The 55,710-nt window shown below is 62.1% G+C and carries 52 protein-coding genes, 1 tRNA gene and 1 CRISPR repeat array (1 of these 54 running past the window's edge); of the genes, 21 read left to right on the top strand and 32 right to left on the bottom strand.

Annotated elements, in window-relative coordinates:
• Positions 1 to 176 precede the first annotated feature (176 nt).
• Positions 177 to 683: an N-acetyltransferase family protein gene (locus ACZ41T_RS15285; protein WP_464922212.1), complete on the top strand. Its 507-nt coding sequence runs from the start codon at positions 177 to 179 to the stop codon at positions 681 to 683.
• Positions 684 to 728: 45 nt separating this feature from the next.
• Here the strand turns inward: ACZ41T_RS15285 and ACZ41T_RS15290 are convergent, their stop codons facing one another.
• From ACZ41T_RS15290 to ACZ41T_RS15305, 4 genes are read right to left on the bottom strand one after another with little or no spacing between them, the layout of a single operon-like run.
• Entirely contained in the window at positions 729 to 2,453 is a 1,725-nt protein-coding gene (locus ACZ41T_RS15290) for a glutamine--tRNA ligase/YqeY domain fusion protein (RefSeq protein WP_464922213.1), read from the bottom strand.
• Between the two features lie 39 nt (positions 2,454 to 2,492).
• Positions 2,493 to 3,569 carry a tRNA 2-thiouridine(34) synthase MnmA gene (mnmA, locus tag ACZ41T_RS15295; protein WP_464922214.1) on the bottom strand — a complete coding sequence of 359 codons (1,077 nt, stop codon included), beginning with the start codon at positions 3,567 to 3,569 and terminating at the stop codon, positions 2,493 to 2,495.
• Positions 3,566 to 4,015 carry an NUDIX hydrolase gene (locus ACZ41T_RS15300; RefSeq protein WP_464922215.1) on the bottom strand — a complete coding sequence of 150 codons (450 nt, stop codon included), beginning with the start codon at positions 4,013 to 4,015 and terminating at the stop codon, positions 3,566 to 3,568. The genes mnmA and ACZ41T_RS15300 overlap by 4 nt, the downstream gene beginning before the upstream one ends.
• A complete protein-coding gene (locus ACZ41T_RS15305) occupies positions 4,008 to 4,550 on the bottom strand; it encodes a pseudouridine synthase (RefSeq protein WP_464922216.1) in 543 nt (180 codons plus the stop codon). Before ACZ41T_RS15305 ends, ACZ41T_RS15300 begins: the two co-directional genes overlap by 8 nt.
• A gap of 56 nt (positions 4,551 to 4,606) precedes the next feature.
• Here ACZ41T_RS15305 and icd point away from each other — a divergent pair, with 56 nt between their 5' ends.
• A complete protein-coding gene (gene icd / locus ACZ41T_RS15310) occupies positions 4,607 to 5,848 on the top strand; it encodes an NADP-dependent isocitrate dehydrogenase (protein WP_464922217.1) in 1,242 nt (413 codons plus the stop codon).
• Positions 5,849 to 5,912: 64 nt separating this feature from the next.
• Here the strand turns inward: icd and ACZ41T_RS15315 are convergent, their stop codons facing one another.
• The gene (locus ACZ41T_RS15315; RefSeq protein WP_464922218.1) at positions 5,913 to 6,119 is read right to left on the bottom strand and encodes a cold-shock protein; all 207 of its coding nucleotides are present in this window, start codon (positions 6,117 to 6,119) and stop codon (positions 5,913 to 5,915) included.
• A gap of 344 nt (positions 6,120 to 6,463) precedes the next feature.
• Between ACZ41T_RS15315 and earP the strand changes: the two genes are divergently transcribed.
• The 3 genes from earP (at position 6,464) to dnaE (ending at position 11,885) form a co-directional block, all read left to right on the top strand.
• Complete coding sequence (earP, locus tag ACZ41T_RS15320; protein ID WP_464922219.1) at positions 6,464 to 7,627, top strand: elongation factor P maturation arginine rhamnosyltransferase EarP; 1,164 nt, start codon at positions 6,464 to 6,466, stop codon at positions 7,625 to 7,627.
• 35 nt (positions 7,628 to 7,662) lie between these two features.
• The gene (gene efp, locus ACZ41T_RS15325; RefSeq protein WP_464922220.1) at positions 7,663 to 8,223 is read left to right on the top strand and encodes an elongation factor P; all 561 of its coding nucleotides are present in this window, start codon (positions 7,663 to 7,665) and stop codon (positions 8,221 to 8,223) included.
• Between the two features lie 224 nt (positions 8,224 to 8,447).
• Positions 8,448 to 11,885, top strand: coding sequence for a DNA polymerase III subunit alpha (gene dnaE, locus ACZ41T_RS15330; protein ID WP_464922221.1), 3,438 nt, complete (start codon positions 8,448 to 8,450; stop codon positions 11,883 to 11,885).
• 238 nt (positions 11,886 to 12,123) lie between these two features.
• Here dnaE and ACZ41T_RS15335 read toward each other — a convergent pair whose 3' ends face one another.
• The 5 genes from ACZ41T_RS15335 to ACZ41T_RS15355 all read right to left on the bottom strand — a co-directional run bounded on the left by ACZ41T_RS15335 (position 12,124) and on the right by ACZ41T_RS15355 (position 15,904).
• Positions 12,124 to 12,393, bottom strand: a complete 270-nt coding sequence (locus ACZ41T_RS15335) for an acylphosphatase (RefSeq protein ID WP_464922222.1) — start codon at positions 12,391 to 12,393, stop codon at positions 12,124 to 12,126.
• 18 nt (positions 12,394 to 12,411) lie between these two features.
• Positions 12,412 to 14,469 (bottom strand): methionine--tRNA ligase, encoded by a 2,058-nt coding sequence (gene metG / locus ACZ41T_RS15340; RefSeq protein ID WP_464922223.1) that lies wholly within the window; start codon positions 14,467 to 14,469, stop codon positions 12,412 to 12,414.
• Between the two features lie 51 nt (positions 14,470 to 14,520).
• On the bottom strand, positions 14,521 to 15,123 hold the full coding sequence (locus ACZ41T_RS15345) for a DUF924 family protein (protein ID WP_464922224.1): 603 nt from the start codon (positions 15,121 to 15,123) through the stop codon (positions 14,521 to 14,523).
• 1 nt (position 15,124) lies between these two features.
• Positions 15,125 to 15,376 carry a CDGSH iron-sulfur domain-containing protein gene (locus ACZ41T_RS15350; RefSeq protein ID WP_464922225.1) on the bottom strand — a complete coding sequence of 84 codons (252 nt, stop codon included), beginning with the start codon at positions 15,374 to 15,376 and terminating at the stop codon, positions 15,125 to 15,127.
• 243 nt (positions 15,377 to 15,619) lie between these two features.
• Positions 15,620 to 15,904: an HU family DNA-binding protein gene (locus ACZ41T_RS15355; RefSeq protein ID WP_464922226.1), complete on the bottom strand. Its 285-nt coding sequence runs from the start codon at positions 15,902 to 15,904 to the stop codon at positions 15,620 to 15,622.
• A 630-nt stretch (positions 15,905 to 16,534) separates the two neighbouring features.
• Here ACZ41T_RS15355 and ACZ41T_RS15360 point away from each other — a divergent pair.
• From ACZ41T_RS15360 to ACZ41T_RS15370, 3 genes are all read left to right on the top strand, one after another.
• Positions 16,535 to 16,927 carry an HIT family protein gene (locus ACZ41T_RS15360; RefSeq protein WP_464922227.1) on the top strand — a complete coding sequence of 131 codons (393 nt, stop codon included), beginning with the start codon at positions 16,535 to 16,537 and terminating at the stop codon, positions 16,925 to 16,927.
• 253 nt (positions 16,928 to 17,180) lie between these two features.
• A complete protein-coding gene (locus ACZ41T_RS15365; RefSeq protein ID WP_464922228.1) occupies positions 17,181 to 19,169 on the top strand; it encodes a BCCT family transporter in 1,989 nt (662 codons plus the stop codon).
• 35 nt (positions 19,170 to 19,204) lie between these two features.
• Complete coding sequence (locus tag ACZ41T_RS15370; protein WP_464922229.1) at positions 19,205 to 20,380, top strand: hypothetical protein; 1,176 nt, start codon at positions 19,205 to 19,207, stop codon at positions 20,378 to 20,380.
• Between the two features lie 30 nt (positions 20,381 to 20,410).
• On the opposite strand, the gene ACZ41T_RS15375 is transcribed toward ACZ41T_RS15370, so the two are convergent.
• The 4 genes from ACZ41T_RS15375 to ACZ41T_RS15390 all read right to left on the bottom strand — a co-directional run bounded on the left by ACZ41T_RS15375 (position 20,411) and on the right by ACZ41T_RS15390 (position 23,722).
• On the bottom strand, positions 20,411 to 21,667 hold the full coding sequence (locus ACZ41T_RS15375) for an MFS transporter (protein ID WP_464922230.1): 1,257 nt from the start codon (positions 21,665 to 21,667) through the stop codon (positions 20,411 to 20,413).
• A 166-nt stretch (positions 21,668 to 21,833) separates the two neighbouring features.
• Positions 21,834 to 21,910: transfer RNA gene (locus ACZ41T_RS15380), tRNA-Pro, on the bottom strand.
• Positions 21,911 to 21,978: 68 nt separating this feature from the next.
• Positions 21,979 to 22,947, bottom strand: coding sequence for an octaprenyl diphosphate synthase (gene ispB, locus ACZ41T_RS15385; RefSeq protein ID WP_464922231.1), 969 nt, complete (start codon positions 22,945 to 22,947; stop codon positions 21,979 to 21,981).
• A 55-nt stretch (positions 22,948 to 23,002) separates the two neighbouring features.
• Positions 23,003 to 23,722: a transposase gene (locus ACZ41T_RS15390; protein WP_464922232.1), complete on the bottom strand. Its 720-nt coding sequence runs from the start codon at positions 23,720 to 23,722 to the stop codon at positions 23,003 to 23,005.
• 242 nt (positions 23,723 to 23,964) lie between these two features.
• Here ACZ41T_RS15390 and hemN point away from each other — a divergent pair, with 242 nt between their 5' ends.
• The 3 genes from hemN to ACZ41T_RS15405 all read left to right on the top strand — a co-directional run bounded on the left by hemN (position 23,965) and on the right by ACZ41T_RS15405 (position 26,194).
• A complete protein-coding gene (gene hemN / locus ACZ41T_RS15395) occupies positions 23,965 to 25,335 on the top strand; it encodes an oxygen-independent coproporphyrinogen III oxidase (RefSeq protein WP_464922233.1) in 1,371 nt (456 codons plus the stop codon).
• A 192-nt stretch (positions 25,336 to 25,527) separates the two neighbouring features.
• On the top strand, positions 25,528 to 25,794 hold the full coding sequence (locus ACZ41T_RS15400; RefSeq protein WP_464922234.1) for an addiction module protein: 267 nt from the start codon (positions 25,528 to 25,530) through the stop codon (positions 25,792 to 25,794).
• Positions 25,778 to 26,194, top strand: a complete 417-nt coding sequence (locus ACZ41T_RS15405) for a type II toxin-antitoxin system RelE/ParE family toxin (protein ID WP_464922235.1) — start codon at positions 25,778 to 25,780, stop codon at positions 26,192 to 26,194. Before ACZ41T_RS15400 ends, ACZ41T_RS15405 begins: the two co-directional genes overlap by 17 nt.
• Before the next feature lie 54 nt (positions 26,195 to 26,248).
• Positions 26,249 to 31,751: direct repeats of the CRISPR family, unit length 37 nt; unit sequence GTTTCAATCCGCGCCCGGCCGTGAGGCCGGGCGATGC.
• A gap of 178 nt (positions 31,752 to 31,929) precedes the next feature.
• Here the strand turns inward: ACZ41T_RS15405 and cas2 are convergent.
• Genes cas2 through cas4 form a run of 3 tightly spaced genes read right to left on the bottom strand, consistent with a single transcriptional unit; the run spans position 31,930 to position 33,804 of the window.
• Positions 31,930 to 32,220 carry a CRISPR-associated endonuclease Cas2 gene (cas2, locus tag ACZ41T_RS15410; RefSeq protein ID WP_464922236.1) on the bottom strand — a complete coding sequence of 97 codons (291 nt, stop codon included), beginning with the start codon at positions 32,218 to 32,220 and terminating at the stop codon, positions 31,930 to 31,932.
• Positions 32,221 to 32,225: 5 nt separating this feature from the next.
• Positions 32,226 to 33,230 carry a type I-C CRISPR-associated endonuclease Cas1c gene (cas1c, locus tag ACZ41T_RS15415; RefSeq protein WP_464922237.1) on the bottom strand — a complete coding sequence of 335 codons (1,005 nt, stop codon included), beginning with the start codon at positions 33,228 to 33,230 and terminating at the stop codon, positions 32,226 to 32,228.
• A gap of 31 nt (positions 33,231 to 33,261) precedes the next feature.
• Complete coding sequence (gene cas4 / locus ACZ41T_RS15420; protein ID WP_464922238.1) at positions 33,262 to 33,804, bottom strand: CRISPR-associated protein Cas4; 543 nt, start codon at positions 33,802 to 33,804, stop codon at positions 33,262 to 33,264.
• Between the two features lie 138 nt (positions 33,805 to 33,942).
• On the opposite strand from cas4, the gene ACZ41T_RS15425 reads away from it, so the two are divergent.
• On the top strand, positions 33,943 to 34,179 hold the full coding sequence (locus ACZ41T_RS15425) for an addiction module protein (protein WP_464922239.1): 237 nt from the start codon (positions 33,943 to 33,945) through the stop codon (positions 34,177 to 34,179).
• Positions 34,176 to 34,469 (top strand): type II toxin-antitoxin system RelE/ParE family toxin, encoded by a 294-nt coding sequence (locus ACZ41T_RS15430; RefSeq protein WP_464922240.1) that lies wholly within the window; start codon positions 34,176 to 34,178, stop codon positions 34,467 to 34,469. Before ACZ41T_RS15425 ends, ACZ41T_RS15430 begins: the two co-directional genes overlap by 4 nt.
• 11 nt (positions 34,470 to 34,480) lie before the next feature.
• On the opposite strand, the gene cas7c is transcribed toward ACZ41T_RS15430, so the two are convergent.
• The 8 genes from cas7c to ACZ41T_RS15470 form a co-directional block, all read right to left on the bottom strand.
• On the bottom strand, positions 34,481 to 35,467 hold the full coding sequence (gene cas7c / locus ACZ41T_RS15435) for a type I-C CRISPR-associated protein Cas7/Csd2 (RefSeq protein ID WP_464922241.1): 987 nt from the start codon (positions 35,465 to 35,467) through the stop codon (positions 34,481 to 34,483).
• A 12-nt stretch (positions 35,468 to 35,479) separates the two neighbouring features.
• Positions 35,480 to 37,204 (bottom strand): type I-C CRISPR-associated protein Cas8c/Csd1, encoded by a 1,725-nt coding sequence (gene cas8c, locus ACZ41T_RS15440; protein ID WP_464922242.1) that lies wholly within the window; start codon positions 37,202 to 37,204, stop codon positions 35,480 to 35,482.
• Positions 37,197 to 37,937: a type I-C CRISPR-associated protein Cas5c gene (cas5c, locus tag ACZ41T_RS15445; protein ID WP_464922243.1), complete on the bottom strand. Its 741-nt coding sequence runs from the start codon at positions 37,935 to 37,937 to the stop codon at positions 37,197 to 37,199. Before cas5c ends, cas8c begins: the two co-directional genes overlap by 8 nt.
• A 13-nt stretch (positions 37,938 to 37,950) precedes the next feature.
• Complete coding sequence (locus ACZ41T_RS15450) at positions 37,951 to 40,254, bottom strand: CRISPR-associated endonuclease Cas3'' (RefSeq protein ID WP_464922244.1); 2,304 nt, start codon at positions 40,252 to 40,254, stop codon at positions 37,951 to 37,953.
• A gap of 9 nt (positions 40,255 to 40,263) precedes the next feature.
• Complete coding sequence (locus tag ACZ41T_RS15455; RefSeq protein ID WP_464922245.1) at positions 40,264 to 41,271, bottom strand: helix-turn-helix transcriptional regulator; 1,008 nt, start codon at positions 41,269 to 41,271, stop codon at positions 40,264 to 40,266.
• Between the two features lie 174 nt (positions 41,272 to 41,445).
• Positions 41,446 to 41,685: a DUF433 domain-containing protein gene (locus tag ACZ41T_RS15460; protein WP_464922246.1), complete on the bottom strand. Its 240-nt coding sequence runs from the start codon at positions 41,683 to 41,685 to the stop codon at positions 41,446 to 41,448.
• Positions 41,686 to 41,721: 36 nt separating this feature from the next.
• Positions 41,722 to 42,138: a type II toxin-antitoxin system VapC family toxin gene (locus tag ACZ41T_RS15465; RefSeq protein WP_464922247.1), complete on the bottom strand. Its 417-nt coding sequence runs from the start codon at positions 42,136 to 42,138 to the stop codon at positions 41,722 to 41,724.
• Between the two features lies 1 nt (position 42,139).
• Positions 42,140 to 42,415 carry a type II toxin-antitoxin system Phd/YefM family antitoxin gene (locus ACZ41T_RS15470; RefSeq protein ID WP_464922248.1) on the bottom strand — a complete coding sequence of 92 codons (276 nt, stop codon included), beginning with the start codon at positions 42,413 to 42,415 and terminating at the stop codon, positions 42,140 to 42,142.
• Positions 42,416 to 42,742: 327 nt separating this feature from the next.
• On the opposite strand from ACZ41T_RS15470, the gene ACZ41T_RS15475 reads away from it, so the two are divergent.
• Positions 42,743 to 43,396, top strand: coding sequence for a histidine phosphatase family protein (locus tag ACZ41T_RS15475; protein WP_464922249.1), 654 nt, complete (start codon positions 42,743 to 42,745; stop codon positions 43,394 to 43,396).
• On the top strand, positions 43,393 to 44,118 hold the full coding sequence (locus ACZ41T_RS15480) for a 2,3-bisphosphoglycerate-dependent phosphoglycerate mutase (protein ID WP_464922250.1): 726 nt from the start codon (positions 43,393 to 43,395) through the stop codon (positions 44,116 to 44,118). The genes ACZ41T_RS15475 and ACZ41T_RS15480 overlap by 4 nt, the downstream gene beginning before the upstream one ends.
• Before the next feature lie 117 nt (positions 44,119 to 44,235).
• Here ACZ41T_RS15480 and ACZ41T_RS15485 read toward each other — a convergent pair whose 3' ends face one another.
• Together ACZ41T_RS15485 and ACZ41T_RS15490 are read right to left on the bottom strand one after the other, a co-directional pair.
• A complete protein-coding gene (locus ACZ41T_RS15485) occupies positions 44,236 to 44,667 on the bottom strand; it encodes a DUF6231 family protein (protein ID WP_464922251.1) in 432 nt (143 codons plus the stop codon).
• Entirely contained in the window at positions 44,664 to 45,068 is a 405-nt protein-coding gene (locus tag ACZ41T_RS15490) for an RDD family protein (RefSeq protein WP_464922252.1), read from the bottom strand. Before ACZ41T_RS15490 ends, ACZ41T_RS15485 begins: the two co-directional genes overlap by 4 nt.
• 261 nt (positions 45,069 to 45,329) lie before the next feature.
• Here ACZ41T_RS15490 and ACZ41T_RS15495 point away from each other — a divergent pair, with 261 nt between their 5' ends.
• The 6 genes from ACZ41T_RS15495 (at position 45,330) to ACZ41T_RS15520 (ending at position 52,205) form a co-directional block, all read left to right on the top strand.
• Complete coding sequence (locus ACZ41T_RS15495; RefSeq protein ID WP_464922253.1) at positions 45,330 to 47,042, top strand: acetolactate synthase 3 catalytic subunit; 1,713 nt, start codon at positions 45,330 to 45,332, stop codon at positions 47,040 to 47,042.
• Positions 47,039 to 47,530: an acetolactate synthase small subunit gene (gene ilvN / locus ACZ41T_RS15500; protein WP_464922254.1), complete on the top strand. Its 492-nt coding sequence runs from the start codon at positions 47,039 to 47,041 to the stop codon at positions 47,528 to 47,530. Before ACZ41T_RS15495 ends, ilvN begins: the two co-directional genes overlap by 4 nt.
• 24 nt (positions 47,531 to 47,554) lie before the next feature.
• Positions 47,555 to 48,571 carry a ketol-acid reductoisomerase gene (gene ilvC / locus ACZ41T_RS15505; protein ID WP_464922255.1) on the top strand — a complete coding sequence of 339 codons (1,017 nt, stop codon included), beginning with the start codon at positions 47,555 to 47,557 and terminating at the stop codon, positions 48,569 to 48,571.
• 88 nt (positions 48,572 to 48,659) lie between these two features.
• Positions 48,660 to 49,286: a phosphatidylserine decarboxylase gene (locus tag ACZ41T_RS15510; protein ID WP_464922256.1), complete on the top strand. Its 627-nt coding sequence runs from the start codon at positions 48,660 to 48,662 to the stop codon at positions 49,284 to 49,286.
• Positions 49,287 to 49,646: 360 nt separating this feature from the next.
• Positions 49,647 to 50,441, top strand: a complete 795-nt coding sequence (gene pssA / locus ACZ41T_RS15515) for a CDP-diacylglycerol--serine O-phosphatidyltransferase (protein ID WP_464922257.1) — start codon at positions 49,647 to 49,649, stop codon at positions 50,439 to 50,441.
• A 213-nt stretch (positions 50,442 to 50,654) separates the two neighbouring features.
• A complete protein-coding gene (locus ACZ41T_RS15520) occupies positions 50,655 to 52,205 on the top strand; it encodes a 2-isopropylmalate synthase (protein ID WP_464922258.1) in 1,551 nt (516 codons plus the stop codon).
• A 203-nt stretch (positions 52,206 to 52,408) separates the two neighbouring features.
• On the opposite strand, the gene ACZ41T_RS15525 is transcribed toward ACZ41T_RS15520, so the two are convergent.
• From ACZ41T_RS15525 to ACZ41T_RS15545, 5 genes are all read right to left on the bottom strand, one after another.
• Positions 52,409 to 52,612, bottom strand: a complete 204-nt coding sequence (locus ACZ41T_RS15525) for a hypothetical protein (RefSeq protein WP_464922259.1) — start codon at positions 52,610 to 52,612, stop codon at positions 52,409 to 52,411.
• Positions 52,613 to 52,708: 96 nt separating this feature from the next.
• Positions 52,709 to 53,257, bottom strand: a complete 549-nt coding sequence (locus ACZ41T_RS15530; RefSeq protein ID WP_464922260.1) for a cytochrome b — start codon at positions 53,255 to 53,257, stop codon at positions 52,709 to 52,711.
• A 109-nt stretch (positions 53,258 to 53,366) separates the two neighbouring features.
• Positions 53,367 to 54,689 carry a ferredoxin reductase family protein gene (locus ACZ41T_RS15535; RefSeq protein WP_464922261.1) on the bottom strand — a complete coding sequence of 441 codons (1,323 nt, stop codon included), beginning with the start codon at positions 54,687 to 54,689 and terminating at the stop codon, positions 53,367 to 53,369.
• Positions 54,690 to 54,707: 18 nt separating this feature from the next.
• Entirely contained in the window at positions 54,708 to 55,133 is a 426-nt protein-coding gene (locus ACZ41T_RS15540) for a PepSY domain-containing protein (protein ID WP_464922262.1), read from the bottom strand.
• Between the two features lie 123 nt (positions 55,134 to 55,256).
• Positions 55,257 to 55,710, bottom strand: partial view of a diheme cytochrome c gene (locus ACZ41T_RS15545; RefSeq protein ID WP_464922263.1) — the 3' portion only. Its footprint extends 38 nt past the window's final position; 454 of the gene's 492 nt are visible here — the last part of the coding sequence; its start codon lies off the right edge, out of view; its stop codon occupies positions 55,257 to 55,259.

The following is a 55,710-nucleotide window of genomic DNA, read 5'->3' on the forward strand; positions in this document are numbered from 1 at the left end:
CGCTGAATGACCAGAGTGGCTATATGACGTTAGGGAACCGCTGATTAATTTGTCATTGCGAGGAGCGCAGCGACGCGGCAATCCAGAAATGCCCACTTGATCGATACGCTGGATTGCTTCGCTGCGCTCGCAATGACGGCCATATCGAATTAATCAGCGCTTCCTTAGGGGTTTCCATGGAAATTGCCGCACGTGCTGCCCTGCCACAAGATCGGGACGCGATCCGCCAATTATACGAACAAGCGATGAGGAATCATATCGAGACGATTTGGGGTTGGGACCAATCGTGGCAGGACAATGACTTCAACAGCGCCTTCCAATCTTCTTTGACCTATGTAATTGAGTCTGGCTCGACTCTTTTGGGCTATTTCCAAATCGACCAAAATGAAAATCATGACCATTTGCGAATGTTGATTCTCAAGCCCTCAGCGCGATCTGCTGGAATCGGAGCAAAAGTGCTTTCGCAAATTCTGGAGATAACTCATGACAACGGTAAAACGCTGTTGCTGAGAGTGTTCAAATCGAATGTCAATGCGAAGCGGTTCTATGAACGTGAGGGATGGGCGGTACTGGCTGAAGAGGATTCGTTCTTCCTGATGGGACATTCTTCCAACTCTATGCCCAGTCAGCCTGGTAAATCATCCCAACACACCGCCAAAAGCCACGCTTTCGTTGTTCGCTGAATTTCTGCTGGGGTCTTTGCCTTCACAGGGTTGCGAGCCCCAGCTTTACTTCTCCGCTTTCACCCACGAATCTTTCAGCGTCACCGTTCGGTTGAACACCGGCGCGCCGGGTCTTGAATCGATACGATCCGCTACAAAATAGCCATGCCGCTCGAACTGGAAGCGGTCTTCGGGTGCAGCATCTTGCAGCGCGGATTCCAGTTGCGCGTGGATGCTGCGTATCGAGTCGGTATTGATGTCGTCCAGAAAATTGCCGGTTTCCTGTCCCGGCTGGGCGGTTTTGAACAGGCGGTCGTACAGTCGGACTTCGGCTTCGTAGGCATGCACTGCAGATACCCAATGGATGTTGCCTTTGACCTTGACCGAGTCGGAACCGGGCGTGCCGGATTTGGTGTCGGGCAGGTAGTCGCAGTGCACGGCGGTGATGGTGCCGTTGGCATCTTTGTCACAACCGGTGCAGGTGATGACGTAGCCATAGCGCAGCCGCACCGAGTTACCGGGCTGCATAATGCCCGACGCGTCGAGACGCGGCGGGTAGAGCCGAAAGTAGCCCTTGGGCGGGGTTTCCATGAAGTCTTCGCGCTCGATCCATAGTTCCCTGGAGAGCATCACCGTGCGTTTATCCAGGTCGGGCTGCTGCGGGTGGTTGGGGGCGAAGCATTCTTCGGACTGCGCCTCGGGGTAGTTGTCGATGATGAGCTTGACTGGATCGAGTACGGCAATGCGGCGATGTGCGGTGTCGTTCAAGGTGTCGCGCTGGCATTCTTCGAACACGCTGTAGTCGATCCAGCCGTCGGACTTGGATACGCCGATGCGGTCGGTGAAACGCTTGAAGCCTTCGGCCGTATAGCCGCGACGGCGCGCGCCGACCAAGGTGGGTAAACGCGGATCATCCCAGCCGCTGACATGTTTTTCTTCCACCAGCTGGATCAGCTTGCGCTTCGACAGCACGACGTAGGTCAGATTCAGGCGGGCGAATTCTATCTGCTGCGGCAGCGGACGGGTGAAGAAGCCGCCATCGGCCAGCTTGTCGAGCAGCCAGTCGTAGAACGGGCGTTGATCCTCGAATTCCAGAGTGCAGATCGAGTGGGTGATGTGCTCGATTGCGTCCTCGATCGGGTGGGCATAGGTGTACATCGGGTAGATGCACCAGGTGTCGCCGGTGTTGTGGTGATGCGCTCTTTTAATTCGGTAAATCGCCGGGTCGCGCAGGTTGATGTTGGGCGAGGCCATGTCGATCTTGGCGCGCAGCACGTGCGCGCCATCGGGAAATTCGCCGGTTTTCATGCGATGAAACAGGTCGAGGTTCTCTTCCGCACTGCGGCTGCGGTAGGGGCTGTCCTTGCCCGGTTCGGTCAAGGTGCCGCGATAGGTGCGCATCTCGTCGGCGGACAGCGAGTCGACGTAGGCATGGCCGGACTGGATCAGATATTCGGCGCAGGCGTACATGGTGTCGAAATAATTCGACGCGAAATAGAGGTGCTGGCCCCAGTCGAAGCCCAGCCATTTCACCGATTCGATAATCGAATCGACATATTCCTGGCTTTCTTTTTCCGGGTTGGTGTCGTCGAAGCGCAGGTGGCAGACGCCGCCGTAATCGCGCGCGAGGCCGAAGTTCAAAAAGATCGATTTGGCGTGACCCAGGTGCAGATAGCCGTTGGGCTCGGGCGGAAAGCGCGTCTCCACGCGACCGCCCCATTTGCCGGCGGCGTTCTGCTCGTCGATGAGGTTGCGGATGAAATTGGCGGCGGGGGCGGTGTCGTGCGACATGATGGGCTGCGGTGCTTGAAAGCGTGAATTGTAGCGGGTTCAAATAATGATGCCGCCGCCGAGGCAGACTTCGCCGTCGTACAAAACAACCGACTGGCCGGGCGTGACCGCCCATTGCGGGGCGTCGAACACGAGTTCCAGTGTGTCGTCGACCAGTGTGGTGATGCGGCAGGCAGCGTCGGTCTGCCGGTAACGGGTCTTTGCGGTGTAGGCACGTTCGGGATCGGGGGCGACGCCGCTGATCCAGCTGAGCTGGCCGGCGGCGAGTGTCGATCGCTTGAGCAGCGGGTGGTCGTGCCCCTGCACCACGACCAGCGTGTTGCTCGCCATGTCCTTGGCGGCGACGAACCACGGCTCGTCGCTGCCGTCCTTCTGCCCGCCGATGCCGAGGCCCTGGCGCTGCCCCAGGGTGTAATACATCAGGCCCTGATGTAGCCCGACCACGCGGCCCTCGGGCGTTTTCATCTCACCTGGGTCGCGCGGCAGATAGCGTTCGAGGAATTCGCGGAAATTGCGCTCGCCGATAAAACAAATTCCAGTGCTGTCCTTTTTGGCGGCGTTGGGCAAACCGATCTTCTGCGCCAGCGCGCGTACGTCGGGCTTGGGCAGATGGGCCAGTGGAAACAGGGCAGGGCGGAGCTGCGCCTGGCTCAAGCGGTAGAGGAAATAGCTCTGGTCCTTGTTGGTGTCAAAAGCGCGCAGCAGCGTGGCGCGGTCGGCGGCGTCCGTGCCCTTGCCGACGTAATGCCCGGTGGCGATGTATTCGGCGCCGCGCGCGATGGCGTCGTCGAGGAAGGCCTTGAACTTGATTTCGGCGTTGCACAGCACGTCTGGGTTGGGGGTGCGGCCGGCCCGGTATTCGGCGAGGAAATAGCTGAACACGCGGTCCTTGTATTCGGCGGCGAAGTTGACCGCCTCGACCTCGATGCCGAGCACGTCGGCCACCGCCAGCACGTCGAGAAAATCCTGCCGCGCGGTGCATTGCCCGGTGTTGTCGTCGTCGTCCCAGTTCTTCATGAAGACGCCGAGCACGTCGTAGCCCTGCTGCTTCAAGAGGTAGGCCGCGACGGCGGAATCGACCCCGCCCGACATGCCGACGACGACGCGCGTGCTCATGCGTGGTTCACGAAATCGAGCGGAAAGCGCCGTCCGGCCAGGTAATCCTCGACGCAGCGCATCACCAGCGGGCTGCGGTGCGGCGTGGGATGCGCTGTGAGTTCCTCCGGCGTCAGCCATACGGCGCGTACGATGCCGGTGTCCAGCGCGCGCCCGGCGTCGAAGCCACTGACCTCGCAGACATAGGCAAAGCGCAGATAGGTGATGTCGCGCCGCGGGTAGTGGGTGCTGTAGCAGCCCAGGAGCGCCAGCGGTTCTACGTGGTGCGCGGTTTCCTCCAGCGCTTCGCGGCGCACTGCGTCGAGCAGGGTTTCGTCGCGCTCCCAGTGGCCGGCCGGCTGGTTCAGACGCAGGCCTTCGGCGGTGTGCTCCTCCACCAGCAGGAATTTGCCGTCGCGCTCGACGATGGCGGCAACCACCACGTGCGGGGTCCAGATGTCAGACATGCAGTTCCTTCCATTCTCCGGGCTGCAACGCGCCCAGGGTCCATTCGCCGACGACGGCGCGGATCAGGCGCAGGGTGGGGAAGCCGATTCTGGCCGTCATCCGGCGCACCTGGCGGTTCTTGCCTTCGGTAATTATCAGTTCGATCCAGCTGGTCGGTATGGCTTGGCGAAAGCGGATCGGCGGATTGCGCGGCCACAGGCCGGCGGGTTCGTCGATCAGGCGCACCTGCGCCGGACGGGTGACGAAGTCGCCGAGGTCGACGCCGCAGCGTAGCGTTTCGAGCGCGGCATCATCGGGTGCACCCTCGACCTGCGCCCAGTAGGTTTTGGGCAGTTTGTGCCTGGGATCGGCGATGCGGCTCTGGAGGCTTCCGTCATCGGTTAAAATCAGCAGCCCTTCGCTGTCGGCGTCGAGCCGCCCGGCCGCATATACGCCGGGTACGCCGAGGTGGTCGCGCAGACCCTGCCAGCGCCCCTCGGGGGTGAACTGGCTCAGCACGCCGTAGGGTTTGTTGAGCAGGATCAATCGCGCCACGCTGAAAGACGAACTTCCGGAAAAACACTCATTTTAACGTTACACGAGCCGCCCCCATGACTTATCAGCACATCCAGATTCCCGCCTCCGGCAAAAAAATCACCGTCAACGCCGACAACACGCTGAACGTTCCCGACACCCCCGTCATCCCCTTCATCGAAGGCGACGGCACCGGCATCGACATCACCCCGGCGATGCGCCGCGTGGTCGACGCAGCGGTGGCCAAGGCCTACGGCGGCAAGAAGCAGATCGCCTGGATGGAAGTGTTTGCCGGCGAGAAGGCAGTCAAGGTCTACGGTGGCGACCAGTGGCTGCCGGAGGAAACCGTGCAGGCGGTGAAGGACTACGTGATCTCGATCAAGGGGCCGCTCACCACGCCGACTTCCGGCGGCATGCGCTCGCTCAACGTGGCGCTGCGCCAGATGCTGGATTTGTATGTGTGTTTGCGCCCGGTGCGCTACTTCACCGGCGTACCGAGCCCGGTGAAGGCGCCGGAAAAAGTCGACATGGTGATCTTCCGCGAAAATACCGAAGATATTTACGCCGGCATCGAGTGGGAAGCCGGTAGCGACGCAGTGAAAAAAGTCATCGAATTCCTGCAAAAGGAAATGGGCGTGACCAAGATCCGCTTCCCGGAAACCTCGGCCATCGGCATCAAGCCGGTGTCGGTCGAAGGCTCGGAACGCCTGATCCGCAGGGCGATCCAGTATGCTATCGACAATAAGCGCCGCTCGGTGACCCTGGTGCACAAGGGCAACATCATGAAATTCACCGAGGGCGGCTTCAAGAAATGGGGCTACGAGCTCGCCGCGCGCGAATTCGGTGCCAGGATGATCGGCGAAGGCCCGTGGATGGAATTGCCGAACGGCATTGTCATCAAGGACGTCATCGCCGACGCCTTCCTGCAGCAAATCCTGCTGCGCCCGGACGAGTACGACGTCATCGCCACGCTCAACCTCAACGGCGACTACATCTCCGACGCGCTGGCGGCGGAGGTTGGCGGCATCGGCATTGCGCCGGGCGCCAACCTGTCCGACACCGTGGCGATGTTCGAGGCCACTCACGGCACCGCGCCCAAGTACGCCGGCAAGGATTACGTCAACCCGGGTTCGCTGATCCTGTCGGCGGAAATGATGCTGCGCCACCTGGGCTGGATCGAGGCGGCCGACCTCATCATCGCCAGCATGGGCAAAGCCATCGCCGAAAAAACCGTGACCTACGACTTTGCGCGCCTGATGGACGGCGCGACCGAGGTGAAGTGCTCGCAGTTTGCCGAGGTGATGGTCGCGAAGATGTAAGACTGTTTATCCAGCAACAAAAAACCCCGCATTGGCGGGGTTTTTTGTTGCCTGGCCCAAGTACTCAATCCTGGGGCTGGATGTTGGAAGCCTGCTTGCCCTTGGGGCCCTGGGTGACTTCAAAAGCGACTTTCTGACCTTCTTTCAGGGTCTTGAAGCCATTGGACTGGATGGTGGAAAAATGTGCGAACACATCCTCGCCACCGTCATCGGGGGTGATGAAGCCAAACCCCTTGGCGTCGCTGAACCACTTGACCGTACCTGTTGTCATTCAAACTTCCTCCTTGGCGTGATACCCAACATAACCGCGATAAGCGCAATTGCGCTGGCGGATGACGTGACGGCGGGAATTGTTGGCCGTCGGTCTGAATTCAAGCGCGCTACCCGGTGATGTTCCTGCGGTAATGCCAAGCCTTTACGGTTCTTGAAACCAAACTTACTGCTTTTTACTACCTGGAATATGTTTTTTCAAGCGGAATGCGTGAAAAAACAATGGCCTTGGCCGGACTGTGGTTTCCTGCCAACCCGGGATTCCGGAAATGGGGGAAAGCGGAGATGCTGCCTGGCGCGCCGGCACGCCGCAGTCACCCGAATCGATGCGGTAGGATGCGCGGCATGCGCACCTGGGACATCTTCTGCAAGGTCGTCGACAACTATGGCGACATCGGCATCGCCTGGCGACTGGCGCGCGGGCTGGTCAGCGAGCATGGCCTGGCGGTGCGGCTGTGGGTGGACGATCTGCATGCGTTTCAGCGCATCTGGCCGGCGATCGATGCGAATGCGGCCGAGCAGTCCTGCGAAGGGGTGACGGTGTGCGCGTGGCGCACGCCGTTTGTCGCAGCCGCGCCGGCGCAGGTGGTGATCGATGCCTTCGGCTGCGCCCTGCCTGAAGCCTATCTGGCGGCGATGAGCGAGCAGTCGCCGCCGCCAGTGTGGATCAATCTCGAATATCTCAGCGCCGAGCCCTGGGTGGCCGGGCACCATGGCCTGCCGTCGCCGCATCCGCAGCTGCCGCTGACGCGTTTTTTTTTCTTCCCCGGCTACACACCGGACACCGGCGGCCTGCTGGCCGAGGCAGGCCTGGACGCGCGTCGCGCCGCGTTCGTGCAGCGCGGAACCGTCGCATTCTGGCGCCAACTGGGGCTGCAGGCGCCGCAGCCGGGCGAATTGCGGGTATCGCTGTTCGCCTACGAGAATCCGGCGCTGCCGGCCCTGCTCGATGCCTGGACGGCCGACTCGCGCCCCATCACCTGTCTGGTGCCCGAAGGCCGGGTCATTCCGCAACTGGCGGCGTGGCTTTCGGTAACAACTTTACAAGCAGGCGCATCGCATCGGCGCGGCGCCCTGCGACTGCGCATCCTGCCGTTTATGGACCAGGATCGGTACGACCATCTGCTGTGGGCATGCGATCTGAATTTCGTGCGCGGCGAGGATTCCTGCGTGCGCGCGCAGTGGGCGGCGCGCCCGCTGGTGTGGCAGGCCTATCCGCAGGCCGACGCGGCGCACTGGGACAAGGCGAACGCGCTGCTGGCGCACTACACGGAGGGGCTGGATGGCGCCGCGGCGCACGCGGTGAGCGCAATGTGGCGGCACTGGAACGGGATGCCGGATACGGAGGGCCTGGCCGCCAGCTGGACGATATGGCGGTCGCACCAGGCCGTCATCGAGGCGCATGCGGTGGCCTGGTGCGACCGCCTCAGGCTGGCCGGCCGGCTCACCGACAAGCTGGTGGATTTTGCGGAAAATAAGATAAAATACGGGGTTTTCTCAAACCCTTAAAATCCTTAATAGCGCTCTCGCAGCAGGACACATCCATGAAAATCGCACAGGAACTCCGCGCCGGCAACGTCGTGATGGTCGGGAAAGACCCGATGGTGGTGCAAAAGGCCGAATTTTCGAAATCGGGCCGCAATTCCTCCGTCGTCAAAATGAAACTCAAGAACCTGCTCACCGGTTCGGGTGCCGAGAGCGTCTACCGCGCCGACGACAAATTCGAAACCGTCAACCTCGAGCGCAAGGAATGCACCTACTCCTACTTCGCCGATCCGTTGTACGTGTTCATGGACAGCGACTACAACCAGTATGAAATCGAAGCCGACAACCTTGGCGACGCGCTGAACTACCTCGACGACGGCATGCCGGTCGAGGTGGTGTTCTACGACGGCAAGGCGATCTCGGTCGAGATGCCCACCACCGTCGTTCGCGAAGTCGAATACACCGAGCCGGCCGTGCGTGGCGACACCTCCGGCAAGGTGATGAAGCCGGCGCGCATCAAGCCCACCGGATTCGAGCTGCCGGTCGCCGCGTTCGTCGACATCGGCGACATGATCGAAATCGACACCCGCACCAACGAATTCAAGCGCCGCGCCAATTGAGCGTGGTTGTTGCCGACTTGTCGGCTTTAGAGCATGAATGTTGCTGCTTTAGCAGCTTTACAGTCATGGCCTCCTCCTTGCGAGGACAACCACGGCCTGCCCCTTGCGGGTAAATACCGGTAATACCGGCGCTTGACCAAACGAAAGGCAGCTGCGGCTGCCTTTTGTTTTTGGGTCGCGCGCAGCGGCGTTAAAATAGCGAGCTGCATTTCCGCTTTCGCCCCATGACCGACCCGCATTTCATCCACCTCCGCCTGCACACCGAGTATTCCGTCGCCGATGGCCTGGTGCGGGTAGACGAGGCGGTCAAGCGCGCGCGCGAGTCGGGCATGCCTGCGCTCGGGCTCTCCGACCTGTCGAACACCTTCGGCTGGGTGAAGTTCTATCGCGCCGCGCGCGGCGCCGGTATCAAGCCGATCTTCGGCTGCGACGTGTGGGTGACCAACGCCGCGGACAGGAGCCGCCCTTCGCGGCTGCTGCTGCTGGTACAGCATCGCGAAGGCTATCGCCGTCTGTGCGAACTGCTCACCCGCGCCTATCTTGAAAATCTCCATCGCGGCCGCGCCGAGATCGATCCTGCCTGGCTGCGTGACGGCACCGACGGCCTGCTGGCGCTGTCGGGCGGCGACAGCGGCAACGTCGCGCAGGCGATCCTCGACGACAAGCCGGACGCCGCACGCGCGGCGGCCGAAGCGTGGGCCGCGCTGTTTCCCGGGCGCTATTATCTGGAACTGCAGCGCTTCGGCCAGCCGCACGGCGAACGCCTGATCGACGGTCTGCTCGACCTCGGTGCGGCGCTGAAACTGCCGTCGGTGGCCACCCATCCGATCCAGTACATGCTGCCTGACGACTTCAAGGCGCACGAGGCGCGCGTCTGCATCGCCGAGGGCATGATGCTGGGCGATCCGCGGCGGCCGCGGCCATTCACCGCCGAGCAGTATTTCAAGACGCCGGAAGAGATGGCCGAGTTGTTCGCCGACCTGCCCGAGGCGCTCGCCAACAGCGTCGAAATCGCCAAGCGCTGCAACCTCTCGCTGGAGCTCGGCAAGAGCCGCCTGCCCGACTTTCCGACTCCGGACGGCATGGGTCTCGACGACTACATGCGGCAGCGATCCTTCGAAGGCCTGCATGAGCGCATGGCCCACCTCTATCCCGACCCGGATATCCGTGCCGCCAGGTTGCCCGAATACACCGAGCGGCTGGAGTTCGAGCTCGGGACGATCATCCAGATGGGTTTCCCCGGCTACTTCCTGATCGTGTCCGACTTCATCAACTGGGCCAAGCACAACGGCGTGCCGGTGGGGCCGGGGCGCGGCTCCGGCGCCGGTTCGCTGGTCGCGTACAGCCTTTCCATCACCGACCTCGATCCGCTGGCCTACGACCTGCTGTTCGAGCGCTTCCTGAACCCCGAACGGGTGTCGATGCCAGACTTCGATATCGACTTCTGCCAGGACGGGCGCGAGCGGGTGATCCAGTACGTGAAGGACAAGTACGGTCACGCGGCGGTGTCGCAGATCGCTACCTTCGGCACCATGGCGGCGAAAGCGGTGCTGCGCGACGTCGGCCGCGTGCTCGATCTGCCGTACCTGTTCGTCGACAAGTTCGTCAAGCTGGTGCCCAACGAGCTTGGGATCAGCCTGGCCGAGGCGCGCGAGAAGGAACCGCAGATCGACGAGCGCGCCAGCAGCGAGGAAGAACTCGCCGAGTTGCTGCCGCTGGCCGAGAAGCTTGAGGGCATCACCCGCAACGTCGGCATGCACGCGGGCGGGGTTCTGATTGCGCCGGGCCGGCTTACCGACTTCTGCCCGTTGTACCGCGCAGAAGGTTCGGAATCGATGGTGTCGCAGTTCGACAAGGACGACGTCGAGGCGATCGGCCTGGTCAAGTTCGACTTCCTTGGGCTGCGCACGCTGACCATCCTCGCCGAAGCGGTGCGCTTCGTGCAGCGCCACGAGGACCGCAAGGATTTCCGACTGGAGGACCTGCCGCTCGACGATCCCGCGGTGTACCGGCTGTTTGCCGTGGGCAACACCACGGCGGTGTTCCAGTCCGAATCGCGCTCGGCCAAGGATCTGGAAAAGAAGCTCAAGGGCGACTGCTTCGAGGACATCATTGCGCTGATGGCGCTGAACCGGCCGGGGCCGCTCGGCTCGGGCATGGTGGACGATTTCATCGCGCGCAAACAGGGCAAGCAGAAGCCCGAGTACTTCCACCCCGACCTCGAACCGGTGCTGAAATCGACCTACGGCATCATCGTCTACCAGGAACAGGTGATGCTGGTGGCGCAGATTCTGGCCGGCTACAGCCTTGGCGCCGCCGACATGCTGCGGCGCGCGATGGGCAAGAAGAAGCCCGAGGAAATGGCGGTTCAGCGCACGATTTTCCTCGAAGGCGCGGCCAAGCGCGGGGTCGACACCAAGATCGCCGAGCGCCTGTTCGACCTGATGGAAAAATTCGCCGAATACGGTTTCAACAAGTCGCACTCGGCGGCCTATGCGTTGATCGCCTATCACACCGCCTGGCTCAAGGCCTACTATCCGGCCGAGTTCATGGCCGCGACGATGTCGTCGGAAATGTCCGACACCGACAAGGTGCGGGTGTTCTACGAGGACTGCCGTGCCAATGGCTTGGCCATGTTGCCACCCGACATCAACCAGTCGGGCTACCGCTTCGAGCCCGTCAGCAAGACCGAGATCCGCTACGGCTTGGGCGCGCTCAAGGGCAGCGGTGAGGCGGCCATTGGCGCCACCGTCGACGAGCGTGCGGCCAACGGCGAGTACCAGGGCCTGTTCGATCTGGCGCGGCGGGTGGACAAGCGCTATCTCAACCGTCGCGTGCTCGAGGCGCTGGTGAAGGCAGGTGCGTTCGACAGCATCAACGCGCATCGTGCCAGCCTTCTGGCCTCGGTCGGCGCGGCGCTGGAAACCGCCGACCGCGCAGCACGCAGCGGCGGCCAGGTCGGCCTGTTCGGCGAAATGCTCGACGGCGGCGAAGATTTGATCGACGTGCCCGAGTGGTCCGAACAGGAAAAGCTGCTGCAGGAAAAATCTGCACTCGGCTATTTCTTCAGCGGCCATCCGTTTACCTCATACCTGGCCGAGGTATCCGGTTTCGCCAAAAGGCAGCTCGACAGCCTGGAACCTTCGCGCGACCCGGTGATGCTGGCCGGCATTGCCGTCTCGCTACGTACCCAGATGACACGGCGCGGCAAGATGCTGATCCTTTTGCTGGACGACGCCACTGCGCAGGTCGAGGTGGTGATCTTCAACGAACTCTACGAGCAGAGCCGCCATCTGCTGAAGGACGATGCCCTGCTGGTCATCGAGGGCAAGGTGAACCGCGACGATTATTCGGGCGGCGTGCGGGTGACCGCGGAACGGATCTACGATCTGGCGGGGGCGCGCACCCGCTTTGCCCAGGGGCTGCGGCTGGCGTGCAACGGCCAGTGCCATGCCCAGTCCAATAGCGGCCGCAAGCTGGCCGAGATGCTCGCGCCCTATAAAGTGCAGGAGGGCGGCTGTCCGGTATGGGTGGATTACCATAACCAGAATGCGCGCTGCCGGGTGCGGCTGGGTGAGGACTGGCGGGTGCGGCTGGACGACCGCCTGCTCGAGTCGCTGGGGGGCTGGCTCAAGCCGGAGGCAGTGAGCGTGATTTACTGAATGCCGGGAGATGGCAAATAAGTACCAATTCGTGCTTTGGGGCAAGAAAGTAGTTGACAGGTATTTTATTATATTAGACAATTCTAATAACGCGAGGGCCTGCAAGGACTCTCGTGTTGTCTCCTCCAATCCTCCTCCTTTGGTGGATATTCCGCCCGGCCCTTGAGCCGGGCTTTTTTTTGCCCGGCATTTGGCCTCCGCAAGCCCCCCACCGCTGCAGCATGCGCCCCTGCGCCCTTTAGTCGATCCGCTTCTCGAAAGCCCGGTAATGTCCTGTGGCCCCGGTCAAAGTGATGCCATCCACCCGCGCCATGAGCGGGCCGCTGCGTGCCCATGCAATGAGCGCGTCGACGGCTTCAGCCGGACCCTGTACCACGGCTTCCACCGCGCCATCGGGCGTGTTTCGCACCCAGCCCGCGACACCCAGCCGCTCGGCCTTGCGCCGCATCGATTCGCGAAACCATACGCCCTGCACGCGGCCCTTGATAAGCAGGCGCTGCGTCTTCATGCCAGTATCATTTCAGGTTCACTTCACCTTCATGCCCGGCTGCGCGCCGCTGTCCGGCGACAGGATAAACAGGCCGGGCGCATCGCCCGAAGCCGCCAGCACCATGCCCTCGCTCATGCCGAATTTCATCTTGCGTGGCGCCAGGTTGGCGACCATCACGGTGAGCCGGCCCACCAGCGCTTCCGGCGCATAGGCCGACTTGATGCCGGCGAACACCTGGCGCGTGCCGAGTTCTCCGACGTCGAGCGTCAGCCGCAGCAGCTTGTCGGCGCCTTCGACGTGTTCCGCGTTGGCGATGCGCGCAATGCGCAGGTCGATCTTGGCGAAGTCGTCGATGCCGACGGTTTCGGACATCGGCATGGCGGCCGCCGGCTGCGCGGCATGCGCCTGCGCTTCGGCGTGGCGCACCGGCGCGGAGGGAGGGATGGGTTCAAGATTCTGTTTGTTGGCGTCTACCATGGCTTCGATTGCTTTTGGGTCGATACGGGTCATCAGGTGGCTGTATGCGTTGATGCGGTGGCGGATGAACAGGCTCTGGGAATCCTCCCAGGCCAGCGGCGGAATGTCGAGGAAGGCCTCGACCTCGCCGGCGAGTTTCGGCAGCACCGGCTTCAGGTACAGGGTCAGCAGGCGGAAGCAGTTGAGCGCGACCGTGCAGACCTCATGCAGTCGATACACCGCCTCGGGCTTCTTCGCCAGTTCCCAGGGCTTTTCGTCGGCCACGTACTGGTTGGCGCGGTCGGCCAGCGCCATGATTTCTCTTAAAGCTTTGGCATAATCGCGTGCCTCGTAGTGCGTGGCGATGGTGTTTGCTGCGGCCTGGAAATCGCCGATCAGTTCGAGGTTCGCCACGCCGTCGGCGAGCTTGCCGTCGAAATTCTTGTGGATGAAGCCGGCGGTGCGGCTGGCGATATTGATGAACTTGCCGACCAGGTCGGAATTCACCCGCGCGACGAAATCGTCGAGGTTGAGATCGATGTCTTCCATCGAGCCGTTGAGCTTGGCGGCGTAGTAGTAGCGCAGCCACTCGGGATTGAGCTTCTGCGCAAGGTAGCTGCCGGCGGTGATGAAGGTGCCGCGCGATTTCGACATCTTCTGCCCGTTCACCGTCAGGAAGCCGTGCGCGTACACCGCGGTCGGCAGGCGGTGGCCGGAAAATTTGAGCATCGCCGGCCAGAACAAAGCATGGAAATACAGGATGTCCTTGCCGATGAAATGCACCAGTTCGGACTTGGCATCCGCCCCCCACCAGGCGTCGAAATCGAGGCCGGTGTCCTTGGCGTATTTGGCAAAGCTCGCCATGTAGCCCACCGGCGCATCCAGCCACACGTAGAAATATTTGCCCGGCGCGTCGGGGATCTCGAAGCCGAAGTAGGGCGCGTCGCGGCTGATGTCCCAGTTGTTGAGACCCGAGGCGAACCACTCCTGCATCTTGTTGGCGGCCTCGTCCTGCAGCGCGCCCGACTTGGTCCACTCGCGCAGGAAGGCCTCGCAGTCGCCGAGCTTGAAGAAGTAATGCTCGGAATCCTTGTGCACCGGCGTCGCCCCCGACACCGCCGACACCGGGTTCTTCAGCTCGGTCGGACTGTAGGTCGCGCCGCACACCTCGCAGTTGTCGCCGTACTGATCCAAAGCACCGCACCTGGGGCATTCGCCCTTGATGAAGCGGTCAGGCAGGAACAGGTTTTTTACCGGGTCGTACAGCTGGGCGATGGTCTTTTTTTCGATCAGGCCGGCTTCCTGCAGCCGCAGGTAGATTTTTGACGCCAGCTCGCGGTTCTCGTCGGAATGCGTCGAGTAGTAATGGTCGAAGCCGATATGAAAGCCGGCGAAGTCGCGCGTGTGCTCATCCCACACGCGCTGGATCAGCGCTTCCGGCGTGATGCCTTCCTTTTCCGCGCGCAGCATGATCGCGGTGCCGTGGGTGTCGTCGGCGCATATGTAGTGGCAGTCGTGACCGCGCATTTTCTGGAAGCGCACCCAGACGTCGGTCTGGATGTATTCGACCAGGTGGCCGAGGTGGATGCTGCCGTTGGCGTAGGGCAGGGCGGAGGTGACGAGGATCTGGCGGGACATGGAAAAAGCCGGGCGAATACCCAAGGGCACAAGAAGCCGGCATTTTACCGGCTAGAAGCGCGAGCCGGGCTGCTTGAGAAATTCGATTTCGTCGGCAGTGCTCGGGCGCCCGAGTAATTCATTGCGGTGCGGGAAACGGCCGAAGCGGGCCACGACATCTCGATGCTTGCGTGCGTAATCGAGGAAACCATCGAACAGCCGACGCTCGGCGGCAGGCGCTTCGGTGACGAGTTTCTCGTACAGCGCGACGGACAGGTCCTGCATCTCGATCGATTCGGCGTGTTCCAGCGGCAGGTAGACAAACACCCGCTCGAGCGGACTGAGGTGCGCATCCTCGCCGCGCCGGATCATTTCCATGGCAAGCGCCAGCGATCGCGCATCGTAGGCAAACGACTGGCCGTGGTCGCGGTGGATGTGATGCGGAAACTGGTCCAGCACCACAATCAGCGCCAGCCGTTCGCGCGGACTTGCGGCCCAGCCATCGAGTTCGCCCTTGCCAGCCGCGACGAGCATTTCGGCAAAGCGCGCAATCACGATCTGATCGTTGGCAGCGGACTTGGCGAACCACAGCGGGCGCTGACGCGCGGCGACATCCGCCGCCGGACCCGGCGCACCGAACCAGAAATCGAGCACCGCATCCGGCGTGGCGATCATCTCAGAAAATATCGTCGGGCAGGTCGTTATGCGAGCCGTCGCAGAACGGCTTGTCCTGGGTGTGCTTGCAGTTGCACAGCCACACCGTGGTCTTTTCCGCGATGACGATCGACACCGGTTCCATGTCGGTACCTTCGTGCGAGCCGTCGCAGAACGGTTGCGTCATCGAGCGGCCGCACGAGCACCACCAGTATTCACCGGGTTCGAGTTCGAGTTCGGCAGGATTACGGTCATACACAACGGGTTCGGACATGAGGACTCCTGCGCAAATGCGCCATTCTAGCCGCATCGACCGCTTTGAAATCCTTACGGGTTTTGTGTCAATTCAGGCAGCGAACCATGTCGTGGGCGCACGATTTCTGCATGCGATATTGCATCGCTTCAAAATCGCGGCTGCATTTATTTGTGATCGATGGAAGGGAGTTACACCGGGCACTGCCGCATGAGCCGTGCCCGGCCAGGCTTTCCCGTTGCTACGGGAAGCTTAAGGGCAAGCTTATTTCTTGACGCCGTTCACCACAGCCTTGAGCGTTGCGCCCGGCTTGAATGCGGGAACCTTGGCGGCCTTGATCTTCAGTTCTTCGCCGGTCTTGGGGTTGCGGCCCATGCGTGCGGCACGCTTGCGCACCTCGAATGTGCCAAAGCCGACCAGCGTCAGCGAGTCGCCCTTTTTCAGGGTGCCCGAGATGATGTCGATCAGCGCGCCGACGGCACGCTCGGCATCCGCCTTGGTGGATTCGGTCTTGGCGGCCAGTGCGTCGACGAGTTCTTTTCTGTTCATGTTTAAAGCTCCTTGGTGAATGAGGGGGTGAATGGAGGGAAACCCGGTTCGGATTATTGTTGAAGAAACCACTTGCTGGCAATGCCCCAATTTCCGTGCCTTCAGGGCAGTGTAGCCAATTTTGTCGATGCCGGGCAGTGACACCTTACCCGAATCCCGCCCCGGTTGGATACGCAGCGATTCATTCCTCGTCAGGGTGGGTGCCGAGAAGCAATCCATAATGCTTTTTGAATCAATTGCTTACCAGTCGCTTCCGAAGCGCCAGTCTTGGCTGGCCCGAAGGCCGTGCGGCATCGCATGCTGCGGCTTTGCAGGCTTTGTCAGCTTCGGATGAGGTGCCACGACTTCTTTTTGCGCTGGATGCCGGCATGCCCCCGAAACCCGAAATTCCGCCCTGGCAGAAACCGGTGCCGCCTGAAAGCCCGCCACCGCATGAGTTAAACTCGGTACGACAGCAAGGAAAGCGCCCAGCATGACACCCGATCTCACTGCAGCAATGCATCGCCATCGGATGGAACGCGCATGTGCATCCGCTTCGCCCGCAACCCGCACCCTTTTCAAAGCAGCATGCGCGCCGGGATCGCCGGACCATCACCGATTTTCCGTAAACAACACGAGCACGCCCAAGGCATGACCGCACTCACCAGCAAACCCTGTCCCTTTTGCCACCTCGACCCTAACCGCATCATGGCCGAGGACGATTTGACCGTCGTCTACCGCGACGGCTTTCCCGTCTCGCTCGGCCACAGCGTCATCATCCCGCGCCGCCACTTCGCCACCCTGTTCGACGCCACCGAAGCCGAGCAGGCCGCGCTGTTGAAGGCACTGGCGCACGCCAGGGACCTCCTCGACAAGTACCATCAGCCGGACGGCTACAACATCGGCATCAACCACGGCCAGGCCGGCGGCCAGAGCGTGCCGCACCTGCATATTCATTTGATTCCCCGCTACCGGGGCGACAAGGAAGACCCGCGCGGCGGCGTGCGGTGGGTGCTGCCGGACAAAGCGAAGTACTGGGCGTGAGCAACTGGCGGCGCGCTGGATTACAGCGCCTCGACGGATATGACAGAAAGGTGGTCGGGGCGAGAGGATTCGAACCTCCGACTCATCCGTCTCGAACGACAATCAAGTCTCTAAAACAGATCCTGATGAGTTTTAGCACCCTATAGGGATAAGGATCTGTGCGGCGCGCTCCAAGGCGACATGTCCTACACTGGGCAATGCGGTCTTCATCGCGCGCGTCCACGCCTATAGACCCGACTGCCAAGGGAGCCCGATGTCTGAATCGACCGAAGAACGCACGTCGCCCTGGCGGGTCCAGATCAATCCGCCGGTTTTTATCCTGTCGGGCGTTTTTACCTTGGTGTTCGTCGGACTGGCGGTACTCTATCCCGACGCCGCAGAAGGACTCTTCACGGCCACGCAGGACTGGGTCACGCATTCGGCGGGCTGGTTTTATGTACTCTCCGTGGCGGGCTTTCTGGTGTTCGCGGTGGCGCTGGCGGTCTCGGGCTACGGGCGCATCAAGCTCGGCCCCGACCACAGCGAACCCGATTACAGTTACCTGTCCTGGTTTGCCATGCTGTTTTCGGCGGGCATGGGCATCGGCCTGATGTTCTTCGGCGTCGCCGAACCGGTCATGCATTTTGTCAGTCCGCCGGTCGGTACTGGCGAGACGGCTGCGGCGGCGCGCAACGCCATGCGGATCACGATGTTCCATTGGGGGGTGCATGCCTGGGCGATTTACGCGGTGGTGGCCTTGTCGCTCGCCTACTTCGCCTACCGGCACAACCTGCCGCTGAAAATCCGCTCGGCGTTCTATCCGTTCATCGGCGAGCGGATTTATGGTCCGATCGGCCACGCGGTCGATATCTTCGCCGTGCTCGGCACCTTGTTTGGCGTGGCGACGTCACTCGGTTTAGGCGTGATGCAGGTGAACGCGGGCTTGAACTATCTGTTCGATGTGCCCGCTACCGTCGGCGTCCAGATCATCCTGATCGCGGTGATCACGTCGATCGCGACGCTATCGGTGGCGCTGGGCCTGGACGCCGGCATACGACGCCTCTCCGTGCTCAACGTCGTGCTCGCGGCGCTGCTGTTGCTGTTCGTCCTGGTGACCGGGCCGACAGTGTTCCTGCTGCAGACGCTGGTCCAGAACACCGGCACGTATCTGTCGAATCTGTTTAGCATGACCTTCAATCTGTATGCCTACGAACCAACGACCTGGATCGGCGGCTGGACCTTGTTCTACTGGGGCTGGTGGATCGCCTGGTCGCCCTTCGTCGGCATGTTCATCGCGCGCGTCTCGCGCGGCCGGACTATCCGCGAATTCGTCGTCGGCGTGTTGCTCGTGCCGGTAGGATTCACTTTCATGTGGCTGACGTTTTTTGGCGACACCGCGCTCCACATGATCATGATCCAGCACATTGGCGACCTCGCCGATGCGGTGGCGGCGGATACCTCGGTTGCCCTGTTCAAGTTCCTCGAGTACTTGCCGTTTTCCGGCATCACCTCGCTGCTGGCGACGCTGCTGGTAGTCACGTTCTTCGTGACCTCATCGGACTCGGGATCGCTGGTGGTCGACATGCTGACCTCGAGCGGGGAAGAGGAATCGCCGGTATGGCAGCGCGTCTTCTGGGCAGTGGTGGAAGGCGTGGTCGCAGCCGCGCTGTTGCTTGCCGGGGGGCTGCAGGCATTGCAGACCGCGACGATCGCCAGCGCACTGCCGTTCACGGTGATCATCATCCTGATGTGCTGGGGGCTCGTCAGGGCGCTGCGCATCGAGTCGGTCAAGCGCCTGAGTCTGCGCCGGGCGGGGGTGGCATCGAGGGGACCGCAGGCAGGCCAGAGCTGGCAAAGCCGCTTGCACAATGTGATCCACCAGCCGAGTCGCACCGAGGTCGACCGCTTCGTCCGGGAGGTGGTCAAACCGGCCCTGGGCGAAGTGGTCGCCGAATTGAAGCGACAGGACAGGGACGCGCGCACCGGCGAAGACGAACAAGGCCGGGCCTGGATTGAAGTGGGCCACGGCGACGAGATCGACTTTTTCTATTCGGTCCATCCGCGGCCCTATGAAGCGCCCTCATTCGTGTTGCGCGACACCCGGGCTCGCCGCGTCGAGGCGCTGAAATATTACCGTGCAGAGGTCCATCTGCGCGAAGGCGGACAGGACTACGACATCATGGGATGGAGCGCCGACGAGGTGATCCACGATGTCCTCGATCAGTACGAACGACACATGCATTTTTTACAGGCGGTCCGATGAGCGGCGCGAGCAGATCGACGCTCCAGGGAGACCCAATGCCGACATCCACCGTGCGGTTTGCTTACCTGCGCGACGCCCTGTTATCCGCGCTATTGGTCAGCGTTACCCTGGCGGACGGCGCCTGGGCGATTGATATCGGCAACGGTTTTCGGCTCGGTGGCGCGCTGCGCTACAACTACGCCTACAAGGACTGGGATCCCAAATACGACGGCACGGGTCTGGTCGATTTCGATACCGCGCGCATCGATGCCGGCTATGATAGCGGGCCGTGGCTGGCGACGGCCCAGTACCGCTATTACCGTTATCGCGGGGGCGCCGATACGCATTTCCTGCAGCACGCCTGGGTGGGATATCGGTTCAATGACGACACGCAACTGCATGTCGGTTTGAATCCGATTCCCTTCGGCATCACGCCGTTCGCCTCGCACAATTACTTTTTCTCTATGGCGTATTACGTCGGACTGGAAGACAGCTACAACCTGGGCGGCAAATTGATTCATCGCACCGGGCCATGGGATCTGCAACTGGCTTACTACGTCCGCGACGGCGGCCATTGGAGCGGCGACAGCGAAAGCAGCGCCCGTTACACCTTCAACGTCGTCGAGAACGGCGCCGTGCGCAACAGCGAACGCGATACCGTGGTGGGTCGGGCGGCCTATACCTTCGGCAAGGACACACAGCAATCCAGCGAGATCGGCGTGTCGCTGCTGTCCGGGCGCCTGCCGAACGCAACCACCGGCCGCGACGGACATCGCCGCGCGGGGGCGGTGCACTACCGGGGCGATTATGGGCCGTGGGGCGTCATGTTGCAGGCGACGCGCTACGTGAACAGCGTCGAGAACCCGCCGGGTCAGGACCGCAGCGTGGTGATCATGGGTGCGTACGACTTCCCCTATGCGGTGGCGGCGCGCGCCAATCTGTATACCGCCAACCTGAGTTATCGCGTCGGCGAATGGGGTGCGCTACGCGACATCACTGTCTATGCCGACTACAGCATGCTCTCCAAGGATGCCGCCGGATTTCGCGACAGCCAGCAGCAGGTGTATGGCGTGTCCTTTACGCCGATCGACAAGGTGTTTGTCTATGTCGATTATCTGCGGGGCCGCCAGCATCCGTATATCGGCCCCAACTTCAGCACGGGTCTGGCCGCAGGCGGGGCCGACGATTCCTGGCACGACCGCGTCAACGTCAACGCGGGCGTGTATTTCTGATCCGGTACGCCAGCTGCGTTCGCGGAGCGATCAGCGGTTTCCATGCGGGGCTGCGGCGGCCTCGTCCGGCGTATCGGTCAGCAGCACCAGGGCTTCGGGCGACGTCCGCACCATCAGGGTGAACGGCGCATGGTTCTCCATCGGCGTCGGCGGCGCCTGCCGGATGCGCAGCAGTACGAACGTCGCCAACAACAAAAGCGTGACCGCGTAATACACCGGCAGACTGCGCGGTCCGAAGCCCGCGATCAACAGCCCCACGGCCGCAGGGCCCACGGCGGCGCCGATGCCATGCAACAACAGCAGACCGCTAATACCTTCCAGGCTTTCCTCCGGGCGGAGGTGGTCGTTCAAGTGAGCGACGCTGATCGAATAGACGCTGAAGGCGAGTCCGCCGAACAGGAAGCTTGAGACCATGAGGCCGGCCATCGATCCCGGCGCCGCCGCCATCGAGATCAGCGCGAACATCGACGCCGATGCCGCGACCAGCGCCAGCACCCGCCGCCGGTCGACCCGGTCGGACCAGTGTCCGATTGGCCATTGCAGGGCGGCACCGCCCAGTATCGTGGCCGCCATGAAACTCGCGATCCCCGCGGTGTCGAGTCCAACGCGCTGCGCGAACACGGGCCCCATGCCCCAGAACGCGCCGATCACCAGCCCCGACGCAAGCGCGCCGGCGATCGCGGCCGGTGACGTGGCATAGAGAAATCGCAAACCGATGTGGGGTGTCTTGACCGGCAGCGGCTGGGCGATGCTGGTGAAAGCGATGGGTACGAGGCCCAGCGACAGCAGAATGGACGCAACCCCGAACAAGGTGAAACCCGACGGATCTGCCCAGGTGATGAGCACCTGTCCGAACGCGAGTGCGAGCAGGGTGACGGCCATGTAGGCCGCAAACACCTGTCCGCGCCGCGCATTCGGCGTTTGTGCGTTGAGCCAGCTTTCGATGACGGTGTAGATCCCCACGAGACACGCGCCGGTAATCATGCGCAAGATCAACCAGACCGCCGGCTCGATCACGAGGACATGCAGGATCGCCGTGGCGGCGGCGATAGTGGCGAACATGGCGAATGCGCGGATATGTCCGACACGCCGGATCAGCCCCGGGCAAAAGAACGTGCCGGCGAAAAAACCCACGAAGTAGGCGGACATCACCAGCCCGATCACGGGATCCGAGAATCCGGCCAGGCCCGCGCGAAGGGCGAGCAGGGTGCCGAACAGCCCGCTGCCGATGAGCAGGATGCCGATACCGGTCAGCAAGGAAACGATGGGAAATAAGGTGGAAAGCATGTGTGGCGTGCGCGGGAAAAACGACTTCCACTATCGGCCATATCGTGGGATTGATCAAACAGGGCGATCAATCCGGACGACACTGGCGTCTTGCCAGGGCTAGTCATGGCGCGTCCCGTTCGGTTTCCGGTGGCGATGACTTTAATTGTGACGAAAGCCGGAATAGTGGTCGGGGCGAGAGGATTCGAACCTCCGACTCCTGCGTCCCGAACGCAGTACTCTACCAGGCTGAGCTACGCCCCGAGGCAGATGGCGGGTTCAGTGCTGAACCCATTTTGAAGAACTACCGGGAAATTCAAAAAACTGCGCGGTCAAAAACTTCGGTCAACCGCGAAAGCCGCCAATTGTAACAAAGCTGCCTTGGAATTTGAATCCGCCAGGCAAGAAATTGCTGAATTGGCCATCCGGGTTTCACGCTGTGCGGCTTCGCGCGTGTATTGCAGGGCATTGGTGTCCTTGATGGCGGCAAGCACGCTCTGGAATTCGGAGAGGCCGCCGTGTTCGATGGCCTGGCGGATGCTGGCGGCCTGTTCGGCGGTGCCGTGCTTCATCGCGTACAAGAGCGGCAGGGTGGGCTTGCCCTCGGCGAGGTCGTCGCCGATGTTCTTGCCGGTTTTGAGGAAGTCGCCGGAGTAGTCGAGCACGTCGTCGATCAGCTGGAATGCGGTGCCGAGATGCATGCCGTAGCGCGCCAGCGCGTCTTTCTCCTCTTCGGTACCGCCGCCAATGACGGCGCCAATCTGGCCCGCGGCTTCGAACAGCTTGGCGGTCTTGTAGTGGATGACGCGCAGATAGTTCTCTTCGTCGATGTCGGGGTCGTGGCAGTTGAGCAACTGCAGCACTTCGCCTTCGGCGAGGGTGTTGGTGGCGTCGGACAGGATGCGCATGACTTCCATGTTGTCGACCGCCACCATCATCTGGAAGGCGCGCGAATGGAGGAAGTCTCCGACCAGCACGCTGGCGGCGTTGCCGAACAGGGCGTTGGCGGTTTCGCGGCCGCGCCGCAGTTCCGATTCGTCGACCACGTCGTCGTGCAGCAGGGTGGCGGTGTGGATGAATTCAATCACCGCGGCAAGCTCATGATGCGCGCGTCCCGAATAGTTGAAGCAGCCGGCCGACAACAGCACCAGCGCCGGGCGCAGGCGCTTGCCACCGCTGTTGATGATGTATTCGGAGACCTGGCGGATCAGCACCACGTCGGAATACAGGCTTTGGCGGATGACATAATCGACGGCGCGCATGTCGTCTGCCAGAAAGGATTGCAGGCTCTCCAGGGACACGATTCAGGCTGGTTATTGGATAAGCCCGCAATGGTAGCAGTCCCGCCGGGCTTTTTCATCGCAATGCATGTATCCCAAATTCCGCATTCGCCGCAAACTGACCGCACGGCATGCACTGCATGCCAAAGCCGAGTTTGCGTTCCTTGATGCCGTTCTCCGACACGTCGCCGCGCTGGCGATACCAGATCAACGTCGCTTCGGTTGACTCGCGCCGGTTGCTGGCGATGACGTGGTAACGGGGCGCGTCGTCTTCGACCCCGGCCTCAAGCAGTTCAGCCTGCTGCGCCCGCTTGACGACGATCAGGCGGAACGCTTTGCGGGGGCCATTCATGCTGTGCGCGGTCTCAGCCACCATGCTGTCCGCGCAGGGCTTCCAGGCGGATTCGGGGATCGCAGCAATGGCCGCACGGGTTGGGGCATCCAGGCGCGCGCCGATGGCGAAGCTTTGTCCGTGGTCTTTGCAGTGGTTGAAGAGGTCTGCCTGGCAGCCCGCCGAATCAATGCGTACATGCGCAATACGGTGTCCCCTGGGCCGCCGTGCTTCGCAGGCACGGATGAATTCGCGGTTCTGCGTGGCGGGGGCAACGTGGATGACAACCCCTGCTTCAGCCAAATGGCCGACCATGGGCATGTAGCCCACCTCGCCTTTGCAGGTGAAGTGCGCGGTCGTACCGGCCTGGCGGATACGGGTGGCGACGATGCGCCGGTTGATGCGATCAAGGCCGCTCAGCCCCGCGCCCGCACCGGTGCGGCGCAGCCCAGTCGCCGGCGGCATCCGCCGCCGGTGAGCATGAGCACCGGCGGGTTGACGCAGGCCGATGCCGCATAGCCGCGCCCACTGCCGGGCTTTGGCAGAGGTGAGCGTCTCGATAACGGCACTCTATCGAAGATCAAGGCGCGCCGCGGTGCTTACGGGTTCTGGGTGAATTCAATCGCGGAACCTGGGGTTTGGGGCGCGCTGGATTTCAGGTCTGCGCTGTGATAAAAGACACCATTACCTGTTACGAGAGCAGCAAGATGACGCCGACCACCCTGGAACTCCTCCGCAAGTACAGCGTAGCCGGGCCGCGTTATACCTCGTATCCCACCGCGCCGTATTTTCATACCGGTTTTGGCGAAACGGACTGGGCTGAAGCACTGGCCGCGTCGGCGCCCGATCGCGAGCTGTCGCTGTACGCCCACATCCCATTCTGCGATTCGCTTTGCCACTACTGCGGCTGCAACATGGTGGCGACGCGCGACTACAGTAAAACCGTACCCTACCTGGCGGCGCTCGACCGCGAAATGGCGCGCACCGCGCAACGGGTCGACCCCAAGCGCGTGGCGCACCAGCTGCACTGGGGCGGCGGCACCCCGACCTACCTGAATCCCGACGACATCCGCCGCCTGATGGCGAAGATGCGGCAGTATTTCACCGTGGCCCTCGATGCCGAAATCAGCTGCGAAGCCGATCCGCGCGAACTCACGCGCGAGCACCTGCTGGCCTTGCGCGAATGCGGCTTCAACCGCGTGTCGTTCGGCGTGCAGGATATGGACCCGGCCGTGCAGCAGGCGGTCAACCGCGTCCAGTCCGAGGAACTGATCCGGCAGGTGATCGACTGGTCGCGCGAACTGGGTTTTTCCAGCATCAACCTTGACTTGATCGTCGGCCTGCCGAAACAGACCGTCGAAAGCTTCAGCCGCACCCTGGAACGGGTGGTGGCGTGGGCGCCCGACCGGCTGGCAGTATTTGCTTATGCCCACGTGCCGTGGCTGAAAAAGCACCAGCTTCTCATCCGCGACGCCGACCTGCCCGATCTGGCCGCCCGCCTGGGCCTGCAACAGGCGGTGAACGAGGCGCTGGGCGCGGCGGGCTACGTCAACATCGGACTCGACCACTTCGCCCGCCCCGACGACGAACTGGTGCGCGCGCAGCAGAACAAAACGCTGTGGCGCAACTTCCAGGGCTACACCACCCACAAGGACAGCGACATCCTCGCCTTCGGCACGTCCAGCATCAGCCAGACGGCCGACGTCTACATGCAGAACGAAAAGAACCTCAAGCGCTATCAGGAACACGTCGCCGCAACCGGCTTTGCCGTCGAGCGCGGCATCAGGCTCACCCGCGACGACCAGATCCGCCGCGCGGCAATCACCCGCGTGATGTGTGATCTCGAGCTCGATTTCGCTGCGTTCGGCGGCGAATGGGACATCGCGTTCACCGACTACTTCGCCGATGCGCTGACCGATCTGCGCCCGCTGGCCGACGACGGGCTGGTGAATTTTGAAACCGGCAAGGTCAGTGTCACCCCCACGGGACGTCTGTTCCTGCGCAACATCGGCATGTGCTTCGACCGCTATCTCAAGGAAGCCGCCAGCGACAAGCCGCGCTATTCGCGGACAGTCTGACGCGGGTCTCGCTACAAGAGAAGGCTCGCCCCAGGTCTTTGCGGGACGGGTTCTAGTCGAATACCTGTTTTCAGCCCGCACTGGCGCGGACAATAGGCCCAGAGCTGCAGGGCGGAAAGGGGAACCGGATCTGTCTCGGTCATGATGCAAGCGCTACCATTTCAACAAGAAATCATTTCTGGAGGCCATGTCATGGCAGCATTGTTGAAAGAGATTGAAAACCAGGCCTTGCGGCTTTCGCCGCAAGAGCGCGGCGAGTTGATCCACCGCCTGATCATGAGCCTGGAAGGCACACCGGAAGACACGCCCGAGGCCATCGCCCAGGCCTGGGACGAGGAAATTACCCGGCGCGTAGCGGACATGGATGCCGGACGAACGGAATGGATTCCGGCTGACGAAGTCATGGCAAGACTGCGAGCCAAAATCGCCACCGCCAAAAACGATGCTGGTCAGCCTTAGCCGAGAGGCACAGGCCGACGCCAACGAAGCAATTGACTGGTACCTTGGCGAAGCCGCGTTTCTGGCCGCCGACGAATTCACAAACGAACTCGACAAGGCACTTGCCATGCTGACAAGCTTCCCCTCGCTGGGCGGGAAGTCTGCACACAATACCCGCATCGCCCTGCTGCACAATTTTCCATATTCGCTGATCTGTCTCTTGCAGCCCGACACCATCAGAGTTATCGCCATCACCCACCATAGCCGCTGCCCGGGGTATTGGGCGGGACGGCCAGGGTGTTCGGCTTTTTCGTCATCTGTGGTTCATCCCCGCGTGGGCGGGGAACACCGTGACTTTTACGATCTCTACCTTCTACCCCGTAGTCTCTTTGCATCTTCAGGGGTGGTGCCAGCACCATGATCGTTAGGCCGGGCGATGCATCTATGCGGGATGTTTGGCAGTACGCGCACCCGAGTTTCAATCCGCGCCCGGCCGTGAGGCCGGGCGATGCCGTCTGTCCGACCAAGTCCAATTCGAACTCCATCGTTTCAATCCGCGCCCGGCCGTGAGGCCGGGCGATGCCGCCAGCGCGAGAACCTCTTCTGCCTCGTCTAGATCGTTTCAATCCGCGCCCGGCCGTGAGGCCGGGCGATGCCAGCGGCTTGCCCCACATGTTGCGCTCGACGCCCTGGTTTCAATCCGCGCCCGGCCGTGAGGCCGGGCGATGCGACAACATAATTATGTTCTTCGCGAGGTTCTTGGGTTTCAATCCGCGCCCGGCCGTGAGGCCGGGCGATGCCCGGCTTGTATTCCAGCCGCATCAAGGCGACATGGTTTCAATCCGCGCCCGGCCGTGAGGCCGGGCGATGCATATGGGCGCCCCTCTTCGACCACGAAGTGCAACATGTTTCAATCCGCGCCCGGCCGTGAGGCCGGGCGATGCGCTGGTCTTCGTCCAGCAGCCCGTAGGAGTTGTTGTTTCAATCCGCGCCCGGCCGTGAGGCCGGGCGATGCCCGGGTGCTGCTTGCCCCGGTGCATGGGTTGCAGATGTTTCAATCCGCGCCCGGCCGTGAGGCCGGGCGATGCCTGCAGGCGATCGGCATGCAGCAGCCGCTGACGCAGGTTTCAATCCGCGCCCGGCCGTGAGGCCGGGCGATGCGCTGGAGGCGGGCGTGCTGAGCAAGGATCACGACGTTTCAATCCGCGCCCGGCCGTGAGGCCGGGCGATGCGCTGGTGCTGTCTGCCGCATCGCTGGTGGGCATCTTGTTTCAATCCGCGCCCGGCCGTGAGGCCGGGCGATGCGACACATTTCACAGCCGCGATGAACCCTGGGAAGTTTCAATCCGCGCCCGGCCGTGAGGCCGGGCGATGCGCACGGCGATCTATACCTCGATGGCCCTGCGAAAACTGTTTCAATCCGCGCCCGGCCGTGAGGCCGGGCGATGCGTGCGTCGGGGCGGTTGAAGGCGGTATACACCTACCTGTTTCAATCCGCGCCCGGCCGTGAGGCCGGGCGATGCCATGGCCGGGCAGATCCAGGCGCCGGCGGCAAACATGTTTCAATCCGCGCCCGGCCGTGAGGCCGGGCGATGCGCTGAAATCGTGAAGGAGCTTTGATCATGGACATGTTTCAATCCGCGCCCGGCCGTGAGGCCGGGCGATGCTTACAGGTAGGGGAGGGGTCGAGATAGATTTTACGGTTTCAATCCGCGCCCGGCCGTGAGGCCGGGCGATGCTCTATCACGAAGCCGATGGAGTCGGTAAATATTCGTTTCAATCCGCGCCCGGCCGTGAGGCCGGGCGATGCCCGACGGTGGTGATGCAGCCCGAGCCGGTGGTGGTGTTTCAATCCGCGCCCGGCCGTGAGGCCGGGCGATGCATTGAAGTTACGGCACACACCTTCACTTCGTACTCGTTTCAATCCGCGCCCGGCCGTGAGGCCGGGCGATGCCCATCGAGATCCCGCGCGACAGCGACCAGCTCGACGTTTCAATCCGCGCCCGGCCGTGAGGCCGGGCGATGCGGCGTCGCAGGCACCGGAGAGGACGCTTATTACAGAGTTTCAATCCGCGCCCGGCCGTGAGGCCGGGCGATGCGTCTGGCCGGCGGTGCCGGTGTAATGCGTGTAGGTGTTTCAATCCGCGCCCGGCCGTGAGGCCGGGCGATGCGTCGTGGCGGTATGGCAATACTTGAGAACATGCAGTTTCAATCCGCGCCCGGCCGTGAGGCCGGGCGATGCCCTTGGGCTTGATGAAGGCGAGTGGGAAGCAATGGTTTCAATCCGCGCCCGGCCGTGAGGCCGGGCGATGCGGGCAGCATGAACGCCTACGGGCTTCTGGAAGATGTTTCAATCCGCGCCCGGCCGTGAGGCCGGGCGATGCCCAGCGCCAACGCCAAAACCGCCACCGTCGTCGTGTTTCAATCCGCGCCCGGCCGTGAGGCCGGGCGATGCTTCCAGATGCGCGGTGACGGGACCGCTGGCGCTGCGTTTCAATCCGCGCCCGGCCGTGAGGCCGGGCGATGCGTAGCGTTACCGAATACGTTGTCGGGGCAACGTATGTTTCAATCCGCGCCCGGCCGTGAGGCCGGGCGATGCCGCAATACGCTGTGAATTACTTTCTTGCGCAACTCGTTTCAATCCGCGCCCGGCCGTGAGGCCGGGCGATGCGCATCTTTTGCAGCGACCAATAACCCGATGCGAGGTTTCAATCCGCGCCCGGCCGTGAGGCCGGGCGATGCCTGGCGCCGCCCTGCGCAATCGGCTGTAGCAGCGGTTTCAATCCGCGCCCGGCCGTGAGGCCGGGCGATGCGATCGATGAGGCCGACTCGCTGCGCCTGGTGGTGGTTTCAATCCGCGCCCGGCCGTGAGGCCGGGCGATGCGCCATGATTAGGAGGCGTAGCGCACTGCGTCATTGTTTCAATCCGCGCCCGGCCGTGAGGCCGGGCGATGCGGGAATCGCGCGGTTCCGACCGAAAGCGAGCTGCTTGTTTCAATCCGCGCCCGGCCGTGAGGCCGGGCGATGCGCGAAAAACAAAGCAGCGTGGTGCCGCTTGTTTGTTTCAATCCGCGCCCGGCCGTGAGGCCGGGCGATGCCTACCGGCTCCTGAACAAAGGCGTGCTGCGCCTTGCTGTTTCAATCCGCGCCCGGCCGTGAGGCCGGGCGATGCAACAGCGCCTTTACCTGAGAACCTTCCCGACCAACGTTTCAATCCGCGCCCGGCCGTGAGGCCGGGCGATGCATTCATTCATCCGAGTCCGATTGTCTTTGTAATAAGTTTCAATCCGCGCCCGGCCGTGAGGCCGGGCGATGCTAAGGTAACGCGCCGCGCTTCAGCGCGGTCTTGTTGTTTCAATCCGCGCCCGGCCGTGAGGCCGGGCGATGCGTGTACAAATCAACCACAACGAAAGGCAGCAAATGTTTCAATCCGCGCCCGGCCGTGAGGCCGGGCGATGCAGCGCGGCTGACTGCGAATACTGCGGCGGGAATGTTTCAATCCGCGCCCGGCCGTGAGGCCGGGCGATGCGATGCGGCGCGCGCGTTCCTGGCTGAAGTTGCCGAGTTTCAATCCGCGCCCGGCCGTGAGGCCGGGCGATGCGCGTCGGCGTGTCGGACTCGTAGCTGTCCACGAAGGAGTTTCAATCCGCGCCCGGCCGTGAGGCCGGGCGATGCCGTACACCCCGCCAGAATAACTGGCCGTAAATTCGTTTCAATCCGCGCCCGGCCGTGAGGCCGGGCGATGCAACTGCACGGCCACCGGGCCAAGTGCATCCTCAAGTTTCAATCCGCGCCCGGCCGTGAGGCCGGGCGATGCACGGAGCCGCGAGATTACGGGCATCTGCGTGACGTTTCAATCCGCGCCCGGCCGTGAGGCCGGGCGATGCCCCTATTTTGACCATGTGTGCGGGTAACGCTGTGGTTTCAATCCGCGCCCGGCCGTGAGGCCGGGCGATGCTCCTGTCTTTCCCCTTCTGCATGATTTCGTTCTTGTTTCAATCCGCGCCCGGCCGTGAGGCCGGGCGATGCAAGGGTGGGCCAGGCCGGCGGGCGTGGAGATCGAAGTTTCAATCCGCGCCCGGCCGTGAGGCCGGGCGATGCTTTTGCGCTCGACGTGCAATTTACAGAAAAAGGCGAGTTTCAATCCGCGCCCGGCCGTGAGGCCGGGCGATGCGGACGCCTATGGCGAACGCACTACCACATGGACGGTTTCAATCCGCGCCCGGCCGTGAGGCCGGGCGATGCTCGTATGCGGCTTTGCTTGTGCGATGGCTCACGCCGTTTCAATCCGCGCCCGGCCGTGAGGCCGGGCGATGCGTAAATCGCTGATCCCCGGCGACGTGCCGTCGTTGTTTCAATCCGCGCCCGGCCGTGAGGCCGGGCGATGCCCGCGTAATCCCCGATGTCCTTCGCCGACCTCGAGTTTCAATCCGCGCCCGGCCGTGAGGCCGGGCGATGCGCCGACTTTTGAAGGAGAGAACAGTGGGACTTGAGTTTCAATCCGCGCCCGGCCGTGAGGCCGGGCGATGCCAGCAGGTGCCCACGGTGATGCGGATCGAATACACCGTTTCAATCCGCGCCCGGCCGTGAGGCCGGGCGATGCCCTTCACCGTCGCCATCCGGGGCCGCAAGCTCTAGTTTCAATCCGCGCCCGGCCGTGAGGCCGGGCGATGCGTCGTCTGCGTATTCCCATATCATCCGGCCTTTGAAATACTGGTTTCAATCCGCGCCCGGCCGTGAGGCCGGGCGATGCCATCGAGCGGTGTTTGAGGAATGGCAGGTCGAAGCCGTTTCAATCCGCGCCCGGCCGTGAGGCCGGGCGATGCCCAGTTGATCCACGGCGACGGCAACAACCGGGTAGTTTCAATCCGCGCCCGGCCGTGAGGCCGGGCGATGCCGCTGGCCGGGGCCGACCGCATCAACCAGGCCAATGTTTCAATCCGCGCCCGGCCGTGAGGCCGGGCGATGCCTAGATATTGGCCGGGGGTGAATACGCCATCGTTGTTTCAATCCGCGCCCGGCCGTGAGGCCGGGCGATGCGCGCGATCAATCCAGCGTCCCGCCGCCTGATTTTGTTTCAATCCGCGCCCGGCCGTGAGGCCGGGCGATGCTAAGGGGCGCATTTGGCGGCAGGGGCTGCGCCAAGTTTCAATCCGCGCCCGGCCGTGAGGCCGGGCGATGCGCGATGGGTTTTGTTTTCGCTGGCGCATCGCCTTTGGTTTCAATCCGCGCCCGGCCGTGAGGCCGGGCGATGCCGAATGCTGGCATCACCACGCCTGCATGTGAGCAGTTTCAATCCGCGCCCGGCCGTGAGGCCGGGCGATGCGATGAACGCGCGCCCTTGGGACAACTGCATTGCCGTTTCAATCCGCGCCCGGCCGTGAGGCCGGGCGATGCGTCGGCGGTCTGTCCTGCGGTGCCTGTGTAGTGCGTGTTTCAATCCGCGCCCGGCCGTGAGGCCGGGCGATGCGGACGGAGACGGCTACCACATTGGCGCGGAGCATGTTTCAATCCGCGCCCGGCCGTGAGGCCGGGCGATGCGGGGGCGACGCCCGCTCCAGAATTGAAGCGCGAAGAGTTTCAATCCGCGCCCGGCCGTGAGGCCGGGCGATGCAAGCAGCGCAGCGGCCCGACCGGCATGGTTCCACTGTTTCAATCCGCGCCCGGCCGTGAGGCCGGGCGATGCAGAGGGTCTGACTTGCTGCCGCCAGTGGGCTTGATGTTTCAATCCGCGCCCGGCCGTGAGGCCGGGCGATGCGATGCTTGGTTGATGAGATCAAAGGGCTGACCTAATGTTTCAATCCGCGCCCGGCCGTGAGGCCGGGCGATGCGTGTCAGCCCGTCCCGCTTGAATGAATTGTTGGGCACAGTTTCAATCCGCGCCCGGCCGTGAGGCCGGGCGATGCGCGGGGAGATGCTGCCCGAGCCGCTCGAACTCAGTGTTTCAATCCGCGCCCGGCCGTGAGGCCGGGCGATGCTCCGCACATGCAACCTGTTGATTGTTCTGTGCAGCGCCACAAGTTTCCGCGAACCTGCTTTGCGCCGCAACCTGGCGGCGATGTTTTGTGGTGGCTAACCTCTTCAGCTTGTTAAAGAACAATGAGTTACGGCATGCGCGAAGCCGACGGGTTTGTGCCGTTGATGGGGGTTCGCGCGTCATATCACCAAGGGGCCTTCAAAATCGACAGAGCGGAAGCAGCCGTGTTGTTTGACGCGAAGCTCGACTGGCTCGGTGATGCGGTAGAAGCGCAGATTGTCTTTATTCGGATCTATTTCATCCAGTAGTTCGCGCTCAAGTTGTTCGAACTGCATTTCGTCGACTGTGCATTCGAAAACCGATTTTTGTACGCGCTGGCCGACGCGTTCGCAGGCCTTGGCGACGCGTCGCAGGCGCTTGCGCCCGGCGGCGGTTTCTGTGGAAACATCGTAGGTGACGATGATGAGCATGATGCTTATCTGGCCACAAATGGCAGGTAGCTTTCCATTTCGCCGCGCAGGGTCCGCGCGATGAAGCGCGCCTGAATGAAGGGCAGCAAGGCAAACGGCAGTTTGCTTTCGGTGAGCGGGTGGGTGATCTCTTCTTGTTTGCGTTCTTGCCAAGCGGTGACGACGGCGCGGCGGCCTTTGTCGTTGAGCATGACCGCACCGCCTTCGCGCAAGTCGAAGTCGGCCGGGCTAACCTGGCCGCGATTGATGAGGGTGAGCGCCAGTCGGTCGCACAGCACAGCGCGGAACTCCTCCTGCAAATCCAATGCGAGCGCGGCACGGCCGGGGCGCACCGTGTGCAGAAATCCGAGCTGTGGATCGAGCCCGACGGCTTCCAGCGCGGAACGGCAGTCGTTCATGAGCATGGCATAGAGAAAGGAAATCAGCGCGTTGAAACGGTCGAGTGGCGGGCGACGGGTGCGGCCGTTGAGCTGAAAGTGTTCACGCATGGCGGGCTTGACGACGAGGTTGGCGGCAGCGAAGTAGCCACGTGCGGCCTCGCCTTCGACGCCGCGTAGCTCGTCCAACGTGTTTGCAACGGTGGCAGCGCGCAGTGAGGCGGCCAGGTTGTCGGCGGTGCGCGTGAGCCGGGCCGCTTCGGTTTCGCCTGCGGCTTCGCGCGCGCCGCGTTGCAATACACTGCGACTGTTTTTGAGTTTTCCTGCGACCACAGCGCGGGCGAATTCGAGCGTAAAAGCTGCATCGCCTGCCTGTCGGTGCTGAGCCTGGCGCAAAAGGATGTTGCCAGTAACCGGGCCTTCGAGCCTGGCTTTGAAGCGGCCGCTGTCATCCAGCAGCACCAGAGACTTCCCCTCGTCGGCCAAGCGATGCATCAGCGCAGGCGAGACCATGACGTTGCCGAAACAGACCAGCCCGCCCAGATGGTGCAGCGGTACCTGGAGTTTCTTTTCGCGTTCCACGTCGATGCGCACGGTGGCGTTTTCAAGATGGGCGTACGCCTGAGGGGTCATGACGTAGAGTGTGTTCTGGATGGTATGCAATTCATGCCTCCGGGTCGAATAGTCTGCGCTGTTGTTGTCGCTGCCTGGTTTGATCCGCGACGGCTTCAGGCTGGCAGATCTCTTTCAGGGAGCATTCCTTGCATCGGGCGTCGTTGACCGGTGGCGGCAGCACACCCGAGGCGAGCATCGCGCGGATTGCGTTCGCGGTATCGATTACGCGCGCCCTCAGCACTGGTGTGATGACGACCTCCCGCCGCCGATGGCTGCTGGCGTGAAAGATCGCGCCTTTAGGTACCGGGTGCCCGAGCATGTCTTCCAGACACATCGCCTGCGCGGCGAGCTGGAGATCGTCGTTCAACCACTTGCGCTTGGGGCCGTGTTTGTATTCGACCGGGTAAGGCGTGCCATCGGCGAGAAATTCCACTACATCGCATTTCCCGATGAGACCAATGCGATCCGACCAGGCCGGCAAGGCTGTCTCGCTGCGCCGGTCACTGTGGGTTTCGTGATGGATACCATCCACTTTTTCATGTTCGGCATTGCCGCGTGCAGTGTGGATGTTGTTGGTGAACTCACCTTCCATGTGAATTAGTCCACAACGGCGCGGACAGTACGCCCAGTGGTTGAGGGCGGAAAGGGGGACGGGGTCAGGGTTGAACATAGTGGGGCCGTGGCGTATCGTTTGTTCCATGTGCACTAGCCCAACGCAATGGAGACTCCCATGTCATTGACCGCCGAACAAATCAAGGCTGAAGCCATGAAACTCCCGCCCGAAGAACGTGCGGACTTGGCTGACTGGCTTTGGATCAGCGCCACCCCACGTGAAGAGGTAAAGGCTGCCTGGGATGCTGAAATCGCCCGACGCATCTCTGAAATCGACGCGGGCACGGTCGAGCTGATCCCGAGCGAAGAAGTGTTTGCAAGGATAGACGAGAAACTCCGCAAAGCTGGCGCGTGAAGCACGTTTGGCATCCACTGGCCGAAACGGAATTCGATCAGGCACTGGATTACTACGCCGTTCACGCCGGGGCAAACATCAGCAGGAAATTCGCAACCGCTGCCAAACAGACGCTTGGTCTTCTGCACGAACACCCTGCTATTGGCAAGCCTATTCAGTGTCAGGCGCGCAGCATTCCTTTGCATGGATTTCCCTTCGATCTGGTGTACCGGATTTATCCCGGGAAGATCGTCATCATCGCCATTGCCAACCAAAGCCGCCGCCCGGGGTATTGGGTGGGGCGGCAGTGAACCGATTACATCTATCCGTCATGCTTGGCCAAACTGCGCGCAACGTCATCCCACGTCCATAATTCCACCCCGCTGGGCAAATTCCCGGCTAATACTCTGACGTCGTAGTCATCCGCAAAGCTGCGTGCCGCGCCGGTTCTGCCTTGCTTGCGGCCAATTTCGACGACGCGACCGTTATCCAGTAACCGATGCGCCGCTGCACAACCCAGCATGGCCTGTTTCTGGCGTTGTGCTTCGTTGCTGTCCGTGCCGACATGTTTGAAAATGTACAGACCTCGGCAGGTCATCACGCCTTTGCTGGCGGAGCGGTCGTGTTCATACATGGTGGCGAGGGCTTGCCAGAGCAGGGCGAGGTCGTCTTCTGAAAAGCCGGTGCCTTCGGCGAGATGAGCGGAGACGAAACCCTTCATAGCGTAAAGGCCGTAGGGGATGAGCTGCTTTCGCCCCATGGTACGCAGCGTGTCTTCTTCCTGCTCATTTTCCCATTTCTCGATGTCGGCGGCGGTTTTCGTACCTTTCACGTTCTCGGCTATGGCCATACGCGTAATTGAAATATCCATCGGCAAAACAGGATCAATCGAGCGGGCAAAAGAGAACTGCACCGGTCCGCGTACTTGGCCTGCATTTGCGCCTGTGCTCATCACAGCGCCAAAGGTACGCACGTCGTAAAAGTTGGCACACATCCAGTCGCGTGCCTTCTTTACCTTGTCCTTGGTAGCCTTTTCCGGAATGCCGCCGTTGACCTGTTCGTGCGCGAAGGCAATCGGGCGGTTCATATTGGTGGCGTGTTCGACAAAGATTGCGTTGGGTGTGGCGTTGCCTTCGGCCACCTGCACATAGTTGCGAACTCGACGCTTGGTCGCCACGTCGGAAACTAGCCCGTGCATGTCTTCGGGATCGATGCGCGGTGCATTGCCGGCGTCAGGGTCGCCATTGGGGTTGCCGTTCTCGCAGTCGAACAGGAACAGAAATTCGTAGCGGTTAGCGATGATGGCCATGGTGTTATCTCCTTAGTTGGATGGGGTGGATTCGGGTTCGAAAGAGACCTGCTTGCCCGCATTGAGAGAGGCAAGCTGCTGGTAATAACCCAGCGCAAACAGGCTTTGTTCTTCCAGAGTGAGCGTGCGCGGAACGAAGTCGCCGATGCTGCTCATGATCCCGGCGAGCTGGTTTTCATACCACCAGGCCAGACCACCATCGAGCTTGCTCAAGTGATTTTTGGCATTGGCGGCGAGCCGCCCAAGGATGAGGCCGGGCGTTTGTGAGGCTGCGGTGTAATAACGCTGCACGACACCTGCGCCTACGTCCCCCAGGGCAGTGCGTTGCAAGCGGGCGAACAGGGCGATCGCACGGCCACAGTGGTAGGCTGGGTGTGGATGGTCGGGGTTCATATACGGTTTCATGTTGTTGTCTCCTCGGTTGCGAATTAGATAAGCCTTGATGAGCGCCATGCGGGCATGGCTGGCGGGGGTGTCCTGAATGATGTCGATGCGGGTGCGAGTCACAGCCTGGGCGAGTGTGGCGGCAGGGATGAGACCACCACTGATTGCTGCGCGCCAAAGCTGCTGCAACCACGGGCTGGGCAGGTCTTTCAGGTCGCGCACCAGGCTGCCAGCCACGGCCAGAAACTTGGGGTCATGTGCGCATGATTTTCCATCTCGCGCGACGATGGACAAGTCGCGGAACCATGCTTCGGTATGGGCAACCAGTTCCTCGAAGCTGCCTTGCATCACTTCACGCACCATCACTCGCCCTGCCGCACCAGACAGTAGCAGCGACACAAAGCGGGCGTTCGCCAGATCGGCGCGCTGCCCTGTGCGAATGGCGGTGAGCAGTTCATGGGCGTGGTGTTCGGCAGCCCCGGCGGTTTGTTCTGGTGGTTCGACGAACCAGGACATGACTTCGTCTTCAGCATGAATGTCATCTTGACCGGTAAACCAGTAGGTCGCCAGCGTATTGCCCAGCTTGATGTTTTTGTCGGAGATGAGTCGGTTCAGGGTTTCCGCATAAGCGGTGGCGGTGGCTTCCGACATGGCCGCGTTTGCGGCTTGTTCTAGACCGTAAGACTGGAATGCTGCCTTGTCGAAACCAGCCAGCACGTCACCCATGCTCAACCCGCCGACTCCTGCAAGCCCTTTGATCTTGGGGTTGGTTGCTACCGGCTCGATGGCTTCGCCGGTAAGAACGCAACGCATTAACTGACCGCCTCCGACCTTGGGCGGTCGCAGCGAGGCACGGAACCCGCGCCACCAATCGCGCCAATCATCACGTTCCAGTGGGTTGATACCATCTATGATTATCACTGCCGCTTCGGTGAACTTGGCCTTGGCTTGTTTGAGGTCGGTCTGAATGAGCGCGAGAGTCTCAGCATCATCAAGCAGATTGGCGACAGCTTCTAAATAGGTCGCGTCTTGCGCGGCTCGCCGTAGCAAGCCCACAAACCAGTTGTGCTTGGCGAAAAATTTCTCGCGTTCCTTGTCATTGAGTTTTTCGTCGAGGTAGAGCGCGACAGTAGGTAAAGCCTCGACGAGGAAATGCGCGCGTGGCTCCGATCCACCTATCAGTTCGGGTTGCGACAGGTTCGGGCAAGCGTCGAAGCCCCGACCCTTGCCTTCTCCCAGCGAAACCACGCCGGTATATTGGCCGTCCGCCGTGCAGGTGATCGCCCATTTGACGGTTTTGCGGGCGAAGCCGGGTTCACTGACGCCCGCTTGTTGCAATACCAGATCAAGCATGGAAATCCTCCCCGCAGGCTTTCTTTACCGCGTTATCTTCGTAAGCCGGGATATGCATGACCCCAGCCATGACTTGCGCATGAAAGACGCTGATGGCGGGCTTGGCGTGGGCATCGTTTTCCGTGCCCAGGTTGAATACGTCGTAGAGCATGTAGCCCAGATCAAGGTCGAGCGCGATGGGTTGCGTGGCGGCCTCTTCGGTTTGTAACTCGAACCAGGCGGGAAACTCCCGGCATCCGAGGTAGGGCTGATAGAAACATTTGCCGTGGCTGGCGCGGCGGACAAACTGGGCATCCAGCGCATTCAAGTCGGCTTGTGTGCTGCGTACGTGGATATGGGCATGGAGCCGGTAGCGGACATTTTTGAGCGCCATAGTCTGGCGCTGGGTGCGGCCTTTCTGGTCTGTACCCAGTTCATCTTTGCTGCCGTCTGCCCACAGTGGTTGCGGTATTTCCTTGCCGTCTGCCCAGGCGAGCACAGTGGGTGCTGGGGGTGCCTTGTCCTTCACTTCATTGCGCCGCAGCGCCAGGTACTTCGGCGGCGCGAGGATTTCCACTCGTTCCAATTGCCAGTAAAAACCATATGACTTCTTCCAGTAAATAGCGTCGAAAATGCCACGAGCAGCGGAAGGAGTGATGACGGGATAGCTGTAGCGCTCCACCTTCATCTCTGGTCGGGTGAAGCAGGCCAGATCGCCCCAGACTTCCAGACAGTGGGTTTTGCCTCGGTTCATGTTGTTCTCCTCTTTATCCAATCCAGGTGTTGAGCGTGCCGGACGGAACCAACCCGAGTTGCGGGTGGTAGTGCTCCGGCACGGTGTAGATGAACCAGTCGTTTTGTTCCCGTTGTTTCCAGCCCGCCACGGGAACGGGCAGCAGCGCATCCCAAATCGGGTCGCTATCCTTGGGGCGATAGAGACTCACGGTAAGCGAGCGGGCGGCGCGCATCCAGACGGCGGTCAGCCCGGTGTCATCGGCCTGTCCGCGCAAACTATTGAACAGCGTTTGCTGCGGCGCATAGGGGACGAGGACATTGATGGCGTCCTGTTTGATAAGCCGGTAGAGATTGGCTACGTCGGGAAAGCTGCCGCACTCGACAGCCTTGAGAATTTCGCGGCTGGCGGGGGCTGTCGTCACCCCGGCCAAGTCGTAGAGTTCGCGGTAATACGCGGTGATGAAGGCTGGGTCGTCGAGCTTCATGCCAGACGCGCCGTGACGGCGGAAGATCATCTGGGCGATCTGGGTGGCTTGCTGGTAGCTGTCAGTGGGATAACCCGTGTCATCCGGCATGAACACCCGAAGTTGTCCGAGTCGGCTGCGTCGCCCCTCCCGGTTGCAACGCCCGGCGGCCTGGATGATGGCGTCCAGCGGCCCCCATGCGCGCATCACGGCAGGGAAGTCCAAGTCCACGCCAGCCTCTACACATTGGGTGGCAACCAGACGCACCGGCTGATTAGTGGTGAGACGTTCACGGACGGTCGTCAGCACGTCCTGGCGGTGGGCTGCGCACAGGTTGGTGGAGAGATGCAGCGTGGCTGGGTCATCCAGTTTTTCCCACAAACTTTTGGCATGGCGTTTGAGGTTGACGATGCACAGGACTTGGGGCAACCGGGTTAATTGTTCGGCAAGCTCATCCCAGGTCACGGGAGTATCCGGGCTGTCCCAGTCGAATTCCACACGCTTCATGGGCGCGAAGAGAGCAGATGGATCGGACACGATCTCGCGCGGTTTCCAGCCGGGAGCATTCGTTGCCACAACGGCTTGGTCGAGGTGCGCAAAAGCGGGCTGGGTGGCGGTGGCGAACACCACACTGGAACCGTAACTGGATGAGAGGTGCGAGAGCGCGGCGAGCGTGGGCACGGCCAGATGCACAGGCAGGGTCTGTGCCTCGTCGAACAGGATGACGGCGCGTTGCAGACGGTGCAGTTTGCGACAGGCAGAGGGGCGATTGGAGAATAGAGATTCGAGTAATTGCACACTGGTGGTGACAATGAGCGGCGCATCCCAGTTTTCTGATAACAGGCGGCGACGGCGTTCGGCGTAGCTGGGTTGGCCTGCCTCGCCTTCATTGTCTTGCAGAGAGTTCTCTTTTCCTACGCCAGCCATGGAATGGTGCTCAAGGACAAATTCTGCACCAAACGCTGGCGCGAATATGTCCCGATAGATGCGGGCAGTTTGTTCAGTGATGGTCAGGTAGGGAATCACCAAAGCCACCCGTTCAAGGCCATGTTTTGCCGCGTGCGCCAAGGCGAAGGCGAGCATGGCAAGTGTCTTGCCGCTGCCGGTGGGGGCGGTGAGCGTGAACAGTCCGGTGTCACGTTCTGCGCTGTGCAAGCAGGCTTTGAACAGGGCGCGACGAACACCCTGCACGTCAAATGAAGCGGTGGTCTTTGCTTGGGTCTGTTCGATAGCCGAGAGAACCAATTCTAGGGCGTTGGTGGCATCCAGCCCTGGCCCGGATGGGCAGTAACGCTTGCCGGATGCGTCACCCTCGAAATGCGAATCGGTGTCCAGATAGTCAGCGTCCACCAAAGTGGAAAACAACATGCGTACGTCCAGCATGGTGGGTACGGTGGCGTCGAGCGAATTGCCCAGCAAGGGCTGTTTCACTTGGGGCATCGTCAGGCCATCGTCTGCAAAGCGATTTTTCAGTGATTGGATATCTGGCGCGGTCAGACGCAGTGCTTGAGGATGCTCCGCCAACCACTTGGGGTTAAGCCTCTTCAGATCGGCGTGGGCAAGTGATTGCAGGCCGATATGGTGTCCCTGAATAGCGAGTGCGGCGGCGGTACATTTTTGTTCCAGTGCAACCCATGCGCCAGCCGACCAATGATCCAGCCCGGATTCTTTGCCCCGAAGCCTCGCCTGAAATAGATCCCCGAATTTACCCAGGTCGTGCAATAGCCCTGCCAGTTTTGCCTCATTGTTCCAGTTCATCGAGGTGGAAAATTTTCCGGCAATCTGAGACACGGTTGACAAATGTGTGTGCAATTGATGCCAACGCCCAACCTTGTTGGCGCTGTGCGCAAAGTAAACGGCGGGTGAGGTCATGTTGGCATCCTACGTGCCACCAGGCTCAAGACCTGAGCCCGTTTCCAAGCCCCGCCGATACTGATCTGCCGCCACATCAAGCAGATTTCTGACAGCTTCACGCAACACTTCTGGCGCAACGACTTCAACCTCCGCTCCATATTTGAGGATGTCCATAAGCAGCTCACGCTCATCCGAATACGGCAGGCGCAATTCGTAGCGACCGTCTTCCAGCCAACGGCTCTCTTGTTCGGGGTGCCAGATTTCTTCGGCAACCCAGCGGGCGCGTTTGGCGGTGAAGCGCAGCACGGCGATGGCGTGGGGAAGGCCGGAGAAGATGCCGTAGCTGCTGGCGAGTTCGCGGTTCAAGGTGGATTCGGCGACGGCTTTGGCGGGTTTGGTCAGTGGCTCGACGGTGCGGATGCATTCGACGGCGAAGATGCGCAGGCCTTTTTTGTCGTGGCACCAGGCGTCGAGATACCAGTTGTCGCGGTAGTGGGTGAGGCGTTGTGGGGAGATTTCGCGGCGGCTGGTTTGGTCGCGCTCGCGGTTGTAGTAGTCGATGCGGAGCCGGTGGCGTTGCAGGACGGCGTGGGCGACGGCCTGGAAGTGGCGCGGGTTTTTGTGGCGGGAGGCGATGCTCAGGAGCCGGATGCGCTGGTTGGCTTCGCCCGCGCCCATATGGTTGCTGTCCAGCAGCTTGTCGATGCGGGTTTGCAGCGGGCGCAGGTGGTCGTCGAGCAGTCCGGGCTCCAGGTTGGCGAGCAGGTGTTTCAGCGTGACGAGGGCGTGCAGTTCGGCGGGGGTGAACCACAGGCCGGGGAGTGCGTGGCTGCCGTCGGCGGTGTCGTAACGGTAGCCGCCGCGTTCGCTGTCATGGATGAGCGGGGCGCCGAGGCGGTCACGCAGGTCGGCGATCAGGCGGGTGAGGGTGGAGCGCGAAAAGCCGTGCTCAGCGATGAGCGCGGCGCGGGGGAGCCCGGTGCGCCGTCCATCCAGCAGACGGTGCAGGCGATAGATTTCGTCGAGTTTGCTCAAGTGTTCCGGGTCGCTTGTTCGTTCTTATTCGATTCTCCACGCCGGTTGTTTTTATTGTGCGATGAAGTGTGCTGCATGCGACGGGCACTTGCAAGTCTGGGTGCGGGGGATGGCAAGGGGGCTGTTTGCCCGAAGCCGGAGCAGGAAAGTTTCCGTTGGCGAGAAGAACCGGCTTCAAGTGACGGCCTTGTGTGCGGCGATGTACCGTTCATCCCGCATCATTTCCCCGGCAAACGCCAGTGTGGCCAGGATGTCTTCGCGGGTAATGTGGGGGTAGGACGTCAGGATTTGTTCGTAGGTCCAGCCATTTGCCAGCCAACCCAGAATCAGTTCGACGGAAATCCGTGTGCCTTTGATAACGGGTTTGCCGGCCAGCACGGCGGGGTCGCTGGCAATTCGATCTCGCCATTCCATGTTCAGGCTCCTTGTGAAGTCAGGCTTGCGTGTCGGTTATGCCGCCAAAAACCGGACGTGCCCGGCTTTGCCGTATGTGCAGATTTTCTTGTCGGCGGTGACAAGACATAGGTCATGTATGCGTGCTGCGGCGATCAGGAACCGGTCTGCCGGGTCGCCATGCGGGCTGTCTGGCAGTTGCGTGCTTTCCATCGCGGTCTCGGCATCGAGCGCCTGCAGGCGGATACCGGGAATCGACATGGCGCGGTACACCCATTCGCGGGCTGGTGCGGACAGGCTGATTTTTCCTTTCGCACACAACATGCCGACTTCCCAGACACTGACAGCATTGATATGCAACCGGCGCTCGATTCTTGCGAGGTCAATGGCGGCCAGGGTGGCGGGGCTCAAACGCCCGGCCACGCCTTCCGCATACCAAAGCCAGACGTGGGTATCCAGAAGCAAACCGCCCATGTCAGCGGTTTTTCCTGGGCTTGAAATCGGCATAGAGGGCGTCTTCCTCTCCGGTTTCTGCAGACCAGGCTTCATCCAGCGGCGCGACAATGTCGCCGTGGAGCGTGACCGTCCCCTTCATGTAGCCGAACATGCTGGCTGGCACTTCGTTTTCGATGGGCACCAGCTTCACCAGCGGTTTGCCGCGTTTGCTGATAATCAGCGGCTCATGCGTGGCGGCGACTTCGTCGATCAGTTTCAGGCACTTGGCCTTGAATTCGGCGGTATTGATGTTCATATTCACTCCTTGGTGACTATAACAAGTGGTCATATTAGGCCTGCCCCTGATTGAAAACAAGCCTGGGAAACGCTGTTTTATTCCGTCATCGCGAGGCCCGCAGTGCCGTGGCGATTCGGAGTTCGTTGATGCCGCAAACACTAGTGCCCTCTGGGTGTTCTGGATTGCTTCCCGCCGCGCTGCGCTCGCGGGCGCAATGACAGGGAAGGATGCGGATGCGTTGCGCGACTTCACCTTCGCCCGGATGGTTGTGGTTTCGCTTTCAAACTGACGCAGCCCGGGTTTTGTGCCAGATTTGAATCTGACATGGCTTTGTGAACACCCTTCATGCACCACATTCCCAAACCCGTCGTGACTCGCATCTGCATCATCCGCCACGGCGAGACCGACTGGAATGTGGAGAAGCGCATCCAGGGGCATACCGATGTTCCGCTCAACGCGGTGGGGCGGGCGCAGGCATTGGCGATGGCGTTCAATGCGGCGCACCACCGGTTTGCCGCGATCTACAGCAGCGATCTGGCGCGGACGCTGGAGACGGCGCGGGTGCTGGCGCAGCGCGAGGAGCAGGAGGTGAAGCTGCTGCCGCAGCTGCGCGAACGGCATTACGGGGTGTTTCAGGGCATCACCGCCGCCGAGGGCGCCGAGTTGTATCCGGCGGCGTACGCGCACTATTTGGCGCGCGATCCGGATTACGATTTCGAAACGGGTGAGTCGCTGCGCCGGTTTGCCGAGCGCGTGGCCGAGGGCATCGACTGGCTGGTGCGGCATCACCGCGGGCAGACGATTGCGGCGGTGAGCCACGGCGGGGTGCTGGACGCGGTGTATCGCCGCGCCACCGGACGCCCGCTCTCCACGCCGCGCGATTTCAAGATTCCCAACTGCGCGCTCAACTGGTTCCATTTCGACGGCCAGGGCTGGCACCTGGAAGCCTGGGGCGACCGCCACCACCTGCACGAAGTATTGTCGGAGCCGCCGGAATGAGTGCGCCGGCAGACTGGATGGTGCTGCTCCGCCACGGCCACAGCGAATGGAATCTCTCCGACCGCTTTACCGGCTGGACCGATATTCCGCTGACCGAAGTCGGCTTGGCCGAGGCGGTCGTGGCGGGGCGGCGGCTGGCACAGGCGGGGTATGCCTTCGACGAGGTGCACGGCTCGGTGCTGCAGCGCACGCGCCAGACGGTCGAGGCGCTGCTGGCCGCGATGGGTACGCCCGAGGTGCCGCTGTACACCACCTGGCGCCTCAACGAGCGGCACTACGGCGCGCTGCAGGGGATGAACAAGCAGGAAATTTTCAGGACGTGGGGCGAGGAAGCGTCGCGCCGCTGGTGGCGTGGCTATTTCGAGCCGCCGCCGCCGCTGGATCGCGATGATCCGCGCCATCCGCGTTTCGATCCGCTGTATGCGGCGCTCGACCTCAAGGACCTGCCCGCCAGCGAAAGCCTGCGCGACTGCCAGCGGCGCACGTTGCCCTACTGGCACGCGGTGCTGGTGCCGCGGCTGCGCGCGGGGCGTCGCCTGCTGGTGGTGAGTCACGGCAACACCCTGCGCGGCTTGGTGATGTATCTGGACGGCTTCAGTCCCGAGGCGATGGAGCGGGTAGAGATTCCCTCCGGGATGCCGCTGGTGTATCGCTTTGCTCCCGGTCTGCGGGTGGTGGGGCGGGAGTGGCTGGAGATGCCTGACGCCGCGCAAGCCGTCTGATTCCACGTGCCATCAAAAAGATTGTGGCGGCGGACCGTGGAAGCCGATGCGGTCAGGATAGAGATTGGAGGCCCGCCTTGATGCCATTGCAGGGTTCGGGCCGACAGGGCTCCCGGATCAGGGCTTCCAGCGTTCGGGGTGCGCCCAGAAACGGGCATTGAGCCAGTCCGGCACCATCTTGTAGGTGGCGAGGTCGTAATCGTAGATGCGCAGGTTTTCCGCGGCGTCGGTTGCGGACAGCGTAAAGCCGAGCGCGCGGAACATCGCTTCATCCAGCGCGCAATTTTCTCGCGCGGCGAGCAGGATGCGCGGGGCGACGTAGAGACGTGTCTGGCTGATCAGGTGCTGGGCCTGCTGCGCATCCAGCCCGTTCAGCGCGTCGATTCCCAGTGCCAGCGCGCACGCCGGCCCCGGCGAGTTTTCCTGCCGGTGCGCCGGCGTGTCGGGCAACACTTCGGCGACCAGTCGATGGGCGGCCGCATCGAGGGCGCACACGCTCTCGGGCTGGATTTCCAGCAGGCGTGCCTGCAAGAGGTCGCGCCAGTTCACGGCCCGGCCTTGCGCGGTACGCGCACCAGCCGGGTGCCGGCGATGCGGTCGTGCAGGAACTGGCGGTCACGGTCGAATAGCGCCCACCAGAAGCCGATGCCCGCCAGCAGCAAGCCGGGCAGGGCGAGGAAAAAGCGCAGCACGGCCTGTCTGAAGGCGATTGGGCCGCCGCTGCGGTTGACCAGGCGAATGCGCCAGGTTTTCATCGACAGCGTTTGCCCGCTACGCAGCCAGAACACGCTGAAATAGGCGAACAGAATACCCAGCAGATACAGCCGAAAGGCATGATGCCGCCAGCCGGCCTCCGCACTGCCGGCCAGGTAGAGGAAAAGGAATGCAGCGACGAATACCACGGCCGCGACGAGCAGCGATTCGTAGATCATGGCGGCAATGCGAATCATGAATGGGGCGGTGACTGGTGTGTTGTCTTGCATGGGAACCGGATATCGATAATGGTGGGCGGATGCGCCACTTTGCCACAGCGCACCCCAAGCATAATCAAAAAGCCAAGGTGGGGCTCGACGCGTATCGCAAGGTAACTCACGATTATTACCCGGTCGCAAAAACCGGCCGGATAACCGCTGCGGCATGATTTCTTGACCGAAACAGGGCAAAACGATTACTCTCGCAAGTCGATCAACGAATTGATTTATTGCCATTTTATGGAAGCCACGGGCGCCGAGATTGTCGTACGTTGTCTGGCCGAAGAGGGGGTCGAGTTTGTGTTCGGCTATCCCGGCGGGGCCGTGCTCAACATCTACGACGAAATCTTCAAGCAGAACAAATTCAAGCACGTGCTGGTTCGCCACGAGCAGGCCGCGGTGCATGCAGCCGACGCCTATGCGCGCTCCACCGGCCGTGTCGGCGTGGCGCTGGTAACCTCGGGGCCGGGCGTCACCAATGCCGTGACCGGAATTGCCACGGCCTACATGGACTCCATCCCCATCGTCGTCGTCACCGGCCAGGTGCCGACCCCGGCGATCGGGCTGGATGCGTTCCAGGAAGTCGACACCGTCGGCATCACGCGCCCCTGCGTCAAGCACAACTTCCTGGTCAAGGACGTGAAGGACCTCGCCGTGACGATGAAGAAAGCCTTCATCATCGCGGCCACCGGCCGTCCCGGCCCGGTGGTGGTCGACGTGCCCAAGGACGTGACCGCCCATATCACGGATTTCGAATATCCGGCCACGATCGAGATGCGCTCGTACAACCCGGTGATCAAGGGCCACAGCGGCCAGCTGAAGCGCGCGGTGCAGATGCTGCTCGAAGCCAAGCGCCCGGTGGTCTACGCGGGCGGCGGCGTCGTGCTCGGCGATGCCTCGGAACAGCTGATCGAGTTGACACGCCTGCTGGGTTTTCCCATCACCAACACCCTGATGGGGCTGGGCGGCTATCCCGCCACCGACAGGCAGAACCTCGGCATGCTGGGGATGCATGGCACTTACGAAGCCAACATGGCGATGCAGCATTGCGACGTGCTGCTGGCGGTGGGCGCGCGCTTCGACGACCGCGTGATCGGCAATCCCGCGCATTTTGCCCGCGAGCAGCGCCGCATCATTCATGTCGACGTCGATCCCTCGTCGATTTCCAAGCGGGTCAGGGTCGACGTGCCCATCGTCGGCGACGTGCAGAACGTGCTGACCGAAATGCTGGGCCTGCTGAAACAGGCCAAGGAAAAACCCGATGCCGCCGCACTGAATTCGTGGTGGACGCAGATCGAGCTGTGGCGCTCGAAGAACTGCCTCAGCTACAACCGCAGCAGCCCCATCATCAAGCCGCAATATGTGGTCGAAAAGCTGTGGGAGGTGACCAGGGGCGATGCCTATATCACCTCCGACGTCGGCCAGCACCAGATGTGGGCGGCGCAGTATTACAAGTTCGACAAGCCGCGCCGCTGGATCAATTCCGGGGGCTTGGGTACCATGGGCGTCGGCCTGCCGTACGCCATGGGCGTGCAGCTCGCGCACCCCGACGCGCAGGTGGCCTGCGTCACCGGCGAATCGAGCATCCAGATGTGTATCCAGGAACTGTCGACCTGCAAGCAGTACCGCATTCCCATCAAGGTCGTCACGCTCAACAACCGCTACATGGGCATGGTGCGGCAGTGGCAGGAATTCTTCTACGGCAGCCGCTACGCCGAGTCCTACATGGACTCCCTGCCCGACTTCGTCAAGCTGGCCGAAGCCTACGGCCACGTCGGCATGCGCATCGACAAGCCCGAGGACGTCGAAGCCGCGCTGAAAGAAGCGTTCTCGCCCGCATTGAAGGAGCGTCTGGTGTTCATGGACTTCCAGACCGACCCGGCCGAGAACGTCTTCCCCATGGTTGGCGCTGGCAAAGGCCTGTCCGAAATGATTCTGGCGGAGGAGCTATGAGACACATCATTTCGCTCCTGATGGAAAACGAGGCGGGCGCGTTGTCGCGCGTGGCCGGGCTGTTCTCGGCGCGCGCCTACAACATCGAGTCGCTCACCGTCGCGCCGACCGAAGACGCCACGATGTCGCGCATGACCATTGTCACCACGGGCTCGGAAGACGTCATCGAGCAGATCACCAAGCAGCTGAACAAGCTGGTGGATGTGATCAAGGTGATGGACCTGACCGATGGCAGCCACATCGAGCGCGAGCTGATGCTGGTCAAGGTCAAGGCGGTGGGCCCGGGGCGCGAGGAGATGAAGCGTACCGCCGATATTTTCCGTGGCCGCATCATCGACGTCACCGACGCCATCTACACCATCGAGCTGACCGGGACCGGCTCCAAGCTGGATGCCTTTCTGGAGGCGATCGATTCCGCCTTCATCATTGAAACCGTGCGCACTGGCGCGTCTGGCATCGGACGCGGCGAGCGCAGCCTCAAAGTCTGATTTTTAATTTCTCGGGAATACATCATGAAAGTTTTTTACGACAAGGACGCCGACCTTTCCCTCATCAAGAAGCGCAAGGTCGCCATCATCGGTTACGGCTCGCAGGGTCACGCCCACGCCTGCAACCTCAAGGACTCCGGTGTCAACGTGACCGTCGCCCTGCGTCCGGGCTCCGCTTCCGCCAAAAAGGCCAAGAACGCCGGCCTCAAGGTCAAGACCGTGCCCGAGGCAGTTGCCGCCGCCGACCTGGTGATGATCCTCACCCCGGACGAGTTCCAGTCCCGCCTGTATCGCGATGAAGTGGAACCCAACCTGAAGAAGGGCGCCACCCTGGCCTTTGCCCACGGCTTCTCCATCCACTACAACCAGATCGTTCCGCGCGCCGACCTTGACGTCATCATGATCGCCCCCAAGGCCCCCGGCCATACCGTGCGCTCCGAGTTCGTCAAGGGCGGCGGCATTCCCGACCTGATCGCCGTGTTCCAGGACGCCTCCGGCAAGGCGCGCGAGCTCGCCCTGTCCTACGCCTCCGCCATCGGCGGCGGCCGCACCGGCATCATCGAAACCACCTTCAAGGACGAGACCGAGACCGACTTGTTCGGCGAGCAGGCCGTGCTGTGCGGCGGCGCCGTGGAACTGGTCAAGGCCGGCTTTGAAACGCTGACCGAAGCGGGTTACGCGCCCGAGATGGCCTACTTCGAATGCCTGCACGAACTGAAGCTGATCGTCGACCTGATGTACGAGGGCGGCATCGCCAACATGAACTACTCGATCTCCAACAACGCGGAGTACGGCGAGTACGTGACCGGTCCCAAGGTCATCAACGCCCAATCCAAAGCCGCGATGAAGAAGTGCCTGGACAATATCCAGAACGGCAACTACGCCAAGCGCTTCATCCTGGAAGGGCAGGCCAACTACCCCGAGATGACCGCCTGTCGCCGCAACAACGCCGCACACCAAATCGAGGTGGTGGGTGGCAAACTGCGCGCCATGATGCCCTGGATCACGGCCAACAAGCTGGTCGATCACACCAAGAACTAAATGCGTGAGGGGTGAGGCGTAAGGGGGCGGTCAGCCCGGCGCGCCTCATCCCTTTCTCCTCACCCTTCACGCCTTACCCCTCACTCACATGACCCATCCCCTTATTGCCCGCGAGGGCTGGCTGGTTCTGCTGGCAGCATTTGCTGCCGCCCTGATCGCGACCTGGCTCGTCGGCTGGTGGTCGGCCCCGTTCTGGATCTGGGCGGTGTTCGCGCTGCAGTTCTTCCGCGATCCGGCGCGCGTGCCGCCGATGGATGCCGACGCGGTGATCGCGCCGGCCGACGGCCGGATTGTCGTGGTGGAAAAAGTCCGCGACGAATACCTGGATCGCGAGGCGCTGAAGATCAGCGTGTTCATGAACGTGTTCAATGTGCACTCCAACAAGAGTCCGGTCGACGGCGAGATCAAGGGCGTCTGGTACACCCCGGGCAGCTTCGTCAATGCCGACCTCGACAAGGCGTCCACCGAGAACGAGCGCAACGCGATCCACATCGCGACACCGCGCGGCGATGTTACTTCGGTGCAGATTGCCGGTCTGATCGCGCGGCGCATCCTGTGCTACGTGCGCACCGGCGACAAACTGGTGCGCGGCCAGCGCTACGGCTTCATCCGTTTCGGTTCGCGGGTCGACGTCTACCTGCCGATTACGGCGCGCGCCGAAGTCACGATTGGCCAGAAGGTGAGTGGTGGGCGTACCATACTGGCTCGCTGGTAGCTAGGGAAGCGCTGAACAATTCAACATGGCCGTCATTGCGCGCGCAGCGAAGCAATCCAGCGTATTGATTAAGCGGGCATTTCTGGATTGCCCTAAAGGACTCCGATCCACTATGGGCTGAAGCCCATGTGGAATCGTATGCCGCGTCGCTGCGCGCCTCGCAATGACAAATTAATCAGCGCTTCCCTGGTGTCACGAACCGGAAATAACGAAACATGAAACAGCGTCTTTTTCCGCCATGCGTCGTTGCAGCCCCTTGCGGTATACCCCATACGGCTGCGGGTCTGCGCCTGGCCTGGCGAAAAAATCCATCTGTTTCATTTGTTCCGCTATTTCCGGTTCGCAACACTAGGAATGGTCATGTCTGAATTCGATCGCCGCAAGACCAGTATGACGCGACCGCGGATGCGCGATCGCGGCATTTATCTGCTGCCGAATCTGTTCACCACCGGCGCGCTGTTCGCCGGCTTCTATGCCATCGTCCAGGCGATGAACGGGCGCTTCGAGCACGCCGCGGTGGCCATTTTCATCGCCATGGTGCTTGACGGCCTCGACGGCCGCGTCGCCCGCATGACCCACACGCAAAGCGCCTTCGGCGCCGAATACGACAGCCTGTCCGACATGGTGTCGTTCGGCGTCGCCCCGGCGCTGGTGATCTACGAGTTTGCCCTGCAAGGCATGGGCAAGTTCGGCTGGATCGCCGCCTTCGTCTATTGCGCCGGTGCCGCCCTGCGGCTGGCACGCTTCAACACCCAGCTCGACGTGGTCACCGACAAGCGTTTCTTTCAGGGACTGCCCAGTCCGGCATCGGCAGCGCTGGTCGCCGGATTCGTCTGGGTAATGGTCGAATACGGCGTGGCGGAAGAGGATACACGCTGGCTGGCGGCGGCGATCGCGCTGTTTGGCGGACTCACCATGGTCAGCAACTTCCGCTTTTACAGCGGCAAGGAAATCAACCTCAGGAAAAGCGTGCCGTTCTTCGTCATCCTGCTGATCGTGCTGGCCTTTATCCTGGTGTCGACCAGCCCGCCCGAGGTGCTGTTCGGCGTGTTCGTGCTGTACGGCCTGTCGGGCTACGCTGACGCGCTGTTGCGGGTGATCCGCCGCAAAAAGTCACCCAGGGCCACGCCCCCCTTGCCGAGCGACAAAAAATAGATAGAATCTGAACCATGTCCAATTGGTCACAAGCTTCCTTCCTCCCTGGCCTGTCGAGCGTTCTGTTCGGCAGCCTGCCGCTGCGCTGCGCGCGCGCATACTAAACCCCCTCCCCCGCAGTACCCCCACGCCGCCAGCTTCTCGCGGCAACCCTTTTATAATGCGTCGGCCCGAGTCGCCATCGACATCGCCCCGACCCCCATGGAGCCAGCCATGAAAGACCGTTTATTTATTTTCGACACCACCTTGCGCGACGGTGAGCAAAGCCCCGGCGCGTCGATGACACGGGACGAGAAATTGCGCATTGCGCGCCAGCTGGAAAAGCTCGGCGTCGACGTCATCGAGGCCGGCTTCGCCGCGGCCAGTCCGGGGGACGCAGAGGCGATCCGCACCATTGCCGAAACGATCCAGGGCTCGATCATCTGCTCGCTGGCGCGCGCCAACGAGCGCGACATCCACGCCGCGGGCGGCGCCATCAAGCCGGCCTGCCAAGGTAATCGGGCAGGGGGGCGCATCCACACCTTCATCGCCACCAGCCCGATCCATATGGAAAAGAAGCTGCGGATGCAGCCGGACCAGGTGGTCGAGGCCGCAATCAAGGCAGTCAAACTCGCGCTCGAATATACCGACGACGTCGAGTTCTCGGCCGAGGATGCGGTGCGCTCCGAAATGGATTTCCTGGTCCATATTTTCGACGAGGTGATCAAGGCCGGCGCCAGGACCATCAACGTGCCGGACACCGTCGGCTACAGCATTCCCGCCTTGTGGGGCGAGCGCATGAAGCAGCTGATCGAGCGTGTGCCCAATTCCGGCAAGGTGATCTGGTCGACGCACTGCCACAACGATCTCGGCATGGCGGTGGCCAACTCGCTCGCCGCGGTGATGAACGGCGCGCGCCAGGTCGAATGCACCATCAACGGCCTCGGCGAACGCGCGGGCAATGCCTCGCTGGAAGAGATCGTGATGGCGGTGCGTACCCGCAAGGATGTATTCAACTGCGACACGCGCATCGACGCCACCCAGATCGTGCCGTCGTCCAAGCTCGTCTCCACCATCACCGGTTACCCGGTGCAGCCGAACAAGGCCATCGTCGGGGCGAATGCCTTCGCGCATGAATCCGGCATTCACCAGGACGGCGTGCTGAAGCACCGCGAGACCTACGAAATCATGCGTGCCGAAGACGTCGGCTGGCATGCGAACCGTTTGAGCCTGGGCAAGCTGTCCGGCCGCAACGCCTTCAAGACCAAGCTCACCGAACTGGGGATTGTGCTGGACAGCGAGGAAGCGCTCAACGCCGCGTTTGCCCGCTTCAAGGATCTGGCCGACAAGAAGCGCGAGATTTTCGACGAAGACCTGCAGGCGCTGGTTTCCGACGAAGGCTACGCGACCGACCACGAGCGCTACAAGCTGGTATCGCTGAAAGTGTGTTCGGAGACCGGTGAGGTTCCGCACGCGCAACTCGTGTTCACCGACGAAGGCGTCGAAAAACAGGCCGAAGGCACCGGCTCCGGCCCGGTCGACGCCACCTTCAAGGCGCTTGAATCGGTGGTCAACAGCAGCGCCAACCTGCTGCTGTATTCGGTCAACAACATCACCCGCGGCACCGACGCGCAGGGTGAAGTGACCGTACGGCTGGCGCTGGGCGGCCGCGTGGTCAACGGCCAGGGCGCCGACACCGACATCGTGGTGGCCTCGGCCAAGGCCTACCTGCACGCGCTGAATAAGCTGCACAGCAAGCGCGAGCGGGCGCACCCGCAGGTGTAGTCGTTTGATCCGCGAACATTCACAGGGCATGACCTGTGCGAAGGGGCGCGAAGAGGGGGCGGGCCACCCCTTCCGGGCGACCTGCAGCGGACGTCGCCGGGCACGGGTCGATCGCTCGATATCCGGCATGCACCCCATTCAGCGCTTCCCGGTGACGTGAGTTCTTCCTGTTTACCTGAAAAACATCCGAAGAAAACACATGCTCAATCCCGCTGACTTCGCTTGCGCGGGTCTTTTCGGCGAGCGTACACGGCGGTCATGGCAAAGCCGCTCCGCAACAGCTCCAGCTCAATGCCGATCTTATGACCGGCACCGAGACGATGGAAGGGAAAACGGCGAACCCGCGTCATGACGGCGCGGTTCGCGTCCTGGAAGCCCTCAAGGCGTATGGACAGTATTTCCAGCATCCGGGCCGGAAAGCGGCCAGGCGCTGATTTTCAGAAACCGCCACCGGCAGATTTCGTGTGGGCCCCGGCTTCCAACGCAAGCTTCGGCAGACGGGCTTATTTTCGCACGGGCAGCATGCGCGTCAGCATGTTGTCATGCCTCAGGTAATGATGATACAAGGCAGCGGCGGTATGCAGACCGATCAGGTAATAGCCTGTCGTCCCCACGAATTCATGCACTTCCTTGATCTGCTTTGCGAGGTCCTTGTTTTCGCCAATCAGCGCCGGCAATTCCAGACCAAAGAACGGGATCGGCTTTCCGGCGGCACTGAGCATCAGCCAGCCGGTCAACGGCATGCCGATCATCAGCAGATACAGCGCCAGATGCAACAGCTTGGAAGATAGTTGTTGCAGACCCGGCGGTTCCGGCAGGATGGCGGGCGTGGGGCCGGACAGGCGTGCTGCCAGGCGCAGCCAGACCAGCACGAACACCAGCATGCCGAGCATGAAGTGCCAGGTCATCAGCATCTCGCGAGAATCACTGCCTTTTTCGAACAGTTCATGCAATTCGACGGCTCCGTACACAGCGACGAACAGCAGCAACATCAGCCAGTGGATGCCGATGGAAAGCGAGCCGTAGCGCAGGGTAGAGTTTTTCAGATTCATCGTTCATTACCTTTCAGTTCAGATTGCGTGTTGCGGTCATCGAGTCCGCATTTCGTCGCCCAGCGGCTTGCTCGGCAGAAACATCCATCTTTCATTTCGGTTCCCTGTTTCAGCGCATTTCAAACGCCTCCTGATGGAACCGGAGATTCCCCGGCCAGGTGGCGTCCAAACCTTTCCTGAGCTTTTCCGAGAGGCTCTGCGGCCCGCAGAACCAGACCTCGGCGCGGCGGGACCGATCCTTCGCGGCCAGCATGCCAGCGGCGGTCAGAACTTCTCCCTGCCGGGAGCCGTGCACCTGCAGCTTGATGCCGGGCAGGGAGGTGCAAAGCGTTTCCAGGCGGGCGATGAAAGGGTCGGTTTTGCGATCCCGTGTGCAGTAATGCAGGTCGGCGACGGGGGCTTGACCGGGGTTGTCCTGCAGCGATTCGAGCCAGGCGAGGAAGGGCGTGATGCCAATGCCGGCGGCAACCCAGATTTGTTGCGCCCGCGGATTGCGGCGGTCGAGGTCGAAGCGGCCGTAGGGTCCTTCGACCGTCACCGCCTGCCCCGGCTGCACCCGGTCAGCGAGGCTGCGGGTGTAGTCGCCCAGCGCCTTGATCTGGAAGGAAATGGTGCGGTCGCCGTGGTCTGCGCTGGCGATGGTGAAGGGATGCGGCCCCTCGCCGCGGTCGAAGGTGACGAAGGCGAACTGACCGGGACGATGCCCGCGCCAGCCCTGATCGAGTTGGCAGCGCACGGCAACGATGTCCGCAGCCGGATGCTCGACGGCAACGACCTTGCCTTGCACCCGGCGCGAGCGACCGATATGCCCGGCCAGGGAATGCACGCTGCCATACACGCCGCCCCCCAGTAGCAGGGCGAGCAGCCAGCCCACTGGCTGCGCCCAGTAGTCGACGGGCGCCAGCAGCAGCGCATGGAAGGCGAGCATCAGATAGAGCACCGGCATCGCCTGGTGCAGAAAACGCCATGGCCGATACGGGAAGCGTTTCCACAGGGTCAGTGCCAGCATCGCGAGCACGGCGTAAATCGCCCACTCGCCCATGTCCTCGGCGAGGTCGCGCAGGATTTCCAGAAGGCCGGTGTCGTGGCCCTTCGGCAGGCGTCCCTCGCGGCCGAACAAAAACTTCAGGATGTCGTCCGACATCTCGATCAGCCAATGCAGGGCGGCAAAGCCGACGGCAAGTATGCCCGCCCATTTGTGCGTTCGATACATGCGGTCGAGGCCGCCCAGCGGCCCTTCAAGCCAGGCCGGCCGGGCGGCCAGCAGCATCGCCAGGGACATCAGGGCGATCGACAGGAGGCCGCTCAGGTAGAGAGCCTCCTGGCGCATGACCCAGGGGGCGCTGCCGCCGGAGGCGCTGCCCGCGACCAGGACGTCCCACCCCCAGGCCAGGGTGACCAGGGAGATGAGACCGGCAAGCAGGGTTTTCATGGCTGGATTCCGCACGGATTATTTGCCTGCCGGCGGCGTGGTGGTGGATTTTTGCGGCAGATCGTCACGGCAGCGCCGCTCGTTGCAGTCGGCGGAATTGCGCTGGTCCTGCGTGTACCCCCAACGGTCGCTCCCGTCGCGGCTGGACTTGCGCTGCCGCCGATCGAGGATCTCTCCCGTCTGCGGGTTGAGGTACAGCTTGACCCGTTCGCCGTTGCGGTTTGTGGCGCGGGCTTCATAGCCGCCATCCTCGCGTTCGATTTTCTCGATGTTGCGGTATCCGGCGGCAACGAGCTTGTCGTGAATCTGCGGAATCGACAGCCACTGGCGCTCGCTGGTACGGGCGGGTCGGTCGTCATCGGCGAACGCGGGGGCAAGCACTGCGCTGCCGGCCAGCAGTCCGGCGCCAAGGGCGAAAGCAGAAAGAATAGTCGTGGTGCGCATGATGAAAATCTCCTTCGGTTGTGGTCGGATCGATGACCGTGCATTCATTGTGCGAGGGGGTGTCTGAACCTGTTCTGAAGCGTCCGTTCATCCGGCATTCATGATGATCATGCTGGGGGTGCATCAGTCCTCGTAGAAGCCCTGCTCGGCATCGGCATGGCAGGCCACGCAATTCGCCTTGGTGCGCACATCCTTGTGCTTCCATTCCCAGGCGGGGACCTTGCGGTGTTTATGCACCCATCTCGGCAACTCGGTAATGCGCAGAGGAGCGCTGTTCGCCGCCACGCCGCGCAGCAGTTTGCTGCTGTAGCGCTTGCCGCCCGTATCGGCCGCATTGGTGACGAGGTAGCTGGAAATTCTGGCGGCGGTATCCGCATCGACGCTGGCGTCGTCGCCGAAGTGGTCTTTCAGATTGCCCATCATGCGTTTCCATGAACTGGCAGGGAGCATCGAGGGGGCGAAGGCCATGTGGCAGCTGCCGCATTCCTCCTTGACCAGAGGGTCGACAACCGGGGGAAAGTAGTCGTCGCCGCCGGCCTGGGCTCTTTGCAGCACGACGGCGGAAAAGGCGAGCGTA

The sequence above is a fragment of the Thiobacillus thiophilus genome (assembly GCF_055378705.1).

Excerpts from the sequence above, each read along its gene's own strand:
- ACZ41T_RS15450 (WP_464922244.1), bottom strand. The coding sequence starts at position 40,254 with ATGACCTCACCCGCCGTTTACTTTGCGCACAGCGCCAACAAGGTTGGG.
- cas1c (WP_464922237.1), bottom strand. The coding sequence starts at position 33,230 with ATGACCCCTCAGGCGTACGCCCATCTTGAAAACGCCACCGTGCGCATC.
- ACZ41T_RS15520 (WP_464922258.1), top strand. The coding sequence starts at position 50,655 with ATGAAAGACCGTTTATTTATTTTCGACACCACCTTGCGCGACGGTGAG.
- ACZ41T_RS15460 (WP_464922246.1), bottom strand. The coding sequence starts at position 41,685 with ATGGAATGGCGAGATCGAATTGCCAGCGACCCCGCCGTGCTGGCCGGC.
- ACZ41T_RS15465 (WP_464922247.1), bottom strand. The coding sequence starts at position 42,138 with ATGGGCGGTTTGCTTCTGGATACCCACGTCTGGCTTTGGTATGCGGAA.
- hemN (WP_464922233.1), top strand. The coding sequence starts at position 23,965 with ATGACGCCGACCACCCTGGAACTCCTCCGCAAGTACAGCGTAGCCGGG.
- mnmA (WP_464922214.1), bottom strand. The coding sequence starts at position 3,569 with ATGAGCACGCGCGTCGTCGTCGGCATGTCGGGCGGGGTCGATTCCGCC.
- efp (WP_464922220.1), top strand. The coding sequence starts at position 7,663 with ATGAAAATCGCACAGGAACTCCGCGCCGGCAACGTCGTGATGGTCGGG.
- ACZ41T_RS15350 (WP_464922225.1), bottom strand. The coding sequence starts at position 15,376 with ATGTCCGAACCCGTTGTGTATGACCGTAATCCTGCCGAACTCGAACTC.
- ACZ41T_RS15475 (WP_464922249.1), top strand. The coding sequence starts at position 42,743 with ATGCACCACATTCCCAAACCCGTCGTGACTCGCATCTGCATCATCCGC.
- ACZ41T_RS15540 (WP_464922262.1), bottom strand. The coding sequence starts at position 55,133 with ATGCGCACCACGACTATTCTTTCTGCTTTCGCCCTTGGCGCCGGACTG.
- pssA (WP_464922257.1), top strand. The coding sequence starts at position 49,647 with ATGTCTGAATTCGATCGCCGCAAGACCAGTATGACGCGACCGCGGATG.
- ACZ41T_RS15525 (WP_464922259.1), bottom strand. The coding sequence starts at position 52,612 with ATGCTGGAAATACTGTCCATACGCCTTGAGGGCTTCCAGGACGCGAAC.
- ACZ41T_RS15490 (WP_464922252.1), bottom strand. The coding sequence starts at position 45,068 with ATGATTCGCATTGCCGCCATGATCTACGAATCGCTGCTCGTCGCGGCC.
- cas8c (WP_464922242.1), bottom strand. The coding sequence starts at position 37,204 with ATGCTTGATCTGGTATTGCAACAAGCGGGCGTCAGTGAACCCGGCTTC.
- ACZ41T_RS15345 (WP_464922224.1), bottom strand. The coding sequence starts at position 15,123 with ATGATCGCCACGCCGGATGCGGTGCTCGATTTCTGGTTCGGTGCGCCG.
- ACZ41T_RS15495 (WP_464922253.1), top strand. The coding sequence starts at position 45,330 with ATGGAAGCCACGGGCGCCGAGATTGTCGTACGTTGTCTGGCCGAAGAG.
- ACZ41T_RS15365 (WP_464922228.1), top strand. The coding sequence starts at position 17,181 with ATGTCTGAATCGACCGAAGAACGCACGTCGCCCTGGCGGGTCCAGATC.
- cas2 (WP_464922236.1), bottom strand. The coding sequence starts at position 32,220 with ATGCTCATCATCGTCACCTACGATGTTTCCACAGAAACCGCCGCCGGG.
- ACZ41T_RS15285 (WP_464922212.1), top strand. The coding sequence starts at position 177 with ATGGAAATTGCCGCACGTGCTGCCCTGCCACAAGATCGGGACGCGATC.
- ACZ41T_RS15405 (WP_464922235.1), top strand. The coding sequence starts at position 25,778 with ATGCTGGTCAGCCTTAGCCGAGAGGCACAGGCCGACGCCAACGAAGCA.
- ACZ41T_RS15390 (WP_464922232.1), bottom strand. The coding sequence starts at position 23,722 with ATGCCGCCGGCGACTGGGCTGCGCCGCACCGGTGCGGGCGCGGGGCTG.
- icd (WP_464922217.1), top strand. The coding sequence starts at position 4,607 with ATGACTTATCAGCACATCCAGATTCCCGCCTCCGGCAAAAAAATCACC.
- ACZ41T_RS15530 (WP_464922260.1), bottom strand. The coding sequence starts at position 53,257 with ATGAATCTGAAAAACTCTACCCTGCGCTACGGCTCGCTTTCCATCGGC.
- ACZ41T_RS15425 (WP_464922239.1), top strand. The coding sequence starts at position 33,943 with ATGTCATTGACCGCCGAACAAATCAAGGCTGAAGCCATGAAACTCCCG.
- ACZ41T_RS15335 (WP_464922222.1), bottom strand. The coding sequence starts at position 12,393 with ATGAAGACGCAGCGCCTGCTTATCAAGGGCCGCGTGCAGGGCGTATGG.
- cas7c (WP_464922241.1), bottom strand. The coding sequence starts at position 35,467 with ATGGCCATCATCGCTAACCGCTACGAATTTCTGTTCCTGTTCGACTGC.
- earP (WP_464922219.1), top strand. The coding sequence starts at position 6,464 with ATGCGCACCTGGGACATCTTCTGCAAGGTCGTCGACAACTATGGCGAC.
- ACZ41T_RS15315 (WP_464922218.1), bottom strand. The coding sequence starts at position 6,119 with ATGACAACAGGTACGGTCAAGTGGTTCAGCGACGCCAAGGGGTTTGGC.
- ACZ41T_RS15360 (WP_464922227.1), top strand. The coding sequence starts at position 16,535 with ATGACCGCACTCACCAGCAAACCCTGTCCCTTTTGCCACCTCGACCCT.
- ACZ41T_RS15470 (WP_464922248.1), bottom strand. The coding sequence starts at position 42,415 with ATGAACATCAATACCGCCGAATTCAAGGCCAAGTGCCTGAAACTGATC.
- ilvC (WP_464922255.1), top strand. The coding sequence starts at position 47,555 with ATGAAAGTTTTTTACGACAAGGACGCCGACCTTTCCCTCATCAAGAAG.
- ACZ41T_RS15510 (WP_464922256.1), top strand. The coding sequence starts at position 48,660 with ATGACCCATCCCCTTATTGCCCGCGAGGGCTGGCTGGTTCTGCTGGCA.
- ilvN (WP_464922254.1), top strand. The coding sequence starts at position 47,039 with ATGAGACACATCATTTCGCTCCTGATGGAAAACGAGGCGGGCGCGTTG.
- cas5c (WP_464922243.1), bottom strand. The coding sequence starts at position 37,937 with ATGAACCGAGGCAAAACCCACTGTCTGGAAGTCTGGGGCGATCTGGCC.
- ACZ41T_RS15355 (WP_464922226.1), bottom strand. The coding sequence starts at position 15,904 with ATGAACAGAAAAGAACTCGTCGACGCACTGGCCGCCAAGACCGAATCC.
- ACZ41T_RS15535 (WP_464922261.1), bottom strand. The coding sequence starts at position 54,689 with ATGAAAACCCTGCTTGCCGGTCTCATCTCCCTGGTCACCCTGGCCTGG.
- metG (WP_464922223.1), bottom strand. The coding sequence starts at position 14,469 with ATGTCCCGCCAGATCCTCGTCACCTCCGCCCTGCCCTACGCCAACGGC.
- ACZ41T_RS15400 (WP_464922234.1), top strand. The coding sequence starts at position 25,528 with ATGGCAGCATTGTTGAAAGAGATTGAAAACCAGGCCTTGCGGCTTTCG.
- dnaE (WP_464922221.1), top strand. The coding sequence starts at position 8,448 with ATGACCGACCCGCATTTCATCCACCTCCGCCTGCACACCGAGTATTCC.
- ACZ41T_RS15300 (WP_464922215.1), bottom strand. The coding sequence starts at position 4,015 with ATGTCTGACATCTGGACCCCGCACGTGGTGGTTGCCGCCATCGTCGAG.
- cas4 (WP_464922238.1), bottom strand. The coding sequence starts at position 33,804 with ATGGAAGGTGAGTTCACCAACAACATCCACACTGCACGCGGCAATGCC.
- ACZ41T_RS15290 (WP_464922213.1), bottom strand. The coding sequence starts at position 2,453 with ATGTCGCACGACACCGCCCCCGCCGCCAATTTCATCCGCAACCTCATC.
- ACZ41T_RS15480 (WP_464922250.1), top strand. The coding sequence starts at position 43,393 with ATGAGTGCGCCGGCAGACTGGATGGTGCTGCTCCGCCACGGCCACAGC.
- ACZ41T_RS15370 (WP_464922229.1), top strand. The coding sequence starts at position 19,205 with ATGCCGACATCCACCGTGCGGTTTGCTTACCTGCGCGACGCCCTGTTA.
- ACZ41T_RS15375 (WP_464922230.1), bottom strand. The coding sequence starts at position 21,667 with ATGCTTTCCACCTTATTTCCCATCGTTTCCTTGCTGACCGGTATCGGC.